Below are 56,101 nucleotides of genomic sequence, written 5' to 3' on the forward strand. Positions count from 1 at the left end.
CCGGGCGATCCAGGGCGAGCAGCCGGACTGGGCCGACTACCGGCGGGCGATGGTCGCCGAGGGGCGCCTCGTGCTCCGGTTGCACGTCGAGCGCCTCTACGGCCTCCCGCCGCGCGCCTGACCCGGGCCGGGGTCGCGCGCGTTACCCCGTGCGGTCGGCGGGTAGACGGCGGTGCCGACACCGAGAGGGGAGCACCATGACAACGGTCGGAGAGTTCATGACGACCCGGTTGGTGACGATGGACGGCAACGACACGCTGATCGCCGCGGCGCAGGAGATGCGCGACAGCGCCATCGGCGACGTGGTGGTGACCGACGGCGACGACGTCATCGGCATCGTGACGGACCGGGACATCACGGTCCGGGGCGTGGCCGAGAACATGGACCCGAACTCGACCCCGCTCAACCAGATCACCAGCAAGGACGTGATCACGGTCAGCCAGTACGACGACGCGGTCGCCGCCGCCGACCTGATGCGGACCTACGCCGTACGCCGGTTGCCGGTCATCGACGACGGGCGGCTGGTGGGCCTGGTCTCGATGGGTGACCTCGCCGTGGAGCGGGAACCGCAGTCGGTGCTCGCCGACATCAGCGCCGACGAACCGAACAACTGACCGTACGCGTCGACGCGCCGGCTCCCCGAGATGGGGGCCGGCGCGTCGGCCCTTGGCTGGACCGCCGGATCTATGATCCCGGCGTGTCCGCAGAGCCCCCCGCACCAGGCCGGAACGCGCCGACCGGCTGGCGCCCCGACGTCCGACCCACCCTGCCGCCGACCGGGCCCGTTCCGCCGACGGGGCCCGTTCCGCTGACCGGGCCCGTGCCGGTCGCGGGAGCGTGGTCGGCCGGCAGGTCGACGGCGATGACGGTGCTGTTGGTCCTGTTCGGCCTGGCCGTGGTCGGGATGAACACCGCCATCGCGTACGTGGCGGTCGGCGCGAAGGTCGTCCCGATCATCACCGGGCTGCTCCTCTGCCTGGTGTTCGTGCTCGCCGTGCGTCTGCTGCACCGGGCCGCGTGGCTGGCGTTCCTCGCCATGGGGCCGGCCCTGTTCGTTCTCGTGGGCTCCGTGCAGCTCGCCCCGGAGGCGGTGCTGGAGGCGCGCGGCGTCCGCCAGGAGGTGACGATCGTCGACGTGTCGGTCGTCGGCAAGCGGCATGCCTTCACGCTCCAGGGCGCCGACGGGCGCCTCGACGAGCCGCTGGTCCACCAGGGCAGCAACCCCAGCTACCAGGTCGGCGACAGGCTCGCCGTGCTCACCGATCCCGACGGGGTGGTCGAACTCGAGGCCGCCGACCGGGTCGACTCCGGCGGCATGGTCGCGGCCCTGCTCCTCGGCGGTGCCGGCTGGACCTTCATCGCACTGCTCGCCGGGTGGCGCGGCCACGTCCGCCGCCGGAACGACCGCCACGACACCCTCCTGATCTAGCCCGTACGCGCAGGGCCACCCCCGCCGAGCGGGCGACTCACCCGGTCCGGGCGAGGTTGGCCCGGCACCGGACGGGGACCCCGTGCAGGGACATTGCCCGACGGGGGAGGAGAAGACCCGATGGTGGACGCGACGACGAGGTTCTTCGAGGACCTCGACCGGCGGGGGTACGACCCCCTGCTGGCGAAGTCCTCCGGGACCCTGCGCCTGGACCTGCACGAGGGGGCGCACACGACGCACTGGCTGCTGCGGATCGACCGCGGGCGGCTCCAGGTCAGCCAGGAGGACCAGGATGCCGACACGGTGGTCGGGACCAGCCCCGAGCTATTCGAGGAGATCGCCGCCGGCCGCGAGCACGGGGTGGCCGCGCTGCTGCGGGGGGACATAACGGTGAGCGGGGACCTGCGGCTGGTGGTGCAGATGGAGCGGCTCTTCCCCAGCCATCCGGACACCCGTGGACCACGTCGGCATTTCAGGTCCCGTCAGGAGGTGCGGTGATGGCGCAGAACACGATCCGGATCCTGGACGGCAGCACCTTCGTGGTGTCAGAGGACACCGGGGACATCGAGGCGACGCCGAGCGAGCCGACCGGGTTCTTCTCGCTGGACACCCGCTTCCTGTCGACGTGGGTGCTGACGGTCAACGGGGACCGACTCACCCCCCTGTCGTACGACGACCTGCAGTACTACGAGGCCCGCTTCTTCCTGGTGCCGGGGATGGCCACCCACTACGTCGACGCGAAGCTGTCGATCGTCCGGGAGCGGGCGGTGGGGGGCAGTTTCCGGGAGACGCTCACCATCCTCAACCACGACGAGAAGCCGATCGACCTGGAGATCAGGATGGAGGCGGCGTCCGACTTCGCCGACCTGTTCCAGGTCAAGGACGAGATCCTCAACAAGAAGGGCGAGATCTACACGGAGGTCGAGTCCGACCGGCTGCGCCTGGGCTACCGGCGGGGCAACTTCATCCGGGAGACGCTGATCTCCGCGTCCCCGGCTCCACGCTACGACCGCAAGGGCTTCGCCTACTCGATCCACCTCCAGCCCAACGAGCAGTGGAAATCCGAGATCGACGTCAAGACGATGGCGGTCTCCCCGGGCGGGCGGGACCTGCGGATGGGGCTCCGGGCGCACACCACCGAGCGGCTCGCCCTCCAGCACGACCTCGAGGAGTGGATCGCCAGGGCTCCCAAGGTCAACAGCCAGCACGACCGGGTCGCCTCGACGTACCGCCGCAGCCTGATCGACCTGGCCGCGCTGCGCTTCTCGCCGCTCTCCCTCGGCGGGGCGTCGTTGCCGGCCGCCGGCCTGCCCTGGTTCATGACCATGTTCGGGCGGGACAGCATCCTCACCTGCCTGCAGACGCTGCCGTTCACGCCGGAGCTGTCGAAGACCACGCTGCGGATCCTGGCCTCGCTCCAGGGCACCCGGTTCGACGACTTCCGGGACGAGGACCCGGGCCGGATCCTGCACGAGATGCGGTACGGCGAGACCGCCGCCTTCGAGGAACAGCCGCACTCGCCGTACTACGGGTCGGTGGACGCGACCCCGCTGTTCCTGGTGCTGCTCGACGAGTACGAGAAGTGGAGCGGGGACGTCGAGCTGGTCAGGGAGCTGGAGCGGGAGTGCCGGGCCGCGCTGGAGTGGATCGACGACTACGCCGACCTGGTCGGCAGCGGCTACATCTGGTACGAGCGGCGCAACACCGACACCGGCCTGGAGAACCAGTGCTGGAAGGACTCCTGGGACTCCATCTCCTACCGGGACGGCACGCTGCCGCCGTTCCCCCGGGCCACCTGCGAGGTGCAGGGGTACGCGTACGACGCGAAGCTGCGGGCCGCCCGCCTGGCGCGCGAGTTCTGGGGTGACCCGGACTTCGCCGACCGGTTGGAGCGGGAGGCGGCGGCGCTCAAGGAGCGGTTCAACCGGGACTTCTGGGTGGCGGACGGCGAGTACTACGCCCTCGCCCTGGACCCGGACGGGCGCCAGTGCGACGTGCTCAGCTCCAACATCGGTCACCTGCTGTGGAGCGGCATCGTCGACGACGACCGGGCCGAGAAGACCGCCGAGCACCTGGTCGGGCCCCGGCTCTTCACCGGCTGGGGGGTGCGGACGCTGGCCGAGGGCGAGGTCCGCTACAACCCGATCGGCTACCACAACGGCACGATCTGGCCGTTCGACAACTCCTTCATCGCCTGGGGCCTGCGCCGGTACGGCTTCGCCGAGGAGGCGGCGGTCATCGCCAACGGCATCCTCGACGCGGCCACCTACTTCCAGGGCCGGCTGCCGGAGGCGTTCGGGGGCTATCCCCGCGAGCTGACCAAGTTCCCGGTGGAGTACCCGACGGCGTGCAGCCCGCAGGCCTGGTCGACCGGCACGCCGCTGCTGCTGTTGCGGACGATGCTCGGCCTGGAGCCGCACGAGGGGCACCTCGCGGTGGAGCCTCGGCTGCCGATCGGGATGGGCCGGATCGAGGTGCTGGACATCCCGGGCCGGTGGGGCCGCGTCGACGCGTTCGCCCGGGGCCGCCTCGACATGCACCGGCTCACCGACTAGCGCGGGCCCGGCTCCCGCGGGAGGCCGGCGGCGACCGGGCGGACCGGGCGCAGCCGGCCTGCCGCGACCGGGGGCCGGCCCGCGCGGGCGGGCGGAAGCGGGCTGGGCGCGGCGGCCCGGCGGGTCGGCATGGGGTTCAGGCGGGCAGGGTAAGTTCGCGCCATGCCGGAACTCGTGTACCCGCCCGTGATCGCCGCCGCCAAGACGATGTTCCGGGTCCTCGACCTGAAGATCACGATTGAGGGCGCCCACCACGTGCCGCGTACGGGCGGGGCGGTGCTGGCCAGCAACCACGTCAGCTACCTCGACTTCATCTTCTGCGGGCTGGGCGCGAACCCCGCGAAGCGGCTCGTCCGGTTCATGGCCAAGAAGTCCGTCTTCACGCACAAGGTGTCCGGCCCGCTGATGCGGGGCATGCGGCACATCCCGGTGGACCGGCGGGCGGGCGCCGGGTCGTACGCGACGGCGGTCAGCGCGTTGAAGCGCGGTGAGGTGGTCGGCGTCTTCCCGGAGGCGACGATCAGCCGGTCGTTCACGGTCAAGTCGCTCAAGAGCGGGACGACCCGGATGGCGGCCGAGGCCGGTGTGCCGGTGCTGCCGGTCGCAATCTGGGGCACCCAGCGGCTCTGGACCAAGGGCCGACCGCGCACCCTGACCCGCCGGCACACCCCGATCACGATCCTGATCGGCGAGCCGATGGACCCGGCGGCCTACCCGGACGCCAACGCGATGACCGTTGACCTGAAGGAGCGGCTCACCGCGCTGGTCGACCGGGCTCAGCGGGAGTACCCCGACGCCCCCGCCGGCCCGGACGACACGTGGTGGCTCCCGGCGCACCTGGGCGGCACCGCGCCAAGCCTGGAGGAGGCCGCCGACCTGGAGGTCCGCCGCCGGGCCGCCGCGGTCGACCCCGACGCCTGACCAGGGGCCCCGATCGACCCGACGCCCGGGGGAAGGGCCGCCCGGGCATCCGGGGGCGGCCGGATCGTTCCGCAGCGGGGCGGGATGGTGCCTGCCGCGCCGGCGCGTCCCCGGCGAGGATTCAACCCATGAGCAGAGCAGCACTCGTCGTCATCGACGTGCAGGAGTCCTTCCGCCGCCGCCCCAGCTGGGCGTACGCCTCCAACCCCGACATCGTCGGCCGGGTCGACCGGCTCGTCGCCGCCGCCCGGGGACGCGGCGACCTGGTCGTCTGGGTCCTGCACGCCGAGCCGGGCACCGGCGGGGTCTTCGACCCGGCCAACGGGCACGTCCGCCTGATCGAGGGGCTCTCGCCCGCCCCGGGGGAACCCACGCTGGTGAAGACGTCGCACAACGCCTTCACCACCACCAACCTCCAGCAGGTGCTGACGACGGCGGGCGTCCGCGAGATCACCGTCTGCGGCATCCGTACGGAGCAGTGCGTCGAGACCACCGCCCGGGTCGGCTGCGATCTCGGCTACGAGGTGACCTTCGTGACGGACGCGACGGTCACCTTCCCGACCCCGCACCGGGACCTGCCGGCCACGGCCACGCCGGAGGAGATCCTCGCCGACCCGCGCACCCTGTCGAGCGAGGAGATGACCGCCCGCACCGAGTACGCCCTCGCCGGCCGCTTCGCCACCATCCGCAGCGTGGCGGAACTGACCGGCGCGGCCCCGGCCGGCGCGCGGGCCTGAGCCGATGGCCCGGGTCGTCTTCCTGCTCGTCCCGCAGCTGCACCTGCTGGACCTCGCCGGCCCGGCCCAGGTCTTCTCCACCGCCGCCGACCTCGGGTACGACTACCGGCTGCACTACGTCGCCGACCGGGAGGTCGTGCCGACCGTGCAGGGCGTACCGCTGGTGGCCGGGCTCCGGTGGCCCGAGCTGACCCGCGACGACCTGGTGGTCGTACCCGGATGGCGGCTGCACGCGCACGGACCGCAGGGGCCGGTCGGGCCGGACGACCTACGGCGGCTGGCCGACCACCACGCCGGCGGCGGCACCGTCGCCAGCGTCTGCGCCGGCGCGTACGCCCTCGGCCGGGCCGGCCTGCTCGACGGACGCCGCTGCACCACCCACCACGACGTGCAGGACGAGCTGGCCCGCCGGTTCCCGTCGGCGCGGGTGGTCCGCGACGTGCTCTACGTGGTCGACGAGCGGGTGGTGACCTCCGCCGGCATCGCCAGCGGCATCGACGTGGCACTGCACCTGGTGGCCACCCGGCACGGGCCGGCGGTGGCGGCCCGGATCGCCCGCTCCCTGGTCCTGCACTCCCGGCGCAACGGTCACGAGCCGCAGGCCGGCGCCATGTTGCGGCACCGGTCCCACCTCTCCGACGCCGTGCACCGGGTGCAGGACCTGATCGACCGCCGGTTCGCCGAGCCGCTGCCGCTGGCCGACCTCGCCGCCGTCGGCGGGGTGGCCGAGCGGACGCTGACCCGACTGTTCCGGCGGGCCACCGGGCTGACCCCGCTCGGCTACCAGCAGCTGCTGCGGGTGGAACGCGCCGAGCACCTCATCGGGCACGGAGCCACCGTGGAGGGGGCCGCCCGTACCGTCGGCTTCACCGATGCCCGGATGCTGCGCCGGCTGCGGGCCCGTGCCACCCGCGATCGAAGCGCCCCGGCCGGTAGTAGTCGTCCCGGGACTGGAACTCGACCGGCAGCGACCCGGGCAGGGTGATCCGGGTCTCGCCGGCGCCCGGCCCGCCCCCGGCCCGCACCACCAGCACGTCCCGCTCGGGCGGCGACAGGTCCACCAGTTCGGGGTGGGCCAGCCGGAACCCGGCCACCGCCCGGCGCACCTGGCGGGTCAGCCCGGTGATCTCCCCGGCGGGGCCGGTGAGGCCGAGGGCCGGCTGCTGGATGGTGCGCAGCGCGTCGCAGACCACCAGCAGGCGGGCGCGCTCACCGGGCCCCGCCGCCAGCAGCTCCAGCCGGGACGGCCACTGCCAGCGGATCTGACCGCTGATCAGACCCGGCAGCCGGACGCCCCGGCGGTGCCGCGCGCCGTCACCGACGCCGTCGACCAGGGCGAGCTGTGGCCCGCCGCCGACGTACGCGATCCGCCGGTCCGTGACGGTCACCGCCACCGGCTCGGGCAGCGTCCACCGCCGCCGTGCCTCCGTCGGGCCGAGCAGATGCCCCGACGCGTGCAGCCGGTGCCGGGCGAGCACCCGCTCACCGGCCTCGACGACCAGCTCGTGCCGCCGGTCCAGCGCCGGGGCCAGGTCGTCGTCCGCGTCGAAGCGGTGCGGGCCGATGAAGAAGGGGGACGCGTCATCGTGCATCGTCATGACCTCCGGTGCCGATGGCATCTCACCATGAGCGTCGCCGACCCCAGGCCGGCTGTCATGACGCCCGTTAGGGGGTCGGCCGGTCGTAGGAAGCCTGTGACCGATAGATGCCGATCTCCTCCGGCCGGACTAGGCCGTCCTCGATCGCCCGGGCGAGCAGTGCCGCCTTGGTGGCGGCCGGCCGCCCCGCTCGGGTGTACTTGATCCGCGCCCGGTCGACGTACTGCTTCACGGTGTGCTCGCTGATCCGCATCCGACGCGCCACCGACGCCTTCGACATCGACTGGAACCACAGCAGCAGCGCCTCGCGTTCCTTGTCGGACAGGGCGGGCCGGTCCGGGCGGGGGTCACCCACGATCGCCCCGGCGAGCGCCGGCGGCACGTACGGGCGGTCGCTGGCGGCGGCCAGCACGGTGGCCACGCAGTGTTCCCGCCCCTCGTGCTTGGCCAGGAACGCGACCGCCCCGGCGTCCAGGGCGGCGAGGATCGTCTGCGGGTCGGTGTGCTCCGAGTAGACCACAACCCGCCGGCCGGCCGCGCTCAGCTCGGCGAGCTTGTCCAGGGCCATCCGCCCGTGCAGCCGCAGGTCGAGCAGGACCACGTCGGCGTCGGGGGCGGCCCGCAGCACCGCGTCCGGGTCGTCGCCGGTCGCCAGGACCCGCAGCCGGGGCTCGGCGGCCAGCCAGACGCGGACCCCCTCGATGACGACCGGGTGATCGTCGACGATCGCCACGCCGACCGGCCGACCGGCGGTCACCCCCGCCACCGCGTCTGCGCCCATCTGATCTCCCCGTCCCGCTCGTAGAGGTACTCCACCCGCCCGTCGTCGCCCGGCGGTCCGGCGGTGTCGGGACCGGCCCGGTCGGGCGTGACGAGGCTGACCACCACCTCGTCGGGTCCGGCGACCACGGTCAGCCGGGCCCAGCCCCGGGCGTCGGCCAGGAGCGCGGTGAGCGGGTCGGCCAGCCGGCGGCGCACCTGCACCGGCAGGGGCGGCGGGTCGCCGATCGTCACCAGGTCGATCGGCAGCCCGTTGCGGTCCGCCAGGTCGGCGGCGGCCCGCAGCTCGTGCAGCAGCGGGTCGGGCACGTCGTCGGACTCGGCGATGAGCCGGCGCAGCCGGGCGGCGGCCAGCACCGCCCGCCGCTGCACGTCCGGGTCGGCCGGGTCCGCCCGACCGTCGGCCAGCTCCGCGAGCACCTCCTCGGCGGCGCCGCTGACCAGCGTCAGGCGGGCGCGCCGCTCCTGCCGGGCCCGTTCGGCGGCGTCCCGCTCGGCCGCCGCCGCGTGGGCGTCCGCCGCCGCGCCGGCCCGCTGCCGGGCCAGCCTCGCGATCGCCGTGCCGCCCACGAAGACCGCCACCTGAAGGGTCGACGTGGCGTAGACGGACATGGCGTACCGGGCCAGGTCGGCGGGGGCGGTCGCGCCGTGACCGAGCACCCCGGCCAGCGCGATCAGCGCGTGCACGCCCAGCGCCGCGATCAGCCCGTGGGCCCGCCGCCCCCACAGCACCATGACGAAGAACCAGCCGAGCGTGCCCCACACCCAGTTCGCGGCGGTGAAGAGGTGCCGCTCACCGGCCGCCGTGACAACCACCGCGTCGACCACCAGCAGCAGCGCGGCCAGCGGCCAGGCCGGCAGGGCGGCGCCGCGCAGCAGCCGGAGGCCGGCCAGCACCCCGACCGCCGCCACGAGCAGCCAGCCGGCGAGGACCACCGCCGGCGCGGCCAGCTCCGCCCACGCGCCCAGCACCGCGGGCAGCGCGATCGCCGTGTGCCAGGCCAGCGCGATGACCACCGTCACGATCCGGGCGCCGCCGTCGGAGGCAGCGGCCACCGCCGCCGCCGGGTCCACCGGGGACCGGCCCTCGTCGGGCGTACGCGCCGCCGGCACCGGGGCGGTCGTCGTCTCAGTCGACACCGGACCACTCCAATCGGATCCGGGTACCGGCGCCGGGGCGCGAGTCGATCTGGGCGCGCCCACCGACGGAGGACATCCGGCCACTTACCGACTCGCGTAGCCCGTACCGGTGCGCGGGAACGGCCGCCGGGTCGAAACCCGGACCGTCGTCGGCGAGCTCGACCACGACGGTGTCGGCGACCCGGCTCAGCCGCAGCGCGGCGGACGCGCCCGGCGCGTGCCGGACCACGTTGGACAGCGCCGCGTACGTGCTCTCCGCGAGTGCCTCCGCGACCGGGGCGGGCACGACGCACGGCGCCAGCTCGGTGGTGACCGGCAGTTCCGGCAGCCGGGCGCGCACCGCCCGCAGCCGCTCGTCCAGCGGCACCCGACCCGCGGCGGGAGTCGACCGCGCGTCGGCCAGCGCGGTGAGGGTACGCAGGTCGGCGGCGCACCGCTCGCGCAGCGCGGCGGACGGGCCGGCGACCGCGCCCAGCCCCACCATGGTCAGCGTGGCCAGCACCGTGTCGTGCAGGTCCCGGTTCTGCCGCCGCTCCGCGTCCCGCGCGGTCCGGGCGACCAGCGACTCCCGGGTGAGCCGCTGGTGCGCCACGAAGGCGTCGTCGGCCCGACCGATCCGCCGCCGCATGATGGCGGTGATCAGCGCGCCGCAGGCCGTCTGCACCAGCAGCGTCACCGCGTGCGCGACGGCCTCGTCGGGCTGGCCGGCGGCGTGCGCGCCGGTCGCGTACGCCGCCGTCACCAGCAGCCCGGCCGGAACCGACCACCCGATGGAGGCGTTGGCCTGCGCGTTGAGGACGGTGGTGCTGGCCAGCACCGCGATCCAGCTCACCTCGCCGGGGAGCACCTCCGGGGCGACCAGCACCGGCATCGCCAGGCAGGCGGCGGCGGTCAGCGCCACGTCGCCAAGCACCATCGGGCGGCCGATGCCGTGGCGCAGCGCGCGGAACGCGTACCAGACCGACCAGGCGGTCAGGGCAGCGACGGCCGGAAACAGCAGCGCCGGTTCGACGGGCGCACTGCGCACCGACAGGGCGACCACCGCGCCGGCCAGGCCGCAGGCCAGGCGCAGCAACGCCGGCAGGCGGGTGAAGATGAGGGTGAACGCGCCACCGGCCGGGTTGTCCAGCGCGGTCGGCGACGTGGTCGGGGCGGCAACGGCCGGCATCGGGAAAGAGGGTCCTTCTGCGACAACGACCCGATCCGGGCCAAAACGGGGGATCGACGCCGGAGAATAGCACGAGCAGCCGTCCGCGATCACCCTCGGTGCGCGCCGTGTCGCCGTTCGGTCAGCTCTTCCCAGCACCGCCGACAGGACGCTGACCTGCCCACCCGCCCCTGCGGGCGCCCGGTCAGTTGATCGGGAGGACCTTCGCCCCGCCGCCGGCGATCGACCGGGTCAGCTTCTTCCCGCTGGACCAGTACCAGCAGCGCACCCCCCGGTCGCCGCGCGCCCACGCCTCCTCGGACGGGAACCGGTACGTGCTGCCCGTGCGGTAACGGAGCATCCCGTCGACCGGCACCTTCGCGTAGCGGGCGATCACCGGCCGGCACTTCGCGTGCACGGCGTCCTCGTCCTTCGTCGCGTCCTCGTACGACACGTCGGGCGCGGTCCAGACGCCCACGTACTCGAAGCGGTGGACCTTCGTGCACGGCACCGCCAGCAGGTTCGACCACTCGTCCTCCTCGGCGCAGCCGTACCGCAGCGGGGTGGCCGCCTTCAGCGCGCCCCGCAGGCTGCCCGCCCGGTTGACGGGCGCGTCGACGTCGCCGTTACCGCCGTTCACCAGGTAGAGCTCGAACAGGTCGCACCGGTACCACCGGCTGCCTCCCGTCCAGCCGGCGGGCGACGTGGGCGCCACCTGCACCGACAGCCGGGCGTCGCGCCACTCGCCGCCGACGAACTCCTTGGCCTTGGCGTCGCACTCGGCGAACGCGGACCGCATCGCCGCCGACCCGACGCGGGGCGGGATCGGGCGGGCGGCCAGGTCGCCGGTGAACGTGCCGATATGGAACGTCTCGACGAGGTGCGCCTTCGCGCAGTCGACCGGCTGGTGGCTGGTGAGGTAGGCGGTCGGCTCGGCGACGACGTGGCACTCGCCGGCCTGCGGCGCGAACTGGCGGGCCTCGGCCACGGGCCGCCAGTCGTCGGTCAGGTCCCCGTCGGTGCCGGCCGGCGTGCCGCACCCGCTCACCGCCGCCGCGACCAGCGCGGCCGAAGCCGTGACGCCCAGCCAGCGTCGCATGTGGTCCTCCCCGCGCCCCGTGACAACCGGCGCAGCATATGGCACCCGGCGCGGAGCCGGGTGCCCGAGTCGCCAGGCGATCGTGGTGATGGGCGCGGGCTGCGGCATCGCGAAGTCGATCAGGTGGTCGCCCTGCCCGACCGCCATCGGGACGGTGCTGTGCCCGCGCGGTTGGACGCCACTGAGGAGCCGCCGACTTTGGACGGTGGTGCTACCTTCGCGCCGTCGCCGTTCTCACCGCCGTCGGGAGCCCACCGTGACGAAAAGGTACGTCGGTCTGCTCGCCCTCGTCGCCGTGACGGCGTGCCTCGCCGTGGTCGGCACCCTCGGCGGCTGGTTCCTGGCCGGCCGAGGCGACTCCGGGCGGGCCGACCCGACGCCATCCGCGCGGGACGCGGCCACCACCGGCGCCGTCGGCGGCCCGTCGACGGGCTCCCCGGCTGCCGGCGCGTCGCCGGGCGCCGGTGCGTCGCCGACGAAGGAGCAGCCCGCGGGCCGGACGTATCAGCTCGACCGGTCGGTCTACAGCCAGTCGGGCCTGACGGTCACGCTGGTCAGCGCGGCAACCACCGGCGGCAAGCTGCGGCTGAACCTGACGTACCGCAACGGCTCGCCGGTGCCGTGGCCGGTGAGCTGCCCGACCGTCGAGGTCGACCGGACCTCCTCCGAGATCGTTCTGCCGGACGGCCGGACGGTGCGTCCCGAGTCCACCTGGTGCACCACCACGCGGCCCGACGAGTCCTTCAGCATCGCGCCGGGGGAGCGGGTGGAGAGCTGGGCCGTGTTCCCGGTGGTGCCGGAGACCGGGTCGTCCTTCGAGCTGACCTGGTACGACTTCCCGACCCTCGACGTCCGGCTCCGCTGACCGTCCCGCGGTGCGCCGTGGCCACGGGCTGCGGCGCATGATCGACGGCCGAAGTGCGGGACGGCAGCCGGGCTCCCGGCGGGCCTCGGCAACGGACACGGCCGGCACGGGCACTGTGAGTTCAGTGTCCGTGCCGGCCTGCAGGTGACGCGTCCGGTCACCCTGTCCGCCGACGGTGGCTCACCAGGCCGAACGCGCTGCCTGGAGTGCCGCCGTACGGGTCAGGCCTGAGTCTCCCTGCGGCGCAGCCGGCTGGCGCCGACCATGAGAGCGCCCGCGGCCAGCAGGCCGCCGCCCAGCGAGAGGGCCTGGGTGGAGCTGACGCCGGTGACCGGCAGGTGGGGCTTGCCGTCCTTGTCCTTGTCCCAGCCGCCCTTGTCCTTGTCCTTGTCCCAGCTGTCCTTGTCCTTGTCCCAGCCGCCCTTGTCCTTGTCGTGCTTGCGGGGGTCGTACTTGCCGTGCCGGATGCAGACGGTGACGGTGACCGGGTCGGAGGTCACGGTCTGGCTGCCGAACTTGCCGGTCGCCCGGGCGGTGTTGACCACCTTGCCCTTCTTGACGTCAGCCGCGGTCACCACGTGCGGGTTGACGGCGTGGCAGTCGGTGCTCGTGCCCGGTGCCAGGGTGGTGTTGTTGCAGACCACCGGTCCGGCGGTCGGGTCGATGACCGCGACGTTGGTGATGGTGACGGTGCCGGTGTTGGCCACCCGGTAGGTGTAGAAGATCTTGTCGCCCTTGGCCGCGAAGCCGTCCTTCTCGCACTTGTCGCGGCAGTCCGACTCGACCCGGGCCTTCTTGTCGATCGACAGGCTGGCCTGCGCCTCCTGGGTGGTCACGGTGAAGGTGGCCTCGTTGGACGTCACCGGCCGCTCGCTGAACGAGCCGTTCGCCTGGGCGATGTTGACGATCTTGCCGTTGGCCACGTCGGCCTTGGTGACGGTGTACGTGCCGGTGCAGGTGGTGCTGGCCCCCGGCGCGAGCGAGGTGGCCTGGCAGGTGATGCCGGTGACCGTGTTGTCGTTGACGGTGATGCCGGTGATCGGGTTGACCGTGCCGGTGCTCTGGTTCGTCACCGTGTACGTGTAGGTGACCTTGTCACCGGCCTGGAGACCGCTGGTCGGTGTGCCGGTCTTGGTCAGCCCCAGCTTCACGTTCACGGTCGTGACGGTGAACGAGGCATTGTTGGACGGCACCTGCTGCTGGCCGAAGGATCCGATCGCCTGGGCGGTGTTCACGACCTTGCCGTTGGTCACGTCGGTCGCTGTGATGGTGTACGTGCCGGTGCAGGTGGTGCTCGCCCCCGGCGCCAGCGAGGTGGCCTGGCAGGTGATGCCGGTGACCGTGTTGTCGTTGACGGTGATGCCGGTGATCGGGTTGACCGTGCCGGTGCTCTGGTTCGTCACCGTGTACGTGTAGGTGACCTCGTCGCCGGCCTGGAGACCGCTGGCCGGTGTGCCGGTCTTGGTCAGGGTCAGCCTCGGGTTCACCTCGGGGCTCGAAGCGGCGCACGTGTGGGTGAGCACGAAGAAGTCGGCGGTGCCGGAAATGACCGCCGAGGCGCCGGTCAACGTCCAACCAGCCGGGAGCCTGATCCAGGCCTTGCTGGTGCCCAAGTTGTTGACGATGGCGCTGTTGGGGTCTGTCGGGATCGTCCGGGTGACGGCGCCGCCAGGCGTGCTGAACGTCGCCGTGATCGACAGGAAATCGCCGCTGGTCTGCTGGTTGCCCGGCAGGTTGAACACCCAGACGTCCTCGTTGGCGAAGGGCCCGCCGCCCAGGTTGGGGTCGCAGTTCTGAGTGGCCTGGGCCGCCGTCGTCGGCACGTTGCCTGGATTGATGTTGATGGTCTCCGCCGCCAGGGCCGGCGAGCCGCCCAGCAGCAGGGCACCGGCCAGCATCGCGAAGGCGGCCAGCCGGGCGCAGAGGCGGGCGGGTCCGTTCGTGATAGAGGTTCTGCTCATGTAAATCCCCCGTGCGTTGATCGTTGACAACGGTGGCAACGAGGGGTAGAGACATCCGTCACGTCGGACCAGAAAGAATCCCCCGCTAGGGGTACTGCCACGCCAACCCGGGAGGCTCACCTTTTATCCGGCCGGGGATATCCCCGGCCGGATGGTGCAAGATGAGTGATCAGTCGCGCACCCGCACGACGCAGTAGGTGGTGCCGGGGGTCGCCGGGACGGACAACCGCGCGTTGACCGCGTACAGGCTCGAGCCGAAGGAAACCACAGCCGACGGCTCATCGAGGTCGCGGTCACGGATCACGTCGACCGGCATGGCCCGCGTCAGCCGCTCGTTGAGGCGGAACTTGGCGATCACATTGTTCCGGTTGCGCACCACATACAGCGTGCGCCCCTTGAGCAGGAGACCATCGGCATTGGACACCGATACGCCGCCCGTGCTGATCTGGGCGGCCATGCCCGCGCGGGGATCGAAGCAGTAGAGCCGGCCGGTCCTGGCCTGCACGACGATGAGCTTGCCCGCCCAGGCGGCGACGATGCCGGTGTTACAGGCGGTGGGGTCACCGAGCCCACCCGGCAACGGCAGCGTGCGTACTCCCGACTGTTTGGGCAGCGAGCCACGGCGGCCGAACTCGACGCAGTAGATCCTGGCCTTCTCCGAGTCGGTGAAGAAAACGGCCTTGCTCGTTGCGGTCACGCCGTCGATGAACCCGCCACCGAAGTCGTACGTCGCCAGGCATTCGCCGGTCGACTCACGGTAGACGGCCGCGCCGCCCATGTTGCCGCAGGCCGCCCAGATCCGGCCCCGTTCGACGTCCAGACCCGTTGCCTGGGTGCCGGACACGGGCGGCACGAGGAGCTTCCCCTTGCCGGTGCGCAGGTCGGCACACCAGATGCATCCGTCGGCCATGGAGCTGACGTAGATCTTCGTGCCGGTTCCCCGGGCGATCCCCTCCGGGCAGAACCCGTTCGGCAGGTTGATCACTGAGGGATACCGGCCGTGCCCGTGGTGGGCCGAGGCCGGAGCCGCGGCGATGGCGGCCCCGATGGGCGCGGCGACGGCTGCGGCCAAGAGCGTTCGTCTGTGCACTGTCGTGCCCCTTCCGATAGGCGAACACCTATATGGGACCTGTGGATCAAGCGCCGGGGCCACTCCGCCGTTGCTCGACAGGTGACCGGACGGAGGCGCGTGCCAGACCCGCCGATCGCCGCCGCCGGAGGAACCAGCGAGCCAAGGATCCAAGGAGACGGCCCGAGCGGGTGATGGCACCGCGACCGCAGGGTCCTTGGCCATGTCGGTGACCCGGTCAGGTAGTGCCGCTTTCGCGGCAAACCGGGCTCGCTCACACCACGGATAGCTCCACGGGAGCCGTCCGGCCGAGAGAAGTACCTGTGCGCCCGGCAGGATTCGAACCTGCGGCCTTGGGATTAGAAGTCCCCTGCTCTATCCGCTGAGCTACGGGCGCGCGCGTGCGTGTCGCGCGAGAAGGGTACCGCCGCCCACCGGGTGACCGGTGGAACGGGTGGTCGCGTCTCACGTCGCCCAAGAGGGTCGCACGAGCCTCCGGTGCCGGTCACCCCTGTTCCGGCGTCCGCGCGGCTCGGGACCGTCGGGTCGTACCCTCGGCTGGTGCTGCTTGAACCGGAGACCGAGAACGACGTCGCGTACGAGTTGTGTCAACTGCTCGGCCGCGCGATCCTGCCCATCCGCCGGACCGAGGCCGGGGCGGGGGACGGCGACCGGGGCGAGGGCACCGCGTTCCTCTTCACCGGGCATGGGTGCGAGTACCTGCTGACCGCCGACGCGCTCACCCGGTCCGGGGCGGGGGAGATCGGGCTGCGGGCGAGCGTGACCGAGCCGGCCGGGGTGGCCGCCGACGCCGTCGCCCTGCCCGGCCTCGCCGACGGGTGGCGGCACCACGAGGACCTCGGCGTCGCCGTCATGCCCACCGGCGGCCTGCACGAGCACGCCGCCGACGCGGGCTGGCGGTGGCGTACCCAGCAGGTGCCGGATCCGATCGCGGCCGATCGGGACGCGATCGCCCGGATCGGCGTGGAGCCGGGTTCCGCCGTGGTGCTCGCCCACGGCGTCGGCGCGGGCGGCGCCCGGCCGCTGGAGGTCGCGATCGAGCGGGTGGCGCGCGTGGGCGACGCCGTCCGGCTCATGGCGGAACTGCCGGCCGGCTACGTGGGGGCGCCGGTGTTCGGCGTGCAGGCCGGCGGCGACGGCGAGGTGGGGCTGCGGTGCCTGGGCCTGGTGCTGCCGGCCCGCGACGGCGGCCACCCGCTGGCCACCTTCGACCGCATCCGGGCGGCCGTCGACGCGACGTGAGGCCGGCGACGCGCGGCGTGGCCGGCGGCGGTTTGGCGACCTGCGCTCAGCCGCCCTGCGCGGGGGCACCAGCCGGGTCGGCGTCGTCCGCCGGCAGCCGGCTCGCCGGTGGGCGCTCCCCGGCGCGGACCGTCGGCCCGGCGTCGAAGAACGCGTCGGCCCAGCGCCCGACCTCCTGGAAGACCTTCTCCCGTACGGCGGTGCCGGAGAGCGTGAGGTCGTGCATCCCGCCGTCGAAGCGCGCCACGGTGACGTGCCGGCCGAGGCGGGGCGCCCAGCGCACCATGTGCTCGACGTCCAGGACCGCGTCGGCGAGGGCCGCCGACTCGTGCCACTTCGTGCCCTTGAACGAGCGGGTCGAGCAGGCCAGCAGCACCGGCACCTGGATGTCCAGGCCGGCGCGCAGCTGCCGCTGGGCGGTGCGGACGGCGTTCAGCCAGCCGGCCCGGACGGGGAATCCGGCCAGCGGCTTCCAGGTCAGGTCGTAGTTCCACTCGCCGTGGTGCTCCGCGTGGATGCTCTCGCTGTAGACCGTGCCCAGCCCGAACGGCAGCACCCGGCGCGGCGCCCGGCGGCCCAGCCGGCCGACGGCGGCGGCGAGCGGTCGGCGCACCAGCCACGGCGCGTTGATGTCGAAGAAGGGGCTGTTCAGGAAGAGGCCGTCGATGATCCCGGCGTCGCGGCGGGCGTGCGCCCAGAGCGGCATGATCAGCCCACCGGTGGAGTGGCCCATCGCGAGCAGCGTGTCGTGCCCGTCGTCCTCGCGGATGATGCGCGCGGCGGCGTCCAGCTCGGGGAAGTAGTCGCTGAGGTCGCGGCAGAAGTTCGGCGTCTGGTGGGGCCGCAGGCTGCGTCCGTACTTGCGCAGGTCGAGGGCGTAGAAGTCCCAGCCCCGCTCGGCGAAGAAGTCACCGAGGTGGCCCTGGAAGAAGTAGTCGGTGAAGCCGTGCACGTAGAGCACGGCCCGCCCCGTCGGGCGGTCGGCCCGGCGACGGACCAGGGTGGCGACCACCGGTCCCTCGTCGTCGGTGCCCAGGTCGATCGTCTGCCGCTCGTACGGCGGGCCCAGCACGTCCGGTTCCACGACCGCGACGGTACGCCGGGAAGCTACCGGGCGGTAGCCCTGGGTGCCGCCCGGCCCCGCCCGCCCGCACCCGGCGGACGGGGCCTCAGGCGTACGCGTCAGACGGTCTCGGCCTCGGCGCGGGCCGGGTCGGTGTCGGGCTCGACCTCGGCGACCGGCGGGGGCACGTCGCGCAGGTGCTTGTTGTGCCGCGGCTCCTGCTTCGTCTTCGAGTCGTTGAGCCGCCGCCGCAGGTCGTCCCGGACGTCGTTGAGCGCGGCGTGCAGGTCCTCCTCGGCGGAGGTGGTGACGATCTTCTGTCGACCGGCGATCCAGCACTCCAGGGTGACCTTCTGACCCCTGGCCTCCCGGTCCTTGACCGACACCTCCAGCTCGGTGGCGTCGGCGTGGAACCCGGCCAGCCGGGAGTCGAGCGTGGCGAACTGCTCCGCGATCCAGTTCCGGTCGCCCTGGGAGAACCCCGCGCCGACCCGCAGGCACTCCGCCACGGTGGCCGGGTTGGCGACGGCGCTCATCGCCGCGCCTCGCCGGAGACGATGGCGGCTGCGGTGCTGGTCATCTTCATGATCGCTGACCTCTCGTTCGTCGTGCTGTCGGCGGTGCGGTTGATCGAATCCATACCCCGCCGGGCTCCGTCCGGAACGTGACATGTCACCCCGCCCCTGGCGGCGCCGGAAGCGTGGCCCCGCCTCCCGATCATCTTGCCGGTCGGGCGGGCTCCCCAGGGTCGCCCGGCCCTAGCACACCGGGACCTTGATCAGGTCTTTGTCCACAGGCGGTCCGGTTGTCCACAGGCCGGGGGCGCGGTGCTGGCGGCGCCCGCGCCGAGGGCCCAGGCTCGGCACCGAGTCGACTCGCGATGGCAAGCCCGATCTCCCCCTGGAGGGACGATGTTCGACACCTACGTCACGATCGTGGGCAACGTGCTGACCGCGCCGGAGTGGCGTCGCACCACCCAGAGCAACACCCTGGTGGCCAACTTCAAGGTCGCCTCGACCGCCCGCCGGCTCGACCGCGACAGCGGGCGCTGGGTCGACGGCAACAGCCTGCGCGTCCGGGTCAACTGCTGGCGCAAGCTCGCCGAGGGGGTGGCCGCCTCGGTGATGGTCGGCGACCCGGTGGTGGTCTGCGGCCGGCTCTACACCCGCGACTGGACGGACGACGCCGGCAACCACCGCTCGCTCTACGAGCTGGAGGCGGTCGCCGTCGGCCACGACCTGTCGCGGGGCCGCAGCCGGTTCCAGCGCAACCGGCCGACGATGACGACCAGCACCGTCGAGGACGCCGAGGCCGAGCACCGGGTGCACGGTGAGGCGACCGAGCCGGTGCCCGACGAGGAGGCCCCGGTCCTGCCGGACCGCCGTCCGCTCGACGACGACTTCGAGCCCGACTTCGGCGCGTACCCGGCCCGCCGCGGCCTGCCGGCCGACCCCGCCGCCGACGGCTCGCTCGACCCCTTCGACGACCCGGCGGACGACCCCCACGGCGGGGAGCCCGACGGGCCGGAGCCGGAGGCCGACGGCCCGGCGCCGGTGACCGACCCGCCGGAGGACGCCCCGGGTGCCCGGGGTGGTCGGGGCGATGTGGCCGTGGGGGAGTCGGGCCCGTCGTCCGAGGAGGCCGAGGCGGGCGTCTCGCCGGCCGGCCGTGGCCGCCGGGGCCGGGGGCGGGTGCCGCAGCCCGCGTGACCGGTCGCGGGCGGCACGACGGGGGCGGGGTGGTGTCGGCAACTGGCGTCACCCCGCGTGCCGCCCGGCGACGCGCGTCGACCTGATCGGCGGTACGGGCCGCGGGCGGGCCCGGGAGACGCCCGTGGCCCGGCCGGCGGTACAGCGGGGCCGGCCCGGACTTTATAGGATGTCGAATTGACATCCGACGATTCCAAAGAAGGTTGTCGATGAGATTGATGGCGGGGTTCGTGGCGCTGGCGTGCCTGGCGGCCTGCCAGTCAGCTCCCGAAGTAGCCACCTCCGACGGGTCGGACCCGATCGTCACGACCAGCGCGGCACCGACCTCGATCACGCTGCCGGCCGAGACCTTCGAACTGTCGTGGCGCCAGCTCGACCAGCATCTCAGCCGGGACGGGCGGTTCGCGGCGAAGCACGTCGACGAATGGGTCGTGGTCACTCGCGACGGCAAGGAGTTCGGCCGGTTCGGCACCGCTGTCGACCGGATCATCGGCATGGACTTCTCACCCGACGGGCACTATCTCGCCGTAGCCCATCCCGACACGGTCATCGCCTACGACCTGACGACCAAGCGGCCGAAGGCGCTGTTCACGCCACCCCTGGAGAGCATCCGCTTCTCGGCGGACAGCACTCACCTGGTTGGCCGGGAGCATTACCAGAAGGTCCGCAACGGTCGCCTCGTGGTGATCGACATCGCGACGGGGAAGTGGGTCGCCTCGCCGGTGCCGCCGCAGATAGAGGTTTCCAACGACCCAGGCTCCTACTGGTACTCGGGATCGCTCGCCGTCTTCGACCAGGGAAGGCAGGCCGTTGCCGCAGGCAGCGACGGGTTCCTGCACTGGGCGGTGGAGAGCCAGCAACTCACCTGGGTGCCGTGCGGATGTGGGGCGGACACCGGCGCGGTGGACCGGGCCGGAAGCCGGGTGGCGCTGGTCATTCCGGACAACAGGTTGACGCTGTGGGACGTGGCCAGCCGGCGCGAGCAGCGGGTCTGGGCGCTGCCTGAGCGACCGCCGCTGAACGGGGACCATCAGTTGAGGTACTTCGGGGTAGAGCCGCACTTCACGGAGGACGGGAAATGGCTGCTTCTCGACGGCGGCGAGGGCGGGCAGGTCTGGTCGATACCCGACGGCGTCCGCGTGACAGTGCCGCCGCGCAGCAGGAACTGACGCCGAAGCAACGAGTGCTGCAATCCCTCAGCAGGGGCTGGTGGTTCGTGGTGGCCGGGACCGTCACGGCGGTCATCGGGGGAGTGGTGGGCTTCTTCGTGCCGAAGGCGCTCGACCCGCAGCGGCCGATCGCCGTCAACGTGGTGAGCAACCCAGCCACCGTGGCGGCCTGGGGAAACGACACGTTCTCGGTCGTCCTGCCCGCGGACGCGCGTCCCGCCACGCCGCCTCCGCTCACCTGCGGCTCGATCCTGGACTGGGCGCACGGCAACGGCGGGGTGGACCAGGAGGCCACCCGGGTACGCCTCGTGGTGCAGGGCGCGTCCGACAAGGGGGTGCTCATCGACGGGATGCGCGCACGACCGATCCGGCGGACGGCGACCCCGGACCCGGGCGGCATCTCACTGGCCTGCGGTGGCCCGCAGGGCGTCGCCACGCCGCGGCGGATCGCCATGGACCTGGACAGGGCGGAACCGTCGGCCGAGTACGCCACCAAGGTCGACGGCCGGCTCCCGCTGTTCGGATTCACCCTGCAGAAAGGGGAGACCGAGGTCTTCGAGCTGACCGCCACCACGAAGGGCACCGTCGAGTGGGTGATCGTCCTCGACCTCGTCGTGGACGGGAAGGCGCAGAGCGTCGAGGTCACCAACCACGGCCAGTCGTTCCGCACCACCGGCTTCGTCAGCCCGCGCGGATATCGGGTCATGGCCGGGGCGGACCATTGGGTGGGCTGCGCGGGAACTCCACCCACCTGCGGCGGCAAGCCCGTCCCGCCGGCTGACTTCCGCTACTCCTGACCGGTCCCTGTCCCGTCCACGGGCCACCGGCCCGGGCGGCGCGCGGTCACCCCGCCGGCGGCACGGGTCGCGGACGTGCCGGAGGCCGGCCTGGCGCTCGGCTAGGCTGGCCGGCCGGAGGTGGTGACGGGTGCGACAGGCGACGCCGGTGGCGACCGCGGCGGGACTGGTCGCGGGGTACGCCCTCGACGCGCTCCTCGGAGACCCCCGCCGGTACCACCCCGTGGCCGGCTTCGGTCGCGCCGCCGGGGCACTGGAGCGGCGGACGTACCGCCCGGACCGGCTTGCCGGAGCGGCGTTCACCGCGCTGGCGGTCGGCGCGCCGGTGCTGCTCGGCGTGGCCGCCACCGTCGCCACCCGGCGCCGGCCGGTGGCCCGGGCCGTCCTGGTCGCCGCCGGCACCTGGACGGTGCTGGGCGGCCGCACGCTGCGGCACGAGGCCACCGTCATGGGGCGTGCGCTGCGCGCCGGCGACCTCCCGGCCGCCCGGCAGCGGCTCGGCCACCTCTGCGGCCGGGACCCGTCCGCGCTCGACGAGCCCGAACTGGCCCGCGCCACCGTGGAGTCGCTCGCCGAGAACACCTCGGACGCGGTCGTCGCCCCGCTGCTGTGGGGCGCCGTCGCGGGGCTGCCCGGCCTGCTCGGGTACCGCGCGGCGAACACCCTCGACGCGATGGTGGGCCACCGCTCGCCGCGGTACGCCCGGTTCGGCACCCCCGCCGCCCGCCTCGACGACCTGCTCAACCTGGTGCCCGCGCGGCTGACGGGCCTGCTCACCGTCGCGGTCGCGCCGACCGCGCACGGCGACCGGGACCGGGCGTGGCGCGTGTGGCGCCGGGACCGCAACGACCACCCCAGCCCGAACGCCGGGCAGTGCGAGGCGGCGATGGCCGGCGCCCTCGGCGTACGGCTGGGCGGGCGCAACGTCTACTTCGGGCGCTCCGAGGTACGCCCGTTCCTCGGCGACGGCCCCCGTCCCGAGGCGCGGCACCTCAAGCGGGCCGCCCGGATCTCGGGCGCGGTCGGGCTGGCCGCGCTCGGGCTGGCCGCCACGTACCCGCTGACCCTCGGCCGGCTGGTGGGCGCCGTCGGCCGCCGGGCCGCGCAGCGGAGCGTCGCCGCCGGGCGGGAGGGGCGCCGGTGAGCGGTGGCCTGCTGGTCGCCGGCACCACCTCCGACGCCGGCAAGAGCGTGCTTACCGCCGGCATCTGCCGCTGGCTGCACCGCCGGGGCGTGAAGGTGGCGCCGTTCAAGGCGCAGAACATGTCCAACAACTCCGCCGTCGTCGTCGGCCCGGACGGCCGGGGCGGCGAGATCGGGCGGGCGCAGGCGATGCAGGCCGCCGCCTGCGGACTCGCCCCCGACCTGCGGTTCAACCCGGTGCTGCTCAAGCCGGGCAGCGACCTGGCCAGCCAGGTGGTGCTGCTCGGCGAGGCCGTCGACACGGTCACCGCGGGCAACTTCCGCGAGCTGCGGCCCCGGCTCGCCGAGACGGCGTACGCGGCGCTCGCCGAGCTGCGGGCCGCGTACGACGTGGTGATCTGCGAGGGCGCCGGCAGCCCCGCGGAGATCAACCTGCGGGCCGGCGACTACGTGAACATGGGCCTGGCCCGGCACGCCGGCCTGCCCGCGATCGTGGTCGGCGACATCGACCGGGGCGGGGTCTTCGCCTCGATGTTCGGCACCCTCGCCCTGCTGGACCCGGCCGACCAGGCGCTGATCGCCGGCTTCGTGATCAACAAGTTCCGGGGCGACCTCGGGCTCCTCCGGCCGGGGCTGGACATGCTGCGCCAGGTCACCGGCCGGCCGACGTACGGGGTGCTGCCCTGGGCGCTCGACCTCTGGCTCGACGCGGAGGACTCGCTCGCGTACGGCCGGGTGCTCGGCCGACCGGCGGCCCCGCGCGGCACCGACTGGCTGGACGTGGCCGTGGTCCGGCTGCCCCGGATCAGCAACGCCACCGACGTCGAGGCGCTCGCCACCGAGCCTGGAGTGCGGGTCCGGCTGACCGTCGAGCCGGCCGAACTAGCCGCCGCCGACCTCGTCGTGCTGCCCGGCTCGAAGTCGACCGTGGCCGACCTGGCCTGGCTGCGGCAGACCGGCCTGGCCGACGCCGTCCTGGCGCACGCGGCGGCCGGCAAGCCGCTGCTCGGCATCTGCGGCGGCTTCCAGATGCTGGCCCGGGCGATCCACGACCCGGTGGAGAGCCGGCAGGGCAGCGTGCCGGGGCTGGGCCTGCTGCCGATCGAGGTCACCTTCGACCCGCGCAAGACCGTCCGGCAGTCGGTCGGCACCGCCCGTGGCGACGTCCCGGTCCACGGCTACGAGATCCACCACGGGTACGTCTCACATGCCGACCCGGCGCTGACCCCGCTGCTGACCTGCGCGGACGGCAGCGGCGAGGGAGCCGTGGTCGGTGCCGTGCACGGCACCCACTGGCACGGTGCCTTCGAGTCCGACGGGTTCCGCCGCCGGTTCCTGACCGAGGTGGCCCGGCTCGCCGGCCGCACCGGTTTCACGGTGGCCCCCGACACCGCCTTCGCCGCCGCCCGCGAGCGCTCCCTGGACCTGCTCGGCGACCTGGTCGAGGAGCACCTCGACACCGACGCCCTCTGGCGCCTCGTCGAGTCCGGCCCGCCCGCCGGCCTCCCCTTCATCCCACCCGGAGCCCCGGAAACCCCCTGACCGAACCCCAGGAATCCCCGACCCGAGGTCGGAGTGCGGTGTGCCCACCACGGCGGCCTCGCGGACCCCCGGGTGCGCCCCACCACCCCCGCCCTGCCAACCCCCACCCGCACCCGCACCCGCACCCCGCCCGCCCTCGCACCCCCCCTGTGCCACGTCTCGCGGGGGTGATCAAGAAGTTTGCGTCCTGTGGAGGCTCGAATCAGGGCGCAAACCTCTTGATCATCGCCTCGGCTGCGGGCTGCGGGCTGCGGGCTGCGGGGCGGGGTCGGGGTGCGGGGTGCCGGGCGGTGGGTCAGGGGCGGATGTCGGCGGGGCGGTCGGACATGGGCAGCCCCGCCTCGCGCCAGGCCTGCACGCCGCCGATCATGTCGGTCGCGAGGTGCAGCCCGAGCGCCCGCAGGCTCGCGACCGCGAGGCTGGAGCTGTAGCCCTGGCGGCACACCACCACGATCCGCTGGTCGTACGCCGTGGCCTCCGGGATCCGCCATGCGCTGGCCGGGTCGAGTCGCCACTCCAGCACCGTCCGGTCGATCACGATGGCGCCGGGCAGGTCGCCCTGCTCCTGCCGCTGTGTGTCGGTGCGGGTGTCGATAAGCAACGCCCCGGTACGGACCGCCTCGACGGTCTGGTGCGGGGTCAGCCGGCGTACCCCGGCGCGGGCCTGTTCCAGGAGGGCGTCGACGCCCGGACTCATCACGCTGTGGGACACCAGCAGATCATCCCGCCCCGTCGCGGAGTCCGCCCGCCGAACGCCCCGCCGCACCCGACGAACGCTCGTTCGGGCGACCCCCGATCGGAGCGTCCCGCGCGGCCCGCCGACGCCGGGCCGCCCGTCACCGCAGGCCCGCTCCGTGACGGGGGGCCCGGCCTGGTTACCGTCGGGCACGTGGCGGTGGCGGTGGTCGAGGCGTACGACCGGCTGGCCCGGCGGGTGCTCGCCGGGCCGGCGCGGTTGGGGCGGACCCGGCTGGTGGCGGTGGACGGGCCGAGCGGCGCGGGCAAGAGCGCGTTCGCGGCGCGGCTCGCGGACGCCCTCGCCGCCCTGCCCGGCGGCAGCCCGCCGCCGGTGGTGCACACCGACGACCTGCTCGACGGCTGGGACGACCAGCTCACCTTCTGGCCCCGGCTGGAGGAGTGGGTGCTCGGGCCGCTGCGCGCCGGTCGGCCGGGGGCGTACCGCCGGTTCAGCTGGGTCCGGCGGGCCTTCCTGCCGCGCCCGGTGCCGGTCCCGGTCGCGCCGGTGCTCCTCGTCGAGGGGGTGAGCGCGGCGCGGGCCGCCGCCACCGCGGACCTGACCCTGGCCGTCTTCGTCACCGCCCCGGCGCCGCTGCGGCTGGCCCGGGCGATCGAGCGCGACGGCCCGGAGATCCTGCCGGAGCTGCGTCGCTGGCACCTCGGGGAGCGGTCGCACTTCGCCGCCGACGGCACCGAGGCGCGCGCGGACCTGGTGGTCGACGGCGCCCCGGGCCTGCCGCACGACGCCGACCGCTACTACGTGCGCCGCCGCTGAGCGGTCGGGCCGGCCGGTACCGAACCGTCACTCCGGCCTCGGGCGGGATGGGCCGGTCGGTAAGGCCGGCATACGATGCCGGTCATGACCACACCCCTCATGTCCGAGTCCGAGGTCCGGGCCGCCGTCGAGCGGGAGCTGCCCGGCGTCCGCGCCGACCTGGAACGCCTCGTCCGCATTCCCGGCATCGCGTTCGAGGGCTTCGACCACTCGCACGTGGAGCGTTCCGCCGAGGCGGTGGCCGAGCTGGTGCGCGGCTGCGGTCTCGACGTCAAGATCGTGCGCTCCGGTGGCCAGCCGGCCGTGATCGGGCGGAAGGCGGCCCCGCCCGGGGCGCCGACGGTGCTGCTCTACGCCCACCACGACGTGCAGCCGGTCGGCGACCTGACGCTGTGGGAGTCGGACCCGTTCGAGCCGGTGGAGCGGGACGGTCGGCTCTACGGCCGGGGCGCCGCCGACGACAAGGCCGGCATCATGGCGCACGTGGCGGCGCTGCGCGCGTACGGTGACGCGTTGCCGGTCGGCGTGGTGCTCTTCGTCGAGGGCGAGGAGGAGTACGGCTCCGACTCGTTGGAGCGGCTGCTCGCCGAGCACCGCGACGAGATCGCCTCGGACGTCATCGTGATCGCCGACTCCACCAACTGGGACATCGGCGTACCGGCGCTGACCACGTCCCTGCGCGGCATCGTCAACTGCTTCGTGGAGGTGCGCACCCTCGACCACGCCGTGCACAGCGGCGTCTACGGCGGTCCCGTGCCGGACGCGCTGACCGCCCTGGCGCGGTTGCTGGCCACCCTGCACACCGAGGCCGGGGACGTGGCCGTCGACGGGCTGGTCGCCCGGGAGGGCGCGAGCGTCGACTACCCGGAGGACCGGTTCCGCGCCGAGGCGGGGCTGGCCGAGGGCGTCAGCCTCATCGGCACCGGACGGATCACCGAGCGGCTCTGGACCAAGCCGGCCCTCGCGGTGCTCGGCATCGACGCCCCGTCCACCGCCGAGGCGCCGAACGCCCTGGTGCCGGCGGCCAGGGCCAAGCTGAGCGTACGGCTGGCGCCGGGCGACGACCCGAAGCGGGCGTACGCGGCCCTGCGCGCCCACCTGGAGAAGCACGCCCCGTGGGGCGCGCGGGTGACAGTCGTCTTCGAGCACGACGGCGCGCCGTGCGTCATCGACGCGTCCGGGCCGATGTTCGACGCGGCCCGCTCGGCGTTCCGGACCGCCTGGGACGGTACCGACCCGGTGGACCTCGGCATCGGCGGCTCGATCCCGTTCATCGCCACCTTCCAGGAGATGTTCCCGCGCGCGGCGATCCTGGTGACCGGCGTGGAGGACCCGCAGGCCCGGGCGCACGGCCCGAACGAGAGCCTGCACCTCGGGGAGTTCGCCCGGGTCTGCCTGGCCGAGGCGCTGCTGCTGAAGAAGGTCGCCGAGGCGGGCGTCGACGGGCGTTAGGTGTCGGAACCGTAACTTCCGGGTCGATGTGGGAGTTTGCGGTGTGTCGCCGGTCGGGTTGTTATAGCCTCTCGAACATGCGTACGAATGAGGTGATGGGCCGGCTCGACGCCGCCGTCAGCGCCCTGGGGGACGTCGACGTCTCCGCGTGGTCCGAGGACACGCTCAAGGAACAGCTCGGCGACCTGTCCGCCGCGCTGGTCGCTCTCGACACGGTGCTCTCCCGGGTCGCCGAGGAGATCCGCGCCCGCGGGCTGCGCATCGAGGAACCCGTCTCGGCCTGACCCGCCATCCCGGCGGGCGGAGGTTTTCCGGCGCCCGGGCACGGCAATGCCCGGGGTCGTGTCGGGGGTGGCTGGCAGGATGGAGCCGTGCGGTTCCTCGACCTGGCAGCCACCTCCGCCGCCGTCGGCGCCACCCGGGCCCGGCGGACCAAGGTGGAGCTGCTCGCCGCCGCGTTGCGGGCGCTCGACCCGTCCGAGGTCCCGGCGGGCGCCGGCTGGCTGGCCGGCGAGCTGCGCCAGCGGCAGACCGGGGTCGGCTGGGCGAGCCTGCGTGACCTGCCGCCGCCGGCCACCGAGCCGACCCTGACCGTGTCCGCCGTCGACGCGGCCATCGACGAGATCGCGTCCGTGCACGGGCCGGGTTCCCAGGCCCGCCGCCGGGCGCTGTTGGGCGCGCTCTACGCCGCCGCCACCGCCGAGGAGCAGCGGCTGCTGACCGGCCTGTTCAGCGGTGAGCTGCGCCAGGGCGCGCAGGCGGGGCTGCTCGCCGACGCGGTGGCCCGGGCCGCCGACGTGCCGCTCGTCGCCGTACGCCGGGCGCTGCTGCTCGCCGGTGACCTGCGCGCGGTCGCGGTCGCCGCGCTCGACGGGGGCGCGGCGGCGCTGGGCGCCTTCGGCCTCCAGGTCGGCCGCCCGCTCGCGCCGATGCTGGCGCAGAGCGCGCCCTCGGTGGACGAGGCGCTCGCGGCGACGGGCACCCCCGCCGTGGTCGACGTCAAGCTCGACGGCATCCGGATCCAGGTGCACCGCTCCGGCGACGACATCGCCGTGTTCACCCGCAGCCTGGACGACATCACCGCCCGGGTGCCGGAGGTGGTCGCCGCCGTGCGGGCGCTGCCCGCACGCGAGCTGGTGCTCGACGGGGAGGCGATCGGGCTCGACGAGACGGGCCGTCCGCTGCCCTTCCAGCAGACGTCGAGCCGGGCGGCGCGGCGCACCACGCCGAGCAGCACCGGCGCCGCCCCGGTCGCCCCGGCCGTGGCCGCCGCCGGGGCGACGGGCGCGACCGTGCTGACGCCGTACTTCTTCGACCTGCTGCACCTCGACGGCGACGACCTGATCGACCTGCCCGGCCGGGAGCGCTGGGCCGCGCTCGACGCCGCGGTCGACGCCTCGCTCGTGGTCGGCCGGGTGGAGGTCGACGACCCGGAGCGGGCCGGCGAGGCGTTCGCGGCCGCCATCGACGCCGGCCAGGAGGGGGTGGTGGTGAAGGCGCCCGACGCACCCTACGACGCCGGCCGGCGGGGATCCGCCTGGGTGAAGGTGAAGCCCCGGCACACCCTCGACCTGGTGGTGATCGCGGTCGAGTGGGGCAGCGGCCGGCGGGAGGGCTGGCTGTCCAACCTGCACCTCGGCGCCCGCGACCCGCGCACCGGCGACTTCGTCATGCTCGGCAAGACGTTCAAGGGCCTCACCGACGAGCTGCTGCGCTGGCAGACCGAGCGCTTCCTCGCCCTCGCCGTCGAGCACGGCGACTGGGAGGTGCGGGTCCGCCCCGAGCAGGTGGTCGAGATCGCCTTCGACGGGGTGCAGACCAGCTCCCGCTACCCGGGCGGGATGGCGCTGCGCTTCGCCCGCGTGGTGCGCTACCGCGACGACAAGACGGCGGCGGAGGCCGACACCATCGACGCCGTACGCGCCATCCACGCCGGCCGCGTCACCGGCTGAGCGGGGTTGGCGGGGCGGGTCAGGCGGCGCCCTGCGGCGCGGGCTCGGCGGCCCGGTCGACGGGCTGCCGCGGTCCCACGCCCGCCAGCCGACGGGCCTCCCGGCGGGCCACCCAGCCGTAGCCGAACAGGGTCATCGCGGCGAAGATCCACCACTGCACGACGTAGCCGAAGTTCTGCCAGTTGTTGTTGTATCCGACCGGCACGTCCTTGAACGCGGGGTCGGCCGCCGGGGTCTGCTCGTCGAGCAGCAGGTACGCGCCGTGCACGGGGTAGGGCAGCTCCCGGGCCAGCCGGGGCACGCCGATCCGCCGGGTCTCCAGCTTGCCGTCACGCCGGGTCACGGCGACCGAGCCGCTCTCGCTCAGGTGCACGCGCCCCGTCACGGTGACCTCGCCGGGCGGGAGGGCCGGCACCTCCGGCTGGACGGTCGCGTCGCCGCCCCGGGCCGGCGGGATCCAGCCCCGGTCCACCAGCACAGCCGTGCCGTCGGCCAGCACGAGCGGGGCGACCACCTCGAAGCCGACCGTGCGGTCCACCGAGCGGCCCCGGACCAGGACCACGTTCGCCGGGTCGTAGCGGCCGGTCACGGTGACCTTGGTCCAGGCCTTCTCCGCGACGGGGGCGGGGCCGGCCGTGCCGTTGCCGCCCGTCGGGGCCGGCAGCACGTCCCGCAGCGGCACCGGGGCCATCCGCAGGCCGGCGTCGATCCGCTCGTTGGCCTCCGTACGGCCGTGGTAGCGGTCCAGCTGCCAGTTGCCGAGCAGCACCATCACCGCCGAGGCGACCAGGGTCAGTGCGAGAATGCCCAGCCAGCGCGGCGTCAGCAGGAACCGGTACACGCCCACGAGGCTACCCCTGTGACCGGAGGCACTCGCTGCGACAGCCCCCATCGCGGGCCCGGGCGGGGTGTCGACGACTCCGCCCGGCGACGCCATACACCGCCGGCGGGCCCGTTCGGCGGCGACCGCGCGGCGGCCGCTTCGGCTATCGTCACGCGGGCGGACCGCGCGGTCGGCCCGCCGCAGGTCCCCCCGCCGCCCCGCAAGGGAGTCGATGATGACCGTCGTGCCGCGCCTGGTGCTCAGCGCGCCGTCCTCCGGCCACGGCAAGAGCGCGCTGGCGATCGGGCTGCTCGCCGCGTTCGCCGACCGGGGCGTCGACGTCGCCGGGTTCAAGGTCGGCCCCGACCGCGTGGACGCCGCGTACCTCGGGCTGGCCGCCGGCCGCCCCGGTCGGATCCTCGATCCCCGGCTGGTCGGCGCCGACCGGATCGCCCCCCTCGTCGGCCACGGCGCGGCCGGCGCCGGGCTCGCCGTGGTGCAGGGCAGCATGGGCCTGTACGACAGCCTCGCCGGCCGCCCGGAGAGCGAGTCGACGGCCGCCGTGGCCACCGCGCTGCGCAGCCCGGTCGTGCTCGTGGTCGACGTCGCGGCGACGGGGCAGTCGGTGGCCGCCCTGGTGCACGGCTTCCGCTCGTACGACGAGCAGCTCTGGCTCGGCGGGGTGATCCTCAACCGGGTGGCGTCCTCCCGGCACGAGGAGCTGCTGCGCGCGGCGCTGGACGACATCGGCGTGCCCGTCTACGGCGCGCTGCGCCGCCAGGACCTGCCGTCCGTGCTGCCCGCCCGCCGGTACGGGGCGGTGCCCGCGCTCGCCCGCACCGACGAGGCCACCCGCGCGGTCCGCCGGCTCGGCGAGGCGGTCGCCGCCACCGTCGAGCTGGACCGGCTGCTGGGCCTGGCCCGCTCCGCGCCGCCCCTGCCCGCGCCGCCCTGGACGCCGCAGCCCGGGCGGGAGGTCGCCGGGCCGCGCCCGGTCGTCGCGGTCGCCGGGGCGCCGGGCGGCAGCTACAGCGATCCCGAGGCCGTCGAGCTGCTCCGGGCGGCCGGCGCCGAGGTGGTGACGGTCGACCCGCTGCACGACGAGGCGCTGCCCGCCGGCACCGGCGCGCTGGTCGTCGGCGGCGGGCTGCCCGAGTCGTACGCCGAGCAGCTCTCCGCCAACCGCCGGCTCTGCATCGCGGTCGCCGAGCTGGCCCGCACCGGGCGGCCGGTCGTCGCCGAGGGGGCCGGCCTGCTCTGGCTGGCCCGGGAACTGGACGGGCTGCCCATGTGCGGCGTGCTCGACGCGGTGGGGACGCGCCGCGACGGCCTGGTGGTGGGCTACCGGCAGGCGACCGCGTTGACCGACAGCCTCGTGGGGCCGGCGGGCACGGTGGTGGCGGGGCACAAGGAGCACCGCGGCGTGCTCACCCCGCGCGCCGGGGCGCGGCCGGCGTGGAGCTGGGACGGCGGGGCACCCGAGGGCTTCGTCTGGCGGGGCGTGCACGCCTCGCAGCTCACCCTGCACTGGGCGGCGTACCCGCAGCTGGCGGCCCGCCTCGTGGACGCGGCGGTGGCGGCGGCGGCCGACCCCGCGACCGCCCGGCCCGACGGGGTGCCCGCGTGATCGGTCAGGTGGCGGTCCGTCGCTTTCCGGCGCTGACCGTCTCCACGCCCCGCACCGAGGTACGCGCGCTGACCGGGGCCGACGCGGCGGCGGCCGACGAGGTCTTCGCCGACCGGCAGACCCGGCGGTGGCTGCCGCTGGCCGACACCTCCGGGCAGATCGACGGCCTGGCCTGGTGCACCGACCTGGCGCGGCAGCGGCGCGACAGCGGCGACGGCGACCACTACGCGGTGGTACGCCGGGAGGACGACCTGGTGGTGGGCTGCCTGTGGACGCGGCGCACCGACTGGGGCGCCCGGTGCACCGAGGTCTCCTACGCGATGGCGGCGCACGCGCGGGGCTTCGGCCTGGCGGCCGAGGCGGTCGACGCGCTCGCCATCGCGCTGATCCTCGAACACGGCTTCCAGCGCGTCGAGCTGCGGGTCGCTCCCGGCAACCTGGCCTCCCGACGGGTCGCCGAGAAGGCCGGGTTCAGCTATGAGGGCCTGCTCCGCAACGCCGGCTTCGTCCGGGGCGGCCGGGTCGACCTGGAGGTCTGGTCCCTCGTCTCCGCCGACCTGCGCTGACCCACCCCGACCCCGGGCGGCACCGGGACCGGGGCCGGTGGCCGTGCGACCCCGGCTCAGCCGACGATGCGGTCCGACGGTGGGGTGAACTGGCGGGTGGGCTGGCCCTTGAGGCCGTCGCGGAGGGTCTGCGCCACCGCCTTGATCGGGATCTGCGACTGGCCGTCGCCGACCGCGTTGAACGGGTTGTCCGGGTCGGAGATGAAGCTCGCCGCCGCCAGTTCCGGCGTGTAGCCGACGAACCAGGCCGACCGCGTGCTGTCGGTGGTGCCCGTCTTGCCGGCCACCGGGCGGCCGACGGTGCCCCGCACGCTGTCCGCGGTCGACCAGCCGCCGCAGCTGCCGCGGGCCGGGGTGTCGCCGGTCGGGCAGCGGGCGGCGTCGGTGGCGGCGCGGGCGGCGTCGGCGTTCACCACCTGCCGGCAGCGCGGCTTGGCGACCTCCCGCTCGATGCCGGAGGCGGTCTTCCAGGTGGTCGGCGTGCCGTCCCGGTTGTAGATCGCCTGCACCGGGATCGCCTCGCAGTAGCGGCCGTCCGCGGCGATCGCGGCGTACGCGTTGGCCATCTCCAGCGGCGTGGCGTCGGAGACGCCGAGGGTGAACGCGCCCCACTGTTTCGCCTTGGCCGGGGACGCGTGCTCCCGGTCGACGTCGGTGCGCCAGCGCAGCCCGAGCTGCTCGGCCAGGCGGACCGCCTTGTCCGCGCCGACCTGCTCCTCCAGCCACACGAAGTACGTGTTCACCGACTTGCCGAAGCCGGACCACATGGTCTGGTTGCCGCTCATCGCGCCGCTGGCGTTGGACGGCGACCAACCGTCGTAGACCTCGGAGCGGTACCGGTGCGGTGCGTTGAACGAGGTGGACAGCGGCATGCCCGCGTTGAGCGCGGCCAGCATGGGGAACATCTTGAACGTCGAGCCGGCCTGGTAGCCCGCCAGGTCGCCGCCGCCGAGCAGGGGCGCCACGGTGTTCGGGTAGTTCGCCTTGACCTTCGGCCCGGCCTCGGGGTTGGAGCTCTGCCCGTTCTCGCTCAGGTCCAGCGAGTACGTCCGGTTCACCGCCATCGCCTTGACCCGCCCGGTGCCGGGCTCGGAGACCACGATGCCGTTGGCGAAGGGGCTGCCGGTGTTCTCCTTGGTGCCGACGTTCTGCTCGGCCGCCTCCTGGATCTTGGGGTCGAGGCTGAGCACGATCCGGTAGCCGCCCCGGCGCAGCTTGTCCAACCGCTCCAGCCGGTTCTCGCCGAACGCGGGCTGCGTGCTCCACCAGTTCTTCAGGTAGTCGCAGGCGAAGCCCCAGCTGTTCCACTTCTCGGGCACGGAGGCGCAGTCGTTCGGCGGGTACGTCAGCTTCAGCCGGATCGGCTCGGTCTTCGCCTGCGTGACGGCGTCCGGCGAGAGGTAGCCGAGCTGGGCCATCCGGTCGAGCACGTAGTTGCGCCGGCCGGTGGCGTCCTTCTGGTCGGAGCTGGCCGGGTCGTACTCGGACGGGGACTTGACCAGGCCGGCGAGGGTGGCCGCCTCGACGGGGCTGAGGTCCTTGGGGGCCTTGGAGAAGAAGATCTCGCTGGCCGCGTAGATGCCGTACGCGCGGTGCCCGAAGTACGCGGAGTTGAGGTAGCGCTCCAGGACGTCGTCCTTGCTGAGTTCCTTCTCCAGGTCCATCGCCATCCGCATCTCGCGGACCTTGCGCAGGCTGGTCTGCTGGGTGGCCTCCTGCACCTCCTTCGGCGTCTTCGCGCTGTCCCGCAGCGCCATCCGCACGTACTGCATGGTGAGCGTGGAGGCGCCCTGGGAGACGCCGCTGGAGCGGGCGTTGGCCACGAAGGCGCGGGCGACGCCCTTCGGGTCGACGCCCCGGTGCTGGTAGAAGCGGTTGTCCTCGGCGGCGACGATCGCCTGCTGCATGTGCGGGGAGATGTCGGCCAGCTTCGTGTACTGCCGGTACTCCTCGTAGAACATCGTCAGCACCGTCTTGCCGTCCGGCGCGTAGACGTACGACGTCTCGGCCGGCAGCGCGGTGGTGAGGATCTCGGTCTTGTGTTCCATGGCGTGCGCCGTGACCTTGGCGCCGAGGCCGGTGGCGGCGGCCACGGGGTACGCCACGGCGGCGACCACGATCCCGGCGATCAGTCCGGCGCGGAGGAGGGGAACGAGACGACCAGCGGCGGCAAGGGGTCGATTGCTCACACGCTCAAGTTATGACATTTCCGATTCGTACCTGAGAAATATTCATAAACGCCCGTGTGGTGATGCGGCCCACGCCGGGATCCGCTGTCCCGCGCGGCACCTTCCCGGCAGGATCGCGGACATGCGTGGTCAGCCGACCGGGACCCTCCCCGAACCCGACCTCACCCACCACGGCGACGCCGAGGTGGGGCCGGGGCTCGTCGACCTCGCCGTCAACGTGCGGCGCGACGCGATGCCGGACTGGCTGGCCGACCCGATCACCGCCGCGCTCGGCGACCTCGCCGCGTACCCCGACCCGGGGCCAGCACGGGCCGCCGTCGCGGCCCGGCACGGCCGCCCGCCGGCCGAGGTGCTGCTGACCGCCGGCGCGGCCGAGGGCTTCGTGCTGCTCGCCCGGGCGCTCGCCGGGGTACGCCGACCGGTGGTGGTGCACCCGCAGTTCACCGAGCCGGAGGCGGCGTTGCGCGCCGCCGGGCACCAGGTCGAGCGGGTGCTGCTCGGCGCGGACGACGACTTCCGGCTCGACCCGGCCCGGGTGCCCGCCGACGCCGACCTCGTGATGATCGGCAACCCGACCAACCCGACGTCGGTGCTGCACCCCGCCGGCGACCTGGCCGCCCTGGCCCGACCCGGCCGGGTGCTGGTGGTCGACGAGGCGTTCGCCGACACCACCGTCGCCCCCGGCGTGGCCGGCGAACCGGAGTCGCTGGCCGCCCGGCGGGACCTGCCGGGCCTGCTGGTGGTCCGCAGCCTCACCAAGACCTGGGGCCTGGCCGGTCTGCGCATCGGCTACCTGCTCGGCGAGGCGGACCTGCTGGAGCGGCTGGCCGCGGCCCAGCCGCTCTGGGCCGTCTCCACCCCCGCCCTGGCCGCCGCGTCGGCCTGCGCCACGCCCGTCGCGGTCGAGGCCGAGCGCGCCATCGCCGCCCGGCTCGCCGCCGACCGCGACCACCTGGTCGCCCGCCTGTCGGCCCTGCCCGGCGTACGCGTCGCCGGCCGTCCCGCCAGCGCGTTCGTGCTGGTGCACGTCCCCGGGGCCGCCGACGTGCGGGTCGCCCTGCGGCAGCGCGGCTGGGCGGTACGCCGGGGCGACACGTTCCCCGGTCTCGGCCCGGACTGGCTGCGGATCGCCGTGCGCGACACGGCCACCACCGACGCGTTCACCGAGGTACTGGCGGAGATCCTGGAGGCATGATGCTGGAGACCACGATCGCGGCGATCCGGCCGCCGGACGAGTCGGCGATGGCCGCCGCGCGGGAGTTGCAGGGGCGGCTGACCAAGCCCGCCGGCTCGCTCGGCGCCCTGGAGGAACTCTCCGTACGCCTCGCCGGCCTCGCCGGGCACTGCCCGCCGCCGCTGCCCGAGCCGGCCGCGGTCGCGATCTTCGCCGGTGACCACGGCGTGCACGCCCAGGGGGTGACGCCCTGGCCGCAGGAGGTCACCGCGCAGATGATCGGCAACTTCCTGGCCGGCGGCGCGGTCGTCAACGCGTTCGCCCGGCAGGCCGGTGCCTCGGTCACCGTCGTCGACGTCGGCGTGGCCACCCCGCTCCCGGCCACCGGCACCCCGGCGGGTGCCCCGCTCGCCGACGGCTCGGCGGGTGCCTTGGCCGCCGATGGCGCGCCGGCCGTTCCGCTCACCCGGCCCCCGGCGGACAGCCTGTCGGCCCGCGACGCGCCCCGGCTGGTCGCGGCGAACGTCCGCCCCGGCACCCGGGACCTGGCGGTGACCGCCGCGCTCACCCGCGAGGAGGCCCGCGCGGCCGTCGAGACCGGCATCCGGGTGGCCGACGAGCTGATCGACGCGGGCGCGGGCATCCTGCTCACCGGGGACATGGGCATCGGCAACACCACGCCGGCCGCCGCCCTGATCGCCGCGTTCACCGGCATCGACCCGGCGGAGACGACGGGCCGGGGCACCGGGGTCGACGACCCGACGTACGCCCGCAAGGTCGACGTCGTGCGGGCCGCGCTGCGCCGGCACGATCCCGATCCCGCAGACCCACTGGGCGTGCTGGCCGCCGTCGGCGGGCTGGAGCACGCCGCGCTGGCCGGGCTGATCCTGGGCGCCGCCGCCCGCCGCACGCCGGTGCTGCTGGACGGGGTGATCGCGGTCGCCGCGGCCCTTGCCGCGGCGGCCCTCGCGCCGCACGCCGTGGCCGCCATGGTGGCCGGGCACCGCTCCGCCGAGCCGGGGGCCACGGTCGCGCTGCGCCGGCTGGGCCTGGCGCCGCTGATCGACCTCGGGCTGCGCCTGGGCGAGGGCACCGGCGCGCTGCTCGCGCTGCCGGTGGTCACCGGCGCGGTCCGGGTGCTGCACGAGGTGGCCACGTTCGACTCGGCGGGGGTGGCCGAGAAGTGAGGGACCGGAGCGAGCGGCCCGCAGGCGTGTCGCGTTCCGCCGTCGCCGGCGAGCAGGGCGGGGCGGCGGCGTGAGCGGCAACCCGTACCCGCTCGGCCTGCGGCTCGCCGGCCGCCGGGTGGTCGTGGTGGGCGGGGGAGCGGTGGCCACCCGGCGGGTGCCGGCCCTGCTCGACGCCGGGGCGCACGTCTTCCTCGTCGCGCCCGAGCTGACCCCGGCGCTGCGCGCGCACGTCGACGCCGGACGGCTGCACTGGGCGCCGCGCCGGTTCGCCCCCGACGACCTGGACGGCGCGTGGCTGGTCCAGGTCGCGGTCGACGACCCGCTCGCCGCCGCGTCGGTCAGCGCCGCCGCCGCCGAGCGTCGCATCTTCTGCGTACGCGCCGACGACCGCGCCGCCGCCACCGCATGGACGCCGACGGTGACCCGCCACGGCCCGGTGACCGTGGCGGTGCTCGGCGGAGGCGACCCGCGCCGGGCGATGGCCGTCCGCGACGCCGTCCGCGCCCTCCTGGACGTGAGGAAGGGCCCCCCGTCGACGCCTGCGGTGGAGGAAGGGTCCCTGCCATCCACACAGGGTGGGCGGGTTGCGTTGGTGGGGGCCGGTCCGGGCGACCCGGAGCTGATCACCGTCAAGGGCTGGCGGCTGCTCACCGAGGCGGACGTGGTGGTCGCCGACCGGCTCGTCCCCGGGCTGCTCCTCGACGAGCTGCGCCCCGATGTCGAACTCGTGGACGCCTCCAAGATCCCGTACGGCCCGTCCCGGGGCCAGGAGGAGATCAACCGGATCCTCGTGGACCGCGCCCTGGCCGGGAAGTTCGTGGTGCGGCTCAAGGGCGGCGACCCGTACGTCTTCGGCCGGGGCGGCGAGGAGCTGCTGGCCTGCGCGGCGGCCGGCGTGCCGGTGACCGTGGTGCCCGGCGTGACCAGCTCGATCGCGGCTCCGGCCGCGGCGGGCGTCCCGGTCACCCATCGGGGGGTGGCCCACGAGTTCACCGTGGTCTCCGGGCACGTCGCACCCGACTCGCCGGCCTCCCTGGTCCGGTGGGAGGCGCTGGCCGGGCTGCGCGGCACGCTGGTCGTGCTGATGGGGCTGAAGAACCTCGCGGCGATCACCGCGACGCTGATCGCGCACGGCAAGCCGGCGGAGACACCGGCCGCCGTGGTGCAGGAGGCGACGACCGGGGCGCAGCGGGTGCTCCGCTCCACGCTCGGCGCGGTGGCCGCCGACGTGGCGGCCGCCGGGCTGCGCCCGCCCGCGGTGGTGGTGCTGGGGGACGTGGTCGACGCTCTCGCCGGGGCTGGACCTGAGGAATTTCCGGGCAGCCCACTCGCTCCGGGCGGTCAGGCTTGATCCCTGCGCGAGCGGGCTGCCCGGAAATTCCCGGTGGGCGTTGCCCGTGGGGCGGCTCGGGTTCGACCGGGCAGAGTCAGACGGGATGACGACGGCGGCCGGAGACACAGTCTCCGGCCGCCGTCGTCGCCGGTCAGGTCACTGCTTGAGCATGTTGTCCAGCAGCAGGGCGCAGCGGATCAGGCCGAGGTGGCTGTAGGCCTGCGGATGGTTGCCCAGCCCGCGCTCGGCCATCGGGTCGTACTGCTCGGGCAGCAGGCCGGTCGGGCCGGCGGTGTCCACCATCTGCGAGAACAGCTCCTCGGCGTCGGTACGCCGTCCGGTGCGCAGGTACGCCTCGATGAGCCACGCCGTGCAGATGTGGAAGCCGCCCTCCCGCCCGGGCAGGCCGTCGTCCCAGTGGTAGCGGTAGACGACCGGGCCGCTGCGCAGGTCCGCCTCGATCCGCAGGACGGTGGAGAGGAAGCGCGGGTCGTCGCCGGGGAGCAGGCCGGAGAGCCCGATCCACAGCGACGAGGCGTCCATCTCCTCGTCCCCGTACGCCACGCTGTAGGCCTCGACGGTCTCGTGCCAGCCGTACTCCAGCACGTTGGCGCCGATGCGGTCGCGCAGCTCCACCCACTCCGGCCGGTCCTCGCCGCCGTGCTGGCGCATGACGTGCAGCGCCCGGTCCACGGTCATCCAGCACATCACCTTCGAGAAGATGTGGTGCCGCGGGGGGAGGCGGGCCTCCCAGATGCCGTGGTCGGGCTCGTGCCAGCGGCGGCGGACCGCCTCGACCATGTTGTCGAGCACCCGCCACTCGTCCTCGCGGACGGAGCCGCGGGCGTCGGCCACGGCCGCGATCAGGTCCGCGATCGGGCCGAAGACGTCGAGCTGGAGCTGGTGGTTGGCGAGGTTGCCGACCCGGACCGGCCGGGAGCCGGCGTAACCGGGCAGGGTGTCGATGACCGCCTCGGCGCCCAGTTCGTAGCCGTCCACCGTGTAGAGCGGGTGCAGCCGCTCCGGGTGCCCGCCGGTGCGCTCGATGCACCCGTCGACCCAGCGCAGCAGCGCCTCGGCCTCCTCGATCGAGCCCAGGTCGACCAGGGACCGCGCGGTCATCGCCGCGTCCCGCAGCCAGCAGTAGCGGTAGTCCCAGTTGCGGACGCCGCCCAGCTCCTCCGGCAGCGAGGTGGTCGCGGCGGCCAGGATCGAGCCGGTGGCCTCGTGGCAGAGCCCGCGCAGGGTCAGCGCGCTGCGGACCACCAGGTCCCGGGCGGTGCTCGGCAGCCGCAGGGTGGCCACCCAGTCCTTCCAGGGCTGCTCGGCCAGGGACTGCCGCTCGTGGACCGACATCCGGTGGTGTTCCAGGCTGTGCGTGCCGAAGCGCAGCTCCAGCACGACCTGCCCACCGGAGGCGGAGAGGTCGACGACGGCCTTGGCCGTCTCGTAGCCGCCGTCGTTGGTGACCTGCCACTCGACCCCGGGCGAGTAGAGCGCGACCGGCTCGTTGGAGCCGAGCACCAGCAGACCGTCGCCGATCGGCTGCAACTGCACCGCGACCTGGCCGAACTCGGGCCGGGGCGCGAACTCCAGCCGGGCCCGGCCCGAGCCGGTGAGCACCCGGACCATTGTCGAGTCGCCGGTCACGACGGCCGGGCCGTCCGGCGTGGTCTCCCTGGCCGGCTTGTCCAGCCAGTCGGTGACGGTCAGGCCCGACCACCGGGTCTCGACGGTCATCGTCCCCGAGCGGTAGCGCTGCCCGAGCGGGATGCCCCCGCGCTCCGGGGCCACGCTGAAGTGCCCGGCGGGGCTGCCACCGACCAGGTCGGCGAAGATCGCCGCCGAGTCCGGCTTGGGGTGGCAGAGCCAGGTGACCTTGGCCTCGGGGGTGAGCAGGGCCACGGTCCGCCCGTTGGCCAGCATCGAGTGCCGCTCGATGGGCACCGCGCGCTCGCCGAAGAGCCAGTGCCGCCGGGTCTCCAGCAGCAGGCCGAGGGCGCGGGCGGCCTCGATCGGTTCGGCGACCCGGTAGCCGGCCTGGGTGTCACCGGGGCCGATCTTGATGCCGACGTCCGGCCCGTGCAGGTTGCCGAAGGCGTTCTCGTCGGTGACGTCGTCGCCGATGAAGAGCACCGCGCTGGCGGAGAGCTGGGTGCGCAGCTGGTCGACGGCCGTGCCCTTGTGCGTGGCGACCACCGACAGCTCGATGACCTCCTTGCCCTGGGTGACGGTGACGTCGTCCCAGGTGGCGGGGCCGCTGCGGACCGCCTCGATGGCGGCAGCCGCGATCTCGGGGGCTACCCCGCGGGTGTGCACGGCGACGCTCGCCGGCTTGCGCTCCAGCCGGATTCCCGGGTGGGCCGAGGCGATCTCGCGCAGGGCGTCGCGCAGCCGGGTGCGGACCGCGATCAGCTCGGGGGAGAGCCGCTCGACGAAGCCGATGTCGAACTCGGAGCCGTGGCTGCCGACGAGGTGGACCTCGCTGGGCAGCCGGGAGAGGGCGGCCAGGTCGCGCAGGGCCCGCCCGGAGACCACCGCCACGGTGGTCTGGGGCAGGGCGGCCAGCGCCCGGACGGCCGCCACCGACTCCGGCAGCGGCACGGCCTTGCTCGGGTCCTCCACGATCGGCGCCAGGGTGCCGTCGTAGTCGCAGGCGATCAGAAGCTGGGGTACCCGGGCGATGCGGCCGATGGCCGCCCGCAGTTCCGGGTCCATCGTGCCGGCCGCCGGGGTGACGATCTCGCTGGCGGCGTTCACGCGTCCTCCGATTGAGGCACACCGAGCTCGGTGAGGAAGGACTTCGCCCAGTGCCCCACGTCGTGGGTGCGAAGATGGCGTTGCATTGTCCGCATTCTGCGGCGTGCCTCCGGCTTCTCGACGTGCACGGCCCTCAGCAGGGCGTCCTTGACCGCGTCAGGGTCGTGCGGGTTACACAGGAACGCCTGACGCAGCTCGGTGGCGGCGCCGGCGAACTCGCTGAGCACGAGTGCACCGCCCTGGTCGGCGCGCGATGCGACGTACTCCTTGGCTACCAGGTTCATTCCGTCTCGCAGCGGGGTCACCATCATCACGTCGGCGGCGGCGTACATCGCGGCGAGTTCAGTGCGACTGTACGACTGATGCAGATAATGCACCGCCGGCACGCCGACCCTGCCGAATTCGCCATTAATCCGGCCGACCTCCCGCTCCACCTTCACGCGTAGTGCCTGGTAGTGCTCCACGCGCTCGCGGCTGGGCGTGGCGACCTGCACCATGACCGCGTCGGGAACTGTCAACTTTCCGTCAGCCAGCAGTTCGCGGAAGGCCTTGAGCCGCAACTCGATGCCCTTGGTGTAGTCGAGCCGGTCGACGCCCAGGATGATCGTCTTCGGGTTGCCCAGCTCCTCGCGGATCTCCTTCGCCCGGGCCTGGATCGCCGCGTCGGCGGCCAGCCGCTCCATCTCCTTCGTGTCGATGGAGATCGGGAACGCGCCGGCCTTCACCTGGCGCCCGTCGACCTGGATCATCTGCCCCTCGTAGCGCAGCCCGAGCAGGTGCCGGGCCAGCCGGACGAAGTTCTGCGCGGCGAGGCGCTGCTGGAACCCGACCAGGTCGGCGCCGAGCAGGCCGCGCAGGATCTCGGTGCGGAACGGCATCTGCATGAACAGCTCGATGGGCGGGAACGGGATGTGCAGGAAGAAGCCGATCCGCAGGTCGGGCCGCAGCTCGCGGAGCATCGCCGGGACGAGCTGGAGCTGGTAGTCCTGCACCCAGACCGTCGCCCCCTCGGCCGCGACCTCCGCCGCGGCTTCCGCGAAACGGGCGTTGACCAGGCGGTACGCCTCACGCCAGCGGCGCTTGTAGGCGGGCGTCTCCACCGCGTCGTGGTAGAGCGGCCAGATCGTCGCGTTGGACTGGCCCTCGTAGTAGCGCTCCAGCTCCTCCGCGCTCAGCGGCACCGGGTGCAGCCGGATGCCCTCCAGGTCGAAGGGCTCGGGGGCGGCGCCGGTGCCACCGGCCCAGCCGACCCAGGTGCCCTGGTGCTCGGCGAGGACGGGGTGCAGTGCGGTCACCAGCCCCCCGGGGCTGCGACGCCACTGCCGTCCTTCGGGGGTGCTCACCTCGTCGACGGGTAGCCGGTTCGCCACTACGACAAAGGAGCTGCGGACGGTCACGTTCGGCCACCTCCGGGTGCTGACGGGTCAACCGCGAATGAGCGTACTGAGCGTAGCTGCGGCTTCTGGGGCCCCGTGCCGGAGTCACCTACCCTTCCCACGATGGTCCAACCCTTGGCGTGATCTTGTCGATACCCCTGCTCGGAAGCAGGGGTGGCGCGACGCGTCCGGAGGTTCGGGGGCGGGGTGATGTGGGCGCGACGCCGCGTACCTGTCAGGATTGAGGATGGCGTGCGTGCGGCCGGCCACCGGCCGGCGGCGGCGGGCGGAGGTCGAAGCCCGCGCCCGCGCCCGCCGATCCCAGTCGCAACCCTACGGAGGTAGCCCACACCGTGGCCCAGTACATCTACGTCCTGGAAAAGGCGCGCAAGGCGCACGGCGACAAGGTCGTGCTCGACAACGTGACGCTGAGCTTCCTGCCGGGGGCCAAGATCGGTGTGGTCGGCCCCAACGGCGCCGGCAAGTCCAGCCTCCTCAAGATCATGGCAGGGCTGGACAAGCCGAGCAACGGCGAGGCCCGGCTGATGCCCGGCTACACCGTCGGCATGCTCGCCCAGGAGCCCCCGCTCAACGACGCCAAGACCGTGCTCGGCAACGTCGAGGAGGCGGTCGCCGAGACCAAGGCCAAGCTGGAGCGGTTCAACAAGATCGCCGAGCAGATGGCCACCGACTACTCCGACGAGCTGATGGAGGAGATGGGCCGGCTCCAGGAGGAGCTGGACCACCTCGACGCGTGGGACATCGACTCCAAGCTCGAACTGGCGATGGACGCGCTGCGCTGCCCGCCGCCGGACGCCGACGTCACCCAGCTCTCCGGTGGCGAGCGCCGCCGGGTGGCGCTGTGCAAGCTGCTGCTGGAGGCGCCCGACCTGCTGCTGCTCGACGAGCCCACCAACCACCTGGACGCGGAGAGCGTCTCCTGGTTGGAGCAGCACCTGGCCAAGTACGCCGGCACCGTCATGGCGATCACCCACGACCGGTACTTCCTGGACAAGGTGGCCGGCTGGATCCTGGAGCTGGACCGCGGCCGGGCCATCGGCTACGAGGGCAACTACTCCACCTACCTGGAGAAGAAGGCGGCCCGGCTGGCCGTCGAGGGCCGCCGCGACGCCAAGATGAAGAAGCGGCTCACCGAGGAACTGGAGTGGGTCCGCTCCAACGCCAAGGCGCGGCAGACCAAGTCCAAGGCCCGACTCGACCGCTACGACGAGATGGCCAACGAGGCGGAGAAGACCCGCAAGCTCGACTTCGAGGAGATCCAGATCCCGCCGGGCCCGCGCCTGGGCAACACGGTGATCGAGGCGCAGAACCTCAGCAAGGGCTTCGGCGACCGGCTGTTGATCGACAACCTGTCGTTCTCGCTGCCGCGCAACGGCATCGTCGGCATCATCGGCCCCAACGGCGTCGGCAAGACCACGCTGTTCAAGACCATCGTCGGGCTGGAACAGCCGACCGGCGGCGAGGTCCGGGTCGGCCCCACCGTCTCGCTGTCGTACGTCGACCAGAACCGGCAGGGCCTCGACGGCGACAAGAGCGTCTGGGAGGTCGTCTCCGACGGCCTGGACTACCTCATGGTGGGCAAGGTCGAGATGCCGTCGCGGGCGTACATCGCGGCGTTCGGATTCAAGGGGCCGGACCAGCAGAAGCCGACCAAGGTGCTCTCCGGCGGCGAGCGCAACCGGCTCAACCTGGCGCTGACGCTGAAGATCGGCGGCAACGTGATCCTGCTCGACGAGCCGACCAACGACCTGGACGTCGAGACCCTCTCCAGCCTGGAGAACGCGCTGCTGGAGTTCCCCGGCTGCGCCGTGGTCATCTCCCACGACCGGATGTTCCTCGACCGGGTCTCCACGCACATCCTGGCCTGGGAGGGCGACGACGAGGACCCGTCCCGCTGGTTCTGGTTCGAGGGCAACTTCGAGGCGTACGAGAAGAACAAGATCGACCGGCTCGGCGCGGAGGCGGCCCGCCCGCACCGCGTGACCTACCGCAAGCTGACCCGTGACTAAGAGCGCGGACCGCAGCCGATCATGAGCGACCGCTTCGTCTACCACTGCACCCTGCGGTGGTCCGACCTGGACGCGTACGGCCACATCAACAACTCGCGCTTCCTCACCCTCTACGAGGAGGCGCGGGTGGCGTTGATGTTCGCCGGCGGCCGGGCGTGGGGGGTGGGCTCGTTCGCCGACGGCGTCGTGATCAGTCGGCACGAGATCGACTACCTGCGCCCGGTCGAGTACGCCCTCGGCCGGGCCACCGCCGAGGCCGCCCCCACCGTGCGCATCGAGCTGTGGGTGGAGGAGATCCGGGGCGCGTCCTTCACCGTCGCCTACGAGCTCTTCGACGGCGAGGTGCTGGCCAGCCGGGCCCGCTCGGTGCTGGTGCCGTTCGACCTGACCCGGCAGCGGCCCCGGCGGATCACCCCGGAGGAGCGCACGTTCCTGCTCACGTACGCGCCGCAGGGCGGGGTGGCGTGACGGCGGCCGGCGGGCCGGTCGCCCCGGCGGGGGCCGGTGGCGGCGGGACGGTCGCCGGTGGGCACGGGATCGCCGACGCGGCCGACGCGGGGGCCTTCCTGGCCCGTCTCGTCCGGCTGGACGGCGACGCGCCGGTCCGGCTCAGGTCGGCCGGCGCGACGGGCCGTACGGCCCTCTGGGGGCGTCTGCCGTGGGGCGTGCTGGTCGTCCGCACGGTGGCCGGCGACGGCCCCGGCGACGCCACGGTCCCGGCCCGCGAGTTGCTGGCCGAGCTGGCGGCGGGCGGCGCGGCCCTGCCGACGCGGCGGGACGAGCGGTGGCGGTGGCCGCTGCCGCCCGCGGCGAGCCGCCGGGTGGAGACGCTGCCGGGCGTGGAGCTGCGGCGGATCGCGGCGGCGGCAGCGGGAGCCCTGCGCGACGCCAGCACCCACGGCGTCGGCGGGCGTGCGGTGGGGCAGCGGGCGCTGCGGGACGCGCTGCTCGACCACGTGCCCGTGGTGGTCACCCCGGAGGACCCGCCAGGCGAGCCGGTCGAGGTGACCCAGCGGATGGTCCAGGGGGTGGTCCGGATGGGCTTCCTGGGACCCGCCGAGGGGGTGGCCGGGACGGTCGGCGGGGGCGACGTCCAGGTGCGAACGGTTGGCCGATGGGTCGGCCTGGTGGGACCGTACGGAGCGATATGGTCGCAGAAGGCCACCGAACTTGCCGTGCGGCCCCTCTGAATTCATCCGTTCGGCTGACCCTCGGTCATTCTTCTGTCCTGGGGCTGCCGTTGGGGGGGTGCTTCAACCCGGCTGTCCGGGTACCGTCCATCCTCGGATCCAACGCACCGTAGGCGAGTGGATCCGCTGGGGAGTGAGGTGCGCGAGCGATGCCGTGGTGGTCATGGCGCCCCGGTCCCGCCAACGGCGGCGGCGACCCGGAAAGGCGGAGCGGGGTCACAGTGGAGAGCACCGTCCGGGTCGGACCACCGACCCCCCGTCAGCCGGGAGACGACTGCCCGCCGACGGAGCGAGCCGTGATCGCGGACATGCCCGCCACGGTCGAGCCGGTCACCCTACGCCGCGTCTGCGACGCACTCGACAGGCTCGACGTGCGCTACCTGGCCGACGGCGACGGCAACCTGCTGGCCATGTGGGAGCGGCACGCCGTGCTGGTCACACTGGAGGGTCCGGAGGACGAGATCCTGGTGATGCGGGCCCGTCCACACGCGACGGTGCCGCCGGACTGGGCCGACCGCGCCTACCGCGTGGTCAACGAGTGGAACCACACCCGCCGCTTCTGCAAGGCCTACATCGGCGACCCGACCGAGCGCGGCCAGTTGCCGATCTACGCGGAGTTGCAGGTGCCGTTCGGTGCCGGGGCGCACGACGCGCTGCTGGTCGAGATGCTCGACTGCGGCGCGGCGGTCGCCACCAGCTTCGTGGACTGGCTGCACGACGAGGGCGCCCTGCTCTGAGGCGCCGGACGCCCGCCGGGCGATCCGGTGCCCGGGCGAACGCCGACGGGCCGCCCGGCACCTGCCGGGCACCCGAGGGGCGGCCCGGTCAGGCCGGCCCCGCCGGGTCCTCCATCGCGTTCACCATGAAGTAGGCGGCCCGCTCCAGGTAGTCCCACAGCGCGGTGGCGATCTCCGGCGGCAGGTCGAGCCGGTCCACGGCGCGGCGCATGTGGAGCAGCCACGCGTCCCGCTCGGCGGCGCCGATCCGGTACGGCGCGTGGCGCATCCGCAGTCGCGGGTGCCCCCGTTGCGCCGAGTACGTGTTGGGGCCGCCCCAGTACTGCATGAGGAACAGGGTCAACCGGTCCGCAGCCGGGCCCAGGTCCTCCTCCGGATACATGGGGCGCAGCAGCGGGTCGTCGGCGACCCCGGCGTAGAACTCGTCCACCAGCTTGCGGAAAGTGGGCTCGCCGCCGACCGCTTCGAAGAGGGTCATCGACGCACCGGGACGGTCGGACTCACCTGCGGCATTCACCGTTCCATCCTGCCAGGTGCCACGTCGGCCGAGCGGGGGGTGCCGGCTGTGGGTCGGGTCACCGCGTGCTGCCGCCGTCCCGCCTCGCCGGGGCGACCGCCCAGCGGCCCGCCGGCCCGCCGGACCGCTCCTCCACGGGCCGCCCCTGCGCGCCCGCCGGGGAGGCGGGGCCGGCTGCCTGCCGGGGGGCCGCTCCGCCCCCCTGCTGGGCCGCCTCGATCGCCGCGTCGATCGTCGACCGGCTCGGCCAGCGCAGGGCGGCGAGCGTCATCAGCAGCACCCCGACGGCGCTCCACACCCCGACCACGAGCGGGATGGAGTATCGCTCGGCCAGCAACCCGGTGACCAGGACGGCCATGCCCTGGATGACCTGGACGCCGGTCGCCATCACGCCGAAGGCGCGGGCCCGGAAGCCGTCGGGCAGCGCCCGGACGAAGAGCCCGTTGGCCACCGGCAGCATGCCGGCGACGGCGAACCCGCAGGCCGCGGCGAGCAGCGCCACCACCAGGGGCGGCGGGTCGAGCAGGGCGGGCACCAGGGCCAGCGGGGAGAGCACCGCCAACGGCCGCATCAGGCTCAGCCGGCGGTCCGGCCCGAACGCCCGGCTGACGACGAGGCCACCGAGGATGAAGCCGACGGGGTTCGCCGCCATGATGATCGCCTGCGCGGCGCCGGCGTCCAGTTGGCCGGCGTGCTCGCTCGCCCAGGCGGCGGCGAGGCCCTCCGGCACCACGGAGAAGAGCATGGCGGCGAAGACCAGCACGGCGATGGCCCGCAGCACCGGGGTGCCGAACACGATCTGGAAGCCCTGCGCGGTCTCCCGCAGCAGGTGGCTGCGGTGCGCGGCGGTCATCGCCGTCGGTCGGTCGGCCACGCCGAAGCGGACCAGCGCGGCCGACAGGGCGAAGGTCGCCGCGTTCACCAGGAGCGCGGTGGTGGGGTTGAAGGCGGCGATGGCCGCGCCCGCCAGGTAGCCGACGACCTGGGCGGCCTGGCCGACGCTGCTGATCATCGAGAGCCCGACCACCAGGCGGTCCCCGGTGAGGACCAGGGGAATCAGCGCCGACTTGGCGGCCTGGCTCGGTGGGTTGGCCAGCGTGGTGGCGAAGAGCAGGGCCAGGATCATCGGGACGGGCACGCCGGGGATGGCGATGCACACCATCAGCACCATCCGGACGAGGTCGCAGATCACCATGACCTGCCGGTAGCGGTGCCGCTCCGCGAGCGTGGCGAGCAGGGGGCCGCCGACCAGCCAGGGCAGGTAGCTCACCGCGAAGGCGGCGGCCGAGAGCGCGACGGACCGGGTCTCCTCGTAGACCAGCAGGGTGACCGCGGCCTTGGCGATGTAGTCGCCGATCCAGGAGAGCGCGCTGGCCGTGAAGACGGCGCCGTATTCGCGATTGGCGAACACCTCGCGGAAGGTTGCCGGCCCTTCCGGGGATGGTCGCTCGTCAGGCACCGTCGCCTCCATCGTTCCCCTGAGCGGGCCACTCGTGATGGACGGCCCGGGAACCGTCGTCAGATCTACGGATCAGCGAGGACGTGATCACGCTCCGGGGGAGCGCGTTGCACCGGATTTTGCCCGATCGTCCGACGAGTGGCTAGGGCGAAGGGGTTGATCGTCGCATCTCCGACTGAACGAACGGACGATACCCGAGGGGCCACCCGGCTCGCGACCCCCGCCGCCCGGCGTTCTGGACGCCTCAGGTGGCGCCGCCCTGCCCGGTCTCGCCGGGGGTGGGGACCGGCATGCCGGGGTAGAACCGGGCGGCGGCGATCTTCGCGGTGATGCCGGAGTTCTCCAGCGCCTCGGCGAGCCGGCGACGCAGCTCCCGGCCGACGGCGAACTGCCCGTCCGCGGTCGTCTTGACCACCGTACGGATCACCGCGCCGTCGACCGTCATCTGCTCGACGCCCAGCACCTCCGGCGCCTCGACGATCTCCGGCGCCAGGTCGGGGTCGATCGCGACCGAGGCGGCGGCGGTACGCAGCACGGCAGTGGCCTCCTCCGTGCCGGCGAAGCCGATCGGCAGGTCGACCACCACCAGTGCCCATCCCTGGCTCTTGTTGCCCACCCGGACGATCTCGCCGTTGCGGATGTACCAGAGCACGCCCCGCCCGTCGCGGACGGTGGTGACCCGCAGCCCGACCGACTCCACCACGCCGGTCGCCTCGCCGAGGTCGACGGTGTCGCCGACGCCGTACTGGTCCTCGATCAGCATGAACAGGCCGGCGATCAGGTCCTTGACCAGGCTCTGCGCGCCGAAGCCGAGGGCCACGCCCGCGATGCCGGCGCTGGCCAGCAGCGGGGCCAGGTCGAAGCTGAACTCCTTGAGGATCATCAGCAGTGCGATGCCGAAGATGAACGCGGTGCTCAGGCTGCGCAGCACCGAACCGATCGCCTCGGCCCGCTGCCGGCGCCGCTCCGGAACGAACTCGCCGGGTTCGACGGCGGCGGTGGGGATCCGCTCGCGCAGCGGACGCAGCATGGTCGGCACGCCCGCGTCGGTGGTGGTGCGCACCAGCCGGCGGATCGTGCGGTGCACCAGCCACCGGGCGGCGACCGCCAGCAGCAGGATCATCACGATCCGCAGCGGCTTGAGCAGGATCCAGTAGCTGCCCTCGGCGAACCACACCGAGCCGGTCATGTCGTAGACGCTCTTGCAGAGGGCGTCGTCCAGGCAGGTCGGCGACGGGGCCGGGTCCGGCGCCTCGACGGCGGGCAGGGCGGGCGGCGTCAGGCTGGCAGCGGTCACGCTGTCTTCGTACCGCACCCGGGGGGGCCCGAACCCCCCGACCCTCCGCGTCGTGACCCGGCCCCCGGTGGAGCGTGCCGCCCGGGCGCGGTCGCACCGGTCAGGTCCCGCCCCTGAAACGCGAGGTGACGGCGCAACTATCATGATCAAATGACAGCTTCCACCTTCGTCTTCGTGCCCGGCGCCGGCAGCAACTCGTTCACCTGGGCGCCCATGCAGCGGGAGCTGGCCCTGCGGGGGCACCGCTCGCTGGCCGTCGACCTGCCCGGGCACGGCTTCGGCGCGACGTTCCCGGCGGCGTACCAGGCCCCGCAGGACCTCGCCGCCCTGGCGACCGCGCCGAGCGCGATGGCCGGCGTCGGCCACGCCGACAACGTGGCCCACGTCCTGGACGTCGTGCGGCGGGTACGCGAGCACGGACCGGTCATCCTGGTCGGGCACAGCCGGGGCGGGCTCACCCTGACCGGGGTCGCCAACGCCGCCCCGGAGCTGCTGGACCGGCTGGTCTACATCTCGGCGTGGTGCTGCGCCGCCGACACCCCGGCCGGCTACCAGGCCTCGGCGGAGAACGCGTCGAGCGCCCTGAACGGCGTCGGCGGCCTGCTCGCCGCGAACCCGATGGAACTCGGCGCGCTGCGGTTCAACTGGCGCACCGCCGACCCCGCACTGCTCGCCACCCTCCGGGAGGCGATCCTGGCCGACGGCACCGACGACGAGTTCCACGGCTACCTGAACACCCTGGAGCCGGATGAGAGCCTGGACGCCGGCGAGGAGCGGGCCGACCCCGGGACCTGGGGCCGCGTCCCCCGCACCTACCTGCGGCTCACCGCCGACCGGTCGATGCCGATCGCGCTCCAGGACCGGTTCATCGCCGACGCCGACGCGCTCACCCCCGACAACCCGTTCGACGTGTGGTCCCTCGACGTCAGCCACGCCGCGGTGCTCGTCCGCCCCGGGGAGACCGCGGCACTGCTCTCCTCCCTGGCCCGGCTCTGACGGGCCCGGCGGGCCGATCGACGCCGAGCGCGGCCGATGATGCGCGCAGGGGGTCGCACCCGCCGGCGCGGTATTGATCGGGTCGTCGTGATCGCGTTTATCGGCCTCAATGCGTAAACATGATCATCGGGGCCTGGAACGCGGCGCGTCGGAATCGGTGGCGGGTGCCGGACGGCGAGCGGCGCCGGAGGGGTCCGCCCCTGCTCAGGGGCGGATCCGCCCGTTTCCGGGTGATGCCTGGCCGGCTTCCGGCATTAGTGCGTGCAATCCGGGATCTACTAGTGCAAGTAGGCGTTGATCTGCAAGAACGCCAAGAGAAGATCATGCGGCACAACTTGGGCACAACTCAGATCCCATCTCGACCAGCAGGGCCGATCGGCTGGCTGTCCTTGCATCGTGCGCCGGCTTCCATTCCCAGAACCTCACCGATGCGCAAGCCTTCGCCGGCTCCAAGCCAGACAGCCGCGCGAAAGCTTCACGCCGTCACATGGGTTATCGGAAAGGACCTTGTCGACAACAGCGGCGTTCAAAATGCTCTTAAGGACCCCGAAGTAAAGGACGACAGACGATCTGGCGACGCTTTCGTCAAGGGCGGGACGCAAGCGGCCCGCCGCCGTATCGCGCCGGGGCGCGCGTGCGGCCTGGCGGCCGGTCACGCCCCGGCACACGGCTATCAGGGAAGCCCTTGACAGCCGCAGTGCAGCTCCCCGGCCGACCGGGTTGACCTAGTGTGCCGGGGAGGGGGCCTCGGCGGGACGGCCGGCGGCGTGGCGGGCGTCGGCGAGGGCGACGGCGAGCAGTACGAGCGCGGCCACGACCGTAGCGGCCAGCGGCGGGGCGAAATACAGGGGGACGGCGGCGACCGCCAGGGCGGCGATGGCGACGACGCGGCGGAGGGAAAGCCGGTCGAACACGACGCGTTCCAGACGGATGCGGCCGTAGAGGAACAGTGCTGGACCGCCGAGGATAGCGACGAGCCACACCGGCTCGGGCTTGCCGGCCGTGTGTTTCAGTACGATCTCGAAGCCGACGGCGGCGGTGAGGATGCCCATCACCATGACGACGTGTGCAGTGCCGGTGGCGCGACCGGCGGCGTACCGGTCCCCCGCCGTGGCGACGGCTTCGCCGAGGATCTGGCCCGAACGGTAGAAGTAGATGCGCCACAGCAGCACCGTCGACAGGAACGCCACCACGAGCCCCGCGCCGGTCACCGCGGTGACCGGCTGGTAGGTCACCGTGAGGCCGACGGCGAGCACGGTTTCCCCGAGGGCGATCATCAGGAACTGCTGATAGCGCGCGGGCAGGTGGTGGCGGCTGTCCATGGCCCACGCACTGACCGGCTGCCGGGCCATCCCCGGTACCGGCCAGCGCAGCTGCCCGGCGACGATGTCGACGGCCACGGCGACCCCCCACAGGGCGACCCGGGCGTCGCCACTGACGGCCGCGCCGGCGAACCAGATCACCGCCGTGGCCGAGTGCCACAGCACCGACCGCAGGTAGAGCTGCCGAAGAGGGTGCCCGCGCAGCGCGGGCATCAGGATGAGCGGCCGGCCGCACTGCAGGATCACGTACGGCAGCACGAACGCCCACCCGCGGCCGACGAACGCGTACGGCAGTGAGGTCGACATGACCAGCAGCCCGAAGGCACTGGCCAATACGACCCACTGGATCTTGCGGCGGCGGGGGTCGAACCAGCTGGTGATGTGCGCGGTCGTGATCCACAGCCAGATCAGCGGCAGCGACAGCACCGGCAGGAAGCCCATCGACCACCACCGGACGACCAGGTCTTCGCTGACGATCTCCCGCGCCACCCGGCTGACCACCCCGGCGAGGGCGAACACCAGCACCAGGTCGACGAACAGTTCCAGGAAGTTGGCCTGCTGCACGTCCTCGCGACGTCGCAACAGGTCTTGGCTCTGTCGGCCGCCTTCCCGAAGTCCCATACCGCTCATATTCACCGGCACGACCCCGGTTCACCGGGGGTTGGATTTCCTGCACCCGGAGGGAAGCCATACGGGTGACCGCCAACGACTCCTGGCCGGACCAGGACGTCGTGGGAGTGGTTGGACGCGCCCGGACGCCACCACACGCTGACGAATCCGTCCCAGGACATGCGTGACGATCGGCCCTTATTGCTGGGAGGCCCGTCCTCATGCCCACGCGCGCCCAACGCCGGAGCCAAGTGATGTTGGAGTATCAACCCTCGTGTACCCCGGCGTCAGAACGGGCCGCCGCCGGGGACTGGGCGCCGAGAATGACCCGCAGGACAGGACCGGCAAGCCCCAGACATGGGGGCAGCGTCCGCGGTGCCGAGCAGACGACCCCCCGTGCCAGCTACGACCTCAGCCGCAGCAGGTAGACAGCCACCGCCGCATTGGGAGCGCGCTCTCTCTGTTCCGCCGCCTCAACCTGGACTCTCACCGCCCACGCCGCAGGAACGGCCAGCGCACCTGTGCAGGCCATGGACGACGAGGGACAGGAGAACCCAGGGCCACCGCTTGGAGGGGGCTTCCCGCTTCACGTCAGGCACTCTAGTGATCTTGAGTTGGCTTGATCAAGTTTACGGAGATCAATGCAACTGCAAGATCATCGGGCACGGATTCGGCACAACCGAGATCGAAAACGGGTGTAGAACGTCGAGAGGCGCTGACGGGTCCCGCCCTGCTCAGGGGCCAGATCTGCCCGTTTCCGGGTGATGCCCACTTGGCTTGTCACATTAGTGCGTGCAATCCGGGAGCCGATCAGGGACGATGGGCGCACGGACGTCGGTGATCCGGCCGGCGTCGGCCGTGGTGGGCAACTGCGCCCGTTTCCGGTCGGCGGTGGCGAGCAGGGGGCCGCTGAACCGGGAGGGCGAACGCGATGCCTGACATACGACCCACGGTGGGCTCCGGTGCGCTGGTCCTCAACGCCACCTACGAGCCGCTGTGTGTCGTGTCGGTGCGCCGCGCCGCCATTCTCGTGCTCTCCGCCAAGGCGGTCTGCGTCGCCGACGGCGACGGCATCCTGCACAGCGCCCGCGACGCGCTGCCGGTGCCGTCGGTCGTCCGCCTCACCCGCTTCGTACGCGTGCCCTACCGCACCCACGTCGGGCTCTCCCGCCGCGCCATCTTCGCCCGGGACGGCTGGCGGTGCGCCTACTGCCGGGGTCCCGCCGAGACCATCGACCACGTCTTCCCGCGCAGCCGGGGCGGCCGGCACGCCTGGGAGAACGTCGTCGCGGCCTGCGCCCGGTGCAACCACACCAAGGGCGACAAGACGCCGGCCGAGCTGGGCTGGCGGCTGCACGCGCTGCCGGCGGCCCCGAAGGGCACCGCCTGGCGCGTGCTCGGCCACCGGGCGCCGGACCCCCGCTGGTCCGACTGGCTCGACCTGCGCGAGCCCGAAGGCCGCCTGAGCCGGGAGCCCGAGGCCGCCTGACCCGTCGCCCGCGCGCCCGCACGACGCGGCGCGCGGGCGGGCGGTCACGTCGTGCGCGCCTGGACCAGGGACGCGAAGACCACCACGTTGTCGGCGTACCCGGTCTGCCCGCCCACCCAGCGCCCGCCGCAGGTGATCAGGCGCAGCCGGGGGCGGTCGAAGTCGCCGAAGACCTCGTCCACCGGCAGCCGGTCCTTGTCGAAGCGCTCGACGGAGTCCACCTCGAAGACGGCCACCGAGCGGTCCTGCCGGGCGACCTCGATCCGGTCGCCGTCGTCCAGGTCCCGCAGCTTGTGGAAGACCGCCGGCCCGCTGGTCGTGTCGACGTGCCCGACGATCACCGCCGGGCCGTACTGCCCGGGGGTCGGGCCCTGGTCGTACCAGCCGGCCTCCTGGGCGCGGGCGGCGTCCGGCACCGCGATGCTGCCGTCCGGGGCGATGCCGACGCCGTGCACGGGCGCCCGGACGTCGATCGGGTCGATGGCGATGCCGACGGGCCGGCTGGCGGGCAGCACCGGGAACTTCTTCGGCGCGGGTCGCAGCCCCGCGAGGAACCGCTCCGGCAGCACGCTCACGCCGGCGATCCGCTCCACGCCGAGCATCGTGACGATCAGCGCCATCAACGTCCCGATCACCAGGACCGGCAGGCCGGGCCCCCGCCCCGGGGCCAGCCGACGGCGGCCGGCCGGGATCCGGCGGTAACGGGGGCGGGCGGGCAGCGGACCGGCGGCCGGGTCGGTCGTGGCGACGCTCGCCGACACCGCCTCCCCGGCCACCCGGCGCAGCCGGCGGGCGGTCGCGGCCGCCGCCCGGCGGGACGCCCGCAGCGCCCGCCGGGTGGTCGCCCGGACCCGGCCCGGATCCGATCGCCTGGTACGCCTCTGGGAGCCGGCCATGGCGACGGCGGGTCAGGAACCGGACCCGGTCCGGCGGCGGTTGCCGAAGAAGCCGAAGCCCACGGCCAGGGCCACGACCGCGAGGCCGCCGATCATCAGCATCGAGCCGGTGCCCGAGACGCCGGCGGTGCCGCCGCCCCCGGTGGCCGGGCCCTTGCTCGGCTGCTCCATGTTCAGCACCGTGAGCGTGGTGGTCGCGGTCTTGCCGTTGTCGCAGCGCAGGTCCACCGGGTAGTCGCCGGGCTCCTTGCTGCCCGGGATGGTGACCTGGCCGGTCAAAAAGCCGTTGTCCGGCCGCAGCATCACCCGCCCGAAGGCGTCGGAGTGCACGTCGGCCTGGCGGTTGTTGGCGTTGTCGCAGCCGGCCCGGATGCTGACCCGGGTGCCGGCCTGCGCGCTGTTGGGTACCACCTCGACGAAGGTGTTCTCACCCGCCCAGGCGGGTGCGAGAGTCGTCAGGACGAAGGCCCCGACCAGCCCCAAGACGGTCAGAGCGCGGGTCAGGGCACGTTGGAACGCTGTGAGCACCGGCATGATCCCCCCTTCCGGTGACGATCACCGGAATCCTCCCCGGGCAACAGGGGCCTGCTTTCCCGCTGGCCGGGGGGCAAACCCGGGGCGGGTCAGCGCTGCCGGTCGGCGGGGGGCAGCGGGGTGACGGGCTGCCATTCCAGCGGGGTGGAGAGCACCATCGTGCTGGACGGCTGGCCGTACGGGGCGAGCCGGTCGATGACGCCCTCGAAGTCGTCGATCGACCCGGCGGCCACCTTGAGCATGCTGCACGCGTCGCCGGTGATCCGGTGGATCTCCAGGATCTCGGGCCAGTTCGCCACGTCCGGGTCGTGCAGGATGCACCGGGCCCCGTAACAGGACATCCGGATCAGCGCGACCACGGTGCGGCCGGCCCGGGTCAGGTCGACGTGGGCGTGGTAGCCGGTGATCACCCCGGACTCCTCCAGCCGGCGCACCCGCTCGGCCACGGCCGGCGGCGACAGGTGCACCCGGCGGGAGAGTTCGCTGAAGGAGAGGCGCGCGTCGGCCTGCAGTTCCCGCAGCAGCGCCCAGTCCATGTCGTCCATGAGGCGACCTTACTTTCCTGAAGCCGAATCCAGCTCATGCCTTCTGCGTAGCAGGTCAGACGGGGTGAGCGCCGTTGATCCGGCATTCCATCCGGGGGTTCCGCCGAGAGATCATGTTGACATCCCGAAAACGGCCGACCGTCGGCCGTCCCGGGTGACGAAGCAGAGGGAGGCCACCGGTGGAGCAGACGGACGTGCGCGTACCCGCCAAGGCGGCGGTGCGCCCGGTGACCCCGCGGCAACGCGCGGCCCGCGCCGCCCGCAACGGCGGCGAACCGACGCTGGAGTTCGCCGAGCGGGTGCCGTACGACGCGTACGTGCACGCCAGCACGCTGCACCAACTGCAGCAGCCGCTGAGCGACGACCCCGGCGAGATGTCCTTCCTGATGGTCAGCCAGATCATGGAGCTGTACTTCAAGCTGAGCTGCCACGAGCTGCGCGAGACGCAGCGGCTGCTGCGGGCCGACCGGGTGTGGGACGCGCTGGCCCCGCTGCGCCGCGCCGCGCTGCACCTGGAGGGGCTGAACGCGGCCTGGAA

Annotated in this window: 51 protein-coding genes, 1 tRNA gene and 1 pseudogene (2 of these 53 only partly in view); 31 read left to right on the forward strand and 22 right to left on the reverse strand. The window is 73.5% G+C overall.

What is annotated here, in order from left to right:
- The 8 genes from ABZ573_RS18735 to ABZ573_RS18770 form a co-directional block, all read left to right on the forward strand.
- A protein-coding gene (locus ABZ573_RS18735) for a PPOX class F420-dependent oxidoreductase (protein WP_358119391.1) crosses the window boundary here: on the forward strand, positions 1-121 show its end. It extends 320 nt beyond the left edge of the window; only the last 121 of its 441 coding nucleotides appear in the window; the start codon falls outside the window, past its left edge; it ends in the stop codon at positions 119-121.
- A 76-nt stretch (positions 122-197) separates the two neighbouring features.
- A complete protein-coding gene (locus ABZ573_RS18740) occupies positions 198-614 on the forward strand; it encodes a CBS domain-containing protein (protein ID WP_151456414.1) in 417 nt (138 codons plus the stop codon).
- Positions 615-862: 248 nt separating this feature from the next.
- Positions 863-1,429, forward strand: a complete 567-nt coding sequence (locus ABZ573_RS18745) for a hypothetical protein (RefSeq protein WP_358119395.1) — start codon at positions 863-865, stop codon at positions 1,427-1,429.
- Between the two features lie 120 nt (positions 1,430-1,549).
- Positions 1,550-1,927, forward strand: a complete 378-nt coding sequence (locus ABZ573_RS18750; RefSeq protein WP_358119398.1) for an SCP2 sterol-binding domain-containing protein — start codon at positions 1,550-1,552, stop codon at positions 1,925-1,927.
- Positions 1,927-3,984 (forward strand): glycogen debranching N-terminal domain-containing protein, encoded by a 2,058-nt coding sequence (locus ABZ573_RS18755; RefSeq protein WP_358119401.1) that lies wholly within the window; start codon positions 1,927-1,929, stop codon positions 3,982-3,984. The genes ABZ573_RS18750 and ABZ573_RS18755 overlap by 1 nt, the downstream gene beginning before the upstream one ends.
- Positions 3,985-4,146: 162 nt before the next feature.
- Complete coding sequence (locus ABZ573_RS18760; protein ID WP_151455994.1) at positions 4,147-4,905, forward strand: lysophospholipid acyltransferase family protein; 759 nt, start codon at positions 4,147-4,149, stop codon at positions 4,903-4,905.
- A 128-nt stretch (positions 4,906-5,033) separates the two neighbouring features.
- Positions 5,034-5,642 carry an isochorismatase family protein gene (locus ABZ573_RS18765; RefSeq protein ID WP_151455995.1) on the forward strand — a complete coding sequence of 203 codons (609 nt, stop codon included), beginning with the start codon at positions 5,034-5,036 and terminating at the stop codon, positions 5,640-5,642.
- A 4-nt stretch (positions 5,643-5,646) separates the two neighbouring features.
- Positions 5,647-6,627: a DJ-1/PfpI family protein gene (locus ABZ573_RS18770; RefSeq protein WP_151455996.1), complete on the forward strand. Its 981-nt coding sequence runs from the start codon at positions 5,647-5,649 to the stop codon at positions 6,625-6,627.
- On the opposite strand, the gene ABZ573_RS18775 is transcribed toward ABZ573_RS18770, so the two are convergent.
- From ABZ573_RS18775 to ABZ573_RS18795, 5 genes are all read right to left on the reverse strand, one after another.
- On the reverse strand, positions 6,509-7,234 hold the full coding sequence (locus tag ABZ573_RS18775) for a hypothetical protein (RefSeq protein WP_151456004.1): 726 nt from the start codon (positions 7,232-7,234) through the stop codon (positions 6,509-6,511). The two genes, ABZ573_RS18770 and ABZ573_RS18775, sit on opposite strands and share 119 nt — an antisense overlap.
- Positions 7,235-7,307: 73 nt before the next feature.
- A complete protein-coding gene (locus ABZ573_RS18780) occupies positions 7,308-8,021 on the reverse strand; it encodes a response regulator transcription factor (RefSeq protein WP_151455997.1) in 714 nt (237 codons plus the stop codon).
- The gene (locus ABZ573_RS18785) at positions 7,994-9,133 is read right to left on the reverse strand and encodes a hypothetical protein (RefSeq protein ID WP_225852344.1); all 1,140 of its coding nucleotides are present in this window, start codon (positions 9,131-9,133) and stop codon (positions 7,994-7,996) included. Before ABZ573_RS18785 ends, ABZ573_RS18780 begins: the two co-directional genes overlap by 28 nt.
- A gap of 16 nt (positions 9,134-9,149) precedes the next feature.
- Positions 9,150-10,328 (reverse strand): ATP-binding protein, encoded by a 1,179-nt coding sequence (locus ABZ573_RS18790; RefSeq protein ID WP_327029389.1) that lies wholly within the window; start codon positions 10,326-10,328, stop codon positions 9,150-9,152.
- 184 nt (positions 10,329-10,512) lie between these two features.
- Positions 10,513-11,406: a septum formation family protein gene (locus tag ABZ573_RS18795; RefSeq protein ID WP_151455999.1), complete on the reverse strand. Its 894-nt coding sequence runs from the start codon at positions 11,404-11,406 to the stop codon at positions 10,513-10,515.
- 256 nt (positions 11,407-11,662) lie between these two features.
- Between ABZ573_RS18795 and ABZ573_RS18800 the strand changes: the two genes are divergently transcribed.
- On the forward strand, positions 11,663-12,271 hold the full coding sequence (locus tag ABZ573_RS18800; protein WP_327029388.1) for a hypothetical protein: 609 nt from the start codon (positions 11,663-11,665) through the stop codon (positions 12,269-12,271).
- 221 nt (positions 12,272-12,492) lie between these two features.
- Here the strand turns inward: ABZ573_RS18800 and ABZ573_RS18805 are convergent, their stop codons facing one another.
- The 3 genes from ABZ573_RS18805 to ABZ573_RS18815 form a co-directional block, all read right to left on the reverse strand.
- Positions 12,493-14,232, reverse strand: coding sequence for an LPXTG cell wall anchor domain-containing protein (locus ABZ573_RS18805; RefSeq protein WP_358119408.1), 1,740 nt, complete (start codon positions 14,230-14,232; stop codon positions 12,493-12,495).
- Positions 14,233-14,401: 169 nt separating this feature from the next.
- Positions 14,402-15,217, reverse strand: a complete 816-nt coding sequence (locus tag ABZ573_RS18810) for a superoxide dismutase (protein ID WP_151456002.1) — start codon at positions 15,215-15,217, stop codon at positions 14,402-14,404.
- Positions 15,218-15,625: 408 nt separating this feature from the next.
- Positions 15,626-15,698 (reverse strand) — tRNA-Arg (locus tag ABZ573_RS18815).
- 164 nt (positions 15,699-15,862) lie between these two features.
- Here ABZ573_RS18815 and ABZ573_RS18820 point away from each other — a divergent pair.
- On the forward strand, positions 15,863-16,564 hold the full coding sequence (locus ABZ573_RS18820) for a hypothetical protein (protein ID WP_358119411.1): 702 nt from the start codon (positions 15,863-15,865) through the stop codon (positions 16,562-16,564).
- A gap of 46 nt (positions 16,565-16,610) precedes the next feature.
- On the opposite strand, the gene ABZ573_RS18825 is transcribed toward ABZ573_RS18820, so the two are convergent.
- Both ABZ573_RS18825 and ABZ573_RS18830 read right to left on the reverse strand, forming a co-directional pair.
- Entirely contained in the window at positions 16,611-17,648 is a 1,038-nt protein-coding gene (locus ABZ573_RS18825; protein WP_358119414.1) for an alpha/beta hydrolase, read from the reverse strand.
- A gap of 98 nt (positions 17,649-17,746) precedes the next feature.
- Entirely contained in the window at positions 17,747-18,163 is a 417-nt protein-coding gene (locus ABZ573_RS18830) for an HPF/RaiA family ribosome-associated protein (RefSeq protein WP_132239353.1), read from the reverse strand.
- Between the two features lie 375 nt (positions 18,164-18,538).
- Between ABZ573_RS18830 and ssb the strand changes: the two genes are divergently transcribed.
- The 5 genes from ssb to ABZ573_RS18855 all read left to right on the forward strand — a co-directional run bounded on the left by ssb (position 18,539) and on the right by ABZ573_RS18855 (position 23,987).
- Complete coding sequence (ssb, locus tag ABZ573_RS18835; protein ID WP_358119417.1) at positions 18,539-19,336, forward strand: single-stranded DNA-binding protein; 798 nt, start codon at positions 18,539-18,541, stop codon at positions 19,334-19,336.
- A 218-nt stretch (positions 19,337-19,554) separates the two neighbouring features.
- A complete protein-coding gene (locus ABZ573_RS18840) occupies positions 19,555-20,505 on the forward strand; it encodes a WD40 repeat domain-containing protein (protein WP_358119420.1) in 951 nt (316 codons plus the stop codon).
- A gap of 14 nt (positions 20,506-20,519) precedes the next feature.
- On the forward strand, positions 20,520-21,302 hold the full coding sequence (locus tag ABZ573_RS18845) for a hypothetical protein (protein ID WP_358119422.1): 783 nt from the start codon (positions 20,520-20,522) through the stop codon (positions 21,300-21,302).
- A gap of 130 nt (positions 21,303-21,432) precedes the next feature.
- Positions 21,433-22,446 carry a cobalamin biosynthesis protein gene (locus ABZ573_RS18850; RefSeq protein WP_327029374.1) on the forward strand — a complete coding sequence of 338 codons (1,014 nt, stop codon included), beginning with the start codon at positions 21,433-21,435 and terminating at the stop codon, positions 22,444-22,446.
- The gene (locus tag ABZ573_RS18855) at positions 22,443-23,987 is read left to right on the forward strand and encodes a cobyric acid synthase (RefSeq protein WP_327029373.1); all 1,545 of its coding nucleotides are present in this window, start codon (positions 22,443-22,445) and stop codon (positions 23,985-23,987) included. Before ABZ573_RS18850 ends, ABZ573_RS18855 begins: the two co-directional genes overlap by 4 nt.
- 295 nt (positions 23,988-24,282) lie before the next feature.
- On the opposite strand, the gene ABZ573_RS18860 is transcribed toward ABZ573_RS18855, so the two are convergent.
- The gene (locus ABZ573_RS18860; protein ID WP_151456079.1) at positions 24,283-24,684 is read right to left on the reverse strand and encodes a rhodanese-like domain-containing protein; all 402 of its coding nucleotides are present in this window, start codon (positions 24,682-24,684) and stop codon (positions 24,283-24,285) included.
- Between the two features lie 192 nt (positions 24,685-24,876).
- On the opposite strand from ABZ573_RS18860, the pseudogene ABZ573_RS18865 reads away from it, so the two are divergent.
- The 4 genes and pseudogenes from ABZ573_RS18865 to ABZ573_RS18880 form a co-directional block, all read left to right on the forward strand.
- A pseudogene (locus ABZ573_RS18865) lies at positions 24,877-25,592 on the forward strand (hypothetical protein); the annotation flags it as partial.
- A gap of 7 nt (positions 25,593-25,599) precedes the next feature.
- Positions 25,600-26,952, forward strand: a complete 1,353-nt coding sequence (locus ABZ573_RS18870) for a dipeptidase (RefSeq protein ID WP_192581493.1) — start codon at positions 25,600-25,602, stop codon at positions 26,950-26,952.
- A 77-nt stretch (positions 26,953-27,029) separates the two neighbouring features.
- On the forward strand, positions 27,030-27,236 hold the full coding sequence (locus ABZ573_RS18875; protein ID WP_151456071.1) for a hypothetical protein: 207 nt from the start codon (positions 27,030-27,032) through the stop codon (positions 27,234-27,236).
- Between the two features lie 87 nt (positions 27,237-27,323).
- The gene (locus tag ABZ573_RS18880) at positions 27,324-28,904 is read left to right on the forward strand and encodes an ATP-dependent DNA ligase (RefSeq protein WP_151456072.1); all 1,581 of its coding nucleotides are present in this window, start codon (positions 27,324-27,326) and stop codon (positions 28,902-28,904) included.
- A 19-nt stretch (positions 28,905-28,923) separates the two neighbouring features.
- Here ABZ573_RS18880 and ABZ573_RS18885 read toward each other — a convergent pair whose 3' ends face one another.
- Positions 28,924-29,751 carry an SURF1 family protein gene (locus ABZ573_RS18885; protein WP_192581491.1) on the reverse strand — a complete coding sequence of 276 codons (828 nt, stop codon included), beginning with the start codon at positions 29,749-29,751 and terminating at the stop codon, positions 28,924-28,926.
- 211 nt (positions 29,752-29,962) lie between these two features.
- Here ABZ573_RS18885 and ABZ573_RS18890 point away from each other — a divergent pair, with 211 nt between their 5' ends.
- Entirely contained in the window at positions 29,963-31,354 is a 1,392-nt protein-coding gene (locus ABZ573_RS18890; protein ID WP_151456074.1) for a cobyrinate a,c-diamide synthase, read from the forward strand.
- Positions 31,351-31,920, forward strand: a complete 570-nt coding sequence (locus ABZ573_RS18895) for a GNAT family protein (RefSeq protein WP_132239339.1) — start codon at positions 31,351-31,353, stop codon at positions 31,918-31,920. Before ABZ573_RS18890 ends, ABZ573_RS18895 begins: the two co-directional genes overlap by 4 nt.
- Before the next feature lie 56 nt (positions 31,921-31,976).
- Here ABZ573_RS18895 and ABZ573_RS18900 read toward each other — a convergent pair whose 3' ends face one another.
- Entirely contained in the window at positions 31,977-34,109 is a 2,133-nt protein-coding gene (locus ABZ573_RS18900; RefSeq protein WP_151456075.1) for a transglycosylase domain-containing protein, read from the reverse strand.
- Positions 34,110-34,230: 121 nt separating this feature from the next.
- Between ABZ573_RS18900 and cobC the strand changes: the two genes are divergently transcribed.
- From cobC to cobA, 3 genes are all read left to right on the forward strand, one after another.
- Positions 34,231-35,304 carry an Rv2231c family pyridoxal phosphate-dependent protein CobC gene (cobC, locus tag ABZ573_RS18905; RefSeq protein ID WP_327029372.1) on the forward strand — a complete coding sequence of 358 codons (1,074 nt, stop codon included), beginning with the start codon at positions 34,231-34,233 and terminating at the stop codon, positions 35,302-35,304.
- Entirely contained in the window at positions 35,304-36,470 is a 1,167-nt protein-coding gene (locus ABZ573_RS18910; protein ID WP_358119477.1) for a nicotinate-nucleotide--dimethylbenzimidazole phosphoribosyltransferase, read from the forward strand. The genes cobC and ABZ573_RS18910 overlap by 1 nt, the downstream gene beginning before the upstream one ends.
- A gap of 70 nt (positions 36,471-36,540) precedes the next feature.
- Positions 36,541-37,824: a uroporphyrinogen-III C-methyltransferase gene (cobA, locus tag ABZ573_RS18915; RefSeq protein WP_358119431.1), complete on the forward strand. Its 1,284-nt coding sequence runs from the start codon at positions 36,541-36,543 to the stop codon at positions 37,822-37,824.
- A gap of 138 nt (positions 37,825-37,962) precedes the next feature.
- Here the strand turns inward: cobA and otsB are convergent, their stop codons facing one another.
- Both otsB and ABZ573_RS18925 read right to left on the reverse strand, forming a co-directional pair.
- The gene (gene otsB, locus ABZ573_RS18920) at positions 37,963-40,566 is read right to left on the reverse strand and encodes a trehalose-phosphatase (protein WP_358119434.1); all 2,604 of its coding nucleotides are present in this window, start codon (positions 40,564-40,566) and stop codon (positions 37,963-37,965) included.
- The gene (locus ABZ573_RS18925) at positions 40,563-41,963 is read right to left on the reverse strand and encodes a trehalose-6-phosphate synthase (RefSeq protein ID WP_151457132.1); all 1,401 of its coding nucleotides are present in this window, start codon (positions 41,961-41,963) and stop codon (positions 40,563-40,565) included. Before ABZ573_RS18925 ends, otsB begins: the two co-directional genes overlap by 4 nt.
- 332 nt (positions 41,964-42,295) lie before the next feature.
- Here ABZ573_RS18925 and ettA point away from each other — a divergent pair, with 332 nt between their 5' ends.
- From ettA to ABZ573_RS18945, 4 genes are all read left to right on the forward strand, one after another.
- A complete protein-coding gene (gene ettA / locus ABZ573_RS18930; RefSeq protein ID WP_151457131.1) occupies positions 42,296-43,972 on the forward strand; it encodes an energy-dependent translational throttle protein EttA in 1,677 nt (558 codons plus the stop codon).
- Between the two features lie 21 nt (positions 43,973-43,993).
- A complete protein-coding gene (locus ABZ573_RS18935) occupies positions 43,994-44,440 on the forward strand; it encodes a thioesterase family protein (protein ID WP_151457130.1) in 447 nt (148 codons plus the stop codon).
- Positions 44,441-44,508: 68 nt separating this feature from the next.
- The gene (locus ABZ573_RS18940) at positions 44,509-45,162 is read left to right on the forward strand and encodes a hypothetical protein (protein ID WP_327031085.1); all 654 of its coding nucleotides are present in this window, start codon (positions 44,509-44,511) and stop codon (positions 45,160-45,162) included.
- 149 nt (positions 45,163-45,311) lie between these two features.
- On the forward strand, positions 45,312-45,899 hold the full coding sequence (locus ABZ573_RS18945; RefSeq protein WP_151455969.1) for a YbjN domain-containing protein: 588 nt from the start codon (positions 45,312-45,314) through the stop codon (positions 45,897-45,899).
- An 88-nt stretch (positions 45,900-45,987) separates the two neighbouring features.
- Here the strand turns inward: ABZ573_RS18945 and ABZ573_RS18950 are convergent, their stop codons facing one another.
- The 3 genes from ABZ573_RS18950 to ABZ573_RS18960 all read right to left on the reverse strand — a co-directional run bounded on the left by ABZ573_RS18950 (position 45,988) and on the right by ABZ573_RS18960 (position 49,316).
- Positions 45,988-46,377: a globin gene (locus ABZ573_RS18950; protein ID WP_192581484.1), complete on the reverse strand. Its 390-nt coding sequence runs from the start codon at positions 46,375-46,377 to the stop codon at positions 45,988-45,990.
- 97 nt (positions 46,378-46,474) lie between these two features.
- Positions 46,475-47,887 (reverse strand): MFS transporter, encoded by a 1,413-nt coding sequence (locus ABZ573_RS18955; RefSeq protein ID WP_327029370.1) that lies wholly within the window; start codon positions 47,885-47,887, stop codon positions 46,475-46,477.
- A 232-nt stretch (positions 47,888-48,119) separates the two neighbouring features.
- Positions 48,120-49,316: a mechanosensitive ion channel family protein gene (locus ABZ573_RS18960; protein ID WP_358119441.1), complete on the reverse strand. Its 1,197-nt coding sequence runs from the start codon at positions 49,314-49,316 to the stop codon at positions 48,120-48,122.
- Between the two features lie 6 nt (positions 49,317-49,322).
- On the opposite strand from ABZ573_RS18960, the gene ABZ573_RS18965 reads away from it, so the two are divergent.
- Positions 49,323-50,168 carry an alpha/beta hydrolase gene (locus ABZ573_RS18965; protein WP_151455966.1) on the forward strand — a complete coding sequence of 282 codons (846 nt, stop codon included), beginning with the start codon at positions 49,323-49,325 and terminating at the stop codon, positions 50,166-50,168.
- A gap of 725 nt (positions 50,169-50,893) precedes the next feature.
- Here ABZ573_RS18965 and ABZ573_RS18970 read toward each other — a convergent pair.
- Positions 50,894-52,072 (reverse strand): low temperature requirement protein A, encoded by a 1,179-nt coding sequence (locus ABZ573_RS18970; protein WP_358119445.1) that lies wholly within the window; start codon positions 52,070-52,072, stop codon positions 50,894-50,896.
- Between the two features lie 958 nt (positions 52,073-53,030).
- Between ABZ573_RS18970 and ABZ573_RS18975 the strand changes: the two genes are divergently transcribed.
- The gene (locus ABZ573_RS18975) at positions 53,031-53,588 is read left to right on the forward strand and encodes an HNH endonuclease (RefSeq protein ID WP_132239323.1); all 558 of its coding nucleotides are present in this window, start codon (positions 53,031-53,033) and stop codon (positions 53,586-53,588) included.
- A gap of 44 nt (positions 53,589-53,632) precedes the next feature.
- Here ABZ573_RS18975 and ABZ573_RS18980 read toward each other — a convergent pair whose 3' ends face one another.
- The 3 genes from ABZ573_RS18980 to ABZ573_RS18990 form a co-directional block, all read right to left on the reverse strand.
- Positions 53,633-54,484: a class F sortase gene (locus tag ABZ573_RS18980; RefSeq protein WP_358119448.1), complete on the reverse strand. Its 852-nt coding sequence runs from the start codon at positions 54,482-54,484 to the stop codon at positions 53,633-53,635.
- Positions 54,485-54,496: 12 nt separating this feature from the next.
- Positions 54,497-55,018 carry a hypothetical protein gene (locus ABZ573_RS18985; protein ID WP_151455963.1) on the reverse strand — a complete coding sequence of 174 codons (522 nt, stop codon included), beginning with the start codon at positions 55,016-55,018 and terminating at the stop codon, positions 54,497-54,499.
- 89 nt (positions 55,019-55,107) lie between these two features.
- Positions 55,108-55,563, reverse strand: coding sequence for an Lrp/AsnC family transcriptional regulator (locus tag ABZ573_RS18990; RefSeq protein WP_151455962.1), 456 nt, complete (start codon positions 55,561-55,563; stop codon positions 55,108-55,110).
- 179 nt (positions 55,564-55,742) lie between these two features.
- On the opposite strand from ABZ573_RS18990, the gene ABZ573_RS18995 reads away from it, so the two are divergent.
- A protein-coding gene (locus tag ABZ573_RS18995; protein WP_151455961.1) for a tryptophan 2,3-dioxygenase family protein crosses the window boundary here: on the forward strand, positions 55,743-56,101 show its 5' portion. The gene runs 541 nt beyond the window's last position; the window shows 359 of its 900 coding nt (coding positions 1-359); it begins with the start codon at positions 55,743-55,745; the stop codon falls past the right edge of the window.

The organism is Micromonospora sp. NPDC007220 (assembly GCF_040634035.1).
Classification (GTDB): Bacteria; Actinomycetota; Actinomycetes; order Mycobacteriales; family Micromonosporaceae; genus Micromonospora; species Micromonospora reichwaldensis.

What these genes read in the sequence shown, in the direction of transcription:
- ABZ573_RS18975 (WP_132239323.1), top strand. Translation starts at nt 53,031, where the DNA reads ATGCCTGACATACGACCCACGGTGGGCTCCGGTGCGCTGGTCCTCAAC.
- ABZ573_RS18770 (WP_151455996.1), top strand. Translation starts at nt 5,647, where the DNA reads ATGGCCCGGGTCGTCTTCCTGCTCGTCCCGCAGCTGCACCTGCTGGAC.
- ABZ573_RS18775 (WP_151456004.1), bottom strand. Translation starts at nt 7,234, where the DNA reads ATGCACGATGACGCGTCCCCCTTCTTCATCGGCCCGCACCGCTTCGAC.
- ABZ573_RS18945 (WP_151455969.1), top strand. Translation starts at nt 45,312, where the DNA reads ATGCCGTGGTGGTCATGGCGCCCCGGTCCCGCCAACGGCGGCGGCGAC.
- ABZ573_RS18910 (WP_358119477.1), top strand. Translation starts at nt 35,304, where the DNA reads ATGCTGGAGACCACGATCGCGGCGATCCGGCCGCCGGACGAGTCGGCG.
- ABZ573_RS18805 (WP_358119408.1), bottom strand. Translation starts at nt 14,232, where the DNA reads ATGAGCAGAACCTCTATCACGAACGGACCCGCCCGCCTCTGCGCCCGG.
- ABZ573_RS18890 (WP_151456074.1), top strand. Translation starts at nt 29,963, where the DNA reads ATGACCGTCGTGCCGCGCCTGGTGCTCAGCGCGCCGTCCTCCGGCCAC.
- ABZ573_RS18740 (WP_151456414.1), top strand. Translation starts at nt 198, where the DNA reads ATGACAACGGTCGGAGAGTTCATGACGACCCGGTTGGTGACGATGGAC.
- ABZ573_RS18985 (WP_151455963.1), bottom strand. Translation starts at nt 55,018, where the DNA reads ATGCCGGTGCTCACAGCGTTCCAACGTGCCCTGACCCGCGCTCTGACC.
- ABZ573_RS18955 (WP_327029370.1), bottom strand. Translation starts at nt 47,887, where the DNA reads ATGGAGGCGACGGTGCCTGACGAGCGACCATCCCCGGAAGGGCCGGCA.
- ABZ573_RS18780 (WP_151455997.1), bottom strand. Translation starts at nt 8,021, where the DNA reads ATGGGCGCAGACGCGGTGGCGGGGGTGACCGCCGGTCGGCCGGTCGGC.
- cobC (WP_327029372.1), top strand. Translation starts at nt 34,231, where the DNA reads ATGCGTGGTCAGCCGACCGGGACCCTCCCCGAACCCGACCTCACCCAC.
- ABZ573_RS18750 (WP_358119398.1), top strand. Translation starts at nt 1,550, where the DNA reads ATGGTGGACGCGACGACGAGGTTCTTCGAGGACCTCGACCGGCGGGGG.
- ABZ573_RS18965 (WP_151455966.1), top strand. Translation starts at nt 49,323, where the DNA reads ATGACAGCTTCCACCTTCGTCTTCGTGCCCGGCGCCGGCAGCAACTCG.
- ABZ573_RS18755 (WP_358119401.1), top strand. Translation starts at nt 1,927, where the DNA reads ATGGCGCAGAACACGATCCGGATCCTGGACGGCAGCACCTTCGTGGTG.
- ABZ573_RS18950 (WP_192581484.1), bottom strand. Translation starts at nt 46,377, where the DNA reads ATGACCCTCTTCGAAGCGGTCGGCGGCGAGCCCACTTTCCGCAAGCTG.
- ABZ573_RS18840 (WP_358119420.1), top strand. Translation starts at nt 19,555, where the DNA reads ATGGCGGGGTTCGTGGCGCTGGCGTGCCTGGCGGCCTGCCAGTCAGCT.
- ABZ573_RS18870 (WP_192581493.1), top strand. Translation starts at nt 25,600, where the DNA reads ATGTCCGAGTCCGAGGTCCGGGCCGCCGTCGAGCGGGAGCTGCCCGGC.
- ABZ573_RS18980 (WP_358119448.1), bottom strand. Translation starts at nt 54,484, where the DNA reads ATGGCCGGCTCCCAGAGGCGTACCAGGCGATCGGATCCGGGCCGGGTC.
- ABZ573_RS18860 (WP_151456079.1), bottom strand. Translation starts at nt 24,684, where the DNA reads ATGAGTCCGGGCGTCGACGCCCTCCTGGAACAGGCCCGCGCCGGGGTA.
- ABZ573_RS18935 (WP_151457130.1), top strand. Translation starts at nt 43,994, where the DNA reads ATGAGCGACCGCTTCGTCTACCACTGCACCCTGCGGTGGTCCGACCTG.
- ABZ573_RS18960 (WP_358119441.1), bottom strand. Translation starts at nt 49,316, where the DNA reads ATGATAGTTGCGCCGTCACCTCGCGTTTCAGGGGCGGGACCTGACCGG.
- ABZ573_RS18790 (WP_327029389.1), bottom strand. Translation starts at nt 10,328, where the DNA reads ATGCCGGCCGTTGCCGCCCCGACCACGTCGCCGACCGCGCTGGACAAC.
- ABZ573_RS18875 (WP_151456071.1), top strand. Translation starts at nt 27,030, where the DNA reads ATGCGTACGAATGAGGTGATGGGCCGGCTCGACGCCGCCGTCAGCGCC.
- ABZ573_RS18765 (WP_151455995.1), top strand. Translation starts at nt 5,034, where the DNA reads ATGAGCAGAGCAGCACTCGTCGTCATCGACGTGCAGGAGTCCTTCCGC.
- ABZ573_RS18990 (WP_151455962.1), bottom strand. Translation starts at nt 55,563, where the DNA reads ATGGACGACATGGACTGGGCGCTGCTGCGGGAACTGCAGGCCGACGCG.
- ABZ573_RS18745 (WP_358119395.1), top strand. Translation starts at nt 863, where the DNA reads ATGACGGTGCTGTTGGTCCTGTTCGGCCTGGCCGTGGTCGGGATGAAC.
- ABZ573_RS18830 (WP_132239353.1), bottom strand. Translation starts at nt 18,163, where the DNA reads ATGAGCGCCGTCGCCAACCCGGCCACCGTGGCGGAGTGCCTGCGGGTC.
- ssb (WP_358119417.1), top strand. Translation starts at nt 18,539, where the DNA reads ATGTTCGACACCTACGTCACGATCGTGGGCAACGTGCTGACCGCGCCG.
- ABZ573_RS18795 (WP_151455999.1), bottom strand. Translation starts at nt 11,406, where the DNA reads ATGCGACGCTGGCTGGGCGTCACGGCTTCGGCCGCGCTGGTCGCGGCG.
- ABZ573_RS18760 (WP_151455994.1), top strand. Translation starts at nt 4,147, where the DNA reads ATGCCGGAACTCGTGTACCCGCCCGTGATCGCCGCCGCCAAGACGATG.